Below are 57671 nucleotides of genomic sequence, written 5' to 3'. Positions count from 1 at the left end.
ACGCCTGGTACTTCTTCAAGTAGTGCGCGTTCGATACCAGCTTTTAATGTGATTGTAGAACTTGGGCAGCTACCGCATGCACCCATAAGGCGTAGTTTTACAATACCTTCTTCAATATCTACTAATTCAACGTCACCGCCATCACGAAGTAAGAACGGGCGTAATTTATCTAATACTTCTAATACTTGTTCTTGCATATTTGGGTTTTCCATTTTTATCGACTCCTTTCATCCATTTTATTATAATCAAGATACAGGGGAAAATCTATTTTTTCTGTTCTTGTTTTAATGTCAAAATATTGTATCATGTTTACAACGTGTTTTTTCAGTATAGGGGATGAGAAATGAGCTTGTAAAGAGATGTGTTTATAAGGTAAGTCATCTCGGCGTACTGTTAGAACAGAGAAGTGGGGGAGAAAGAATGGTAAATGTTCAAGTATATGGGGCAAAAGTAATTTGTGCGAGCTGCGTTGGAATGCCATCTTCGACTGAAACATTTGAATGGCTACAAGCGGCAATTGGTCGTAAATATGAAGGACAAGATGATAAATTTAAGTTTGAATACGTTGATATTCAAGAAGAGCAAGATGATGCTGAGAAGCAAGCTTTTGTAGAGCGGGTAATTGAAGAGGATTTATTTTATCCGGTTGTTCTTGTAAACGGTGAAATCGTTGGAGAAGGAAATCCTCGTTTGAAGGACGTATACGAAGAAATTGAGAAATATATATAAGAAAAGCCTTTGTGGTTGCAAAGGCTTTTCTTATATATCTGTATGGAAAAAATAGTTATTAAAGGTAATTTTATTAAGGAGGATGCATGTGAAGGGTGTAGTGAAACAGGAGTTGCCAGAGGAAGTAACGAGTCTAATGGAGCAATATGTGATGGGATTACAAGATATTTTCTTAAATGAAAAATTAATTGGGGTGTACGTATACGGTTCAATCGCTCTAGGTGCATTTCATTTGGGGACGAGTGATGTTGATTTTGTAACAGTAACGAGGGAGACAGTCAGTGAATTTGAGAAGTTGCAAATAAGTGATTTACATAAAAAATTGAGTAAAAATAAGCTCGGAGGACGGATGGACGGTATGTATATCCCGCTTGCTGATTTAGGAAAGAATAATCAAGAGATAGAGCAGTATGTCTATTGTGCTGATGGGAAAGTTAACGTAGGTCACTGGGATGTGAATGCTGTGACGTGGTGGACGTTAAAGAACCATGGAATTACTGTGACTGGAGAAGAAGCAAGTGAACTTCCGTTTGAGGTCTCATGGAATAGGGTTGTAGAAACAATGAAATATAACGTAGAGCAATACTGGGGTGAAAAGGCATCACGTACATATTTGTTTTTAATTGAAGAATGGGTAGAATCAGCCGTTGTAACGATGGGCCGTATTTTGTATACGTTAGAGCATAAAACAATTGTTTCAAAAGATGAAGGATTACAATATATGATGAAATCGTCCACTGATAAATGGATGCCTTTGCTACAAGAGGTAGAGCGGATACGTCATAATAAGGGAAAGAAACGAACGATTTCCATTTGGAAGCGGGCAGATATGACGAAGAAGTATTTGCTTAGTGGGATAGAGGAATGTCGGAAGAAGTGGGAAGGGTAGTTTATTTCAAAAATTAAGATGGTGCGGATATAAAATAGTAAGACCTCTGTAGTAGTTACTATAGAGGTCGGTTTGTAGATGAAGTTATACACTACTTAGCTACTCATTATTATGCTGTGGAAGTATCCTCGTCTTTACGTACTTCAAAAAACTCATTTTTGCACAAGTATTTAAAAATTCTTTGTGTAACTTGCTCTTCTTGATCTAATAAGAAGCGATGATCAAACGCGTAGAATGATTGTCCTTGAATTAATTTAACGTAATACATTATATATACCTCCATTATAGAACGATACAAATTTAAAGATTCATTACTTATAATATCCATAAATTGGTTTAAAATACTTGGAATGTTAATCAGGGATTTTAAATAGAAGTATGAAGAATGGAAATATGCAAATATGAAAATAAACACTGTAATCAATAAGGAGATAGTTAATATAAAAGAGTTCACAATAAGATGTGAACTCTTTTATATTAACTATTTTTCCATCGCTCTAATTTATTTTCAACAAGCTGTTTCATCTCGCCTACTGTAATATGCGGAAGGGCGAATTTTTCATTTTCATAGCAATGACTGCAATACGTTGTACTTTTTTCGCCATTTTTTTCTGTACCGCCACCATTTTCATCTTTTGAAAATGGCATGCCACAGCTTTGACAGTTCTTATGTTTCTTCATGAAATTCGCCTCTAAGATTCCATCTTTTTTAACTGACACCGCCTATTAAAAAATGTTTTATACCCAAGTTGTAAAAAGATAATGACAGAAAAAGCTGTACTTCCGGAAATACCAAGTATAATCACAATTTGATATTGAATGGCGGTAAACGGTGAAATTCCTGATAAAATTTGTCCTGTCATCATACCTGGGAGACTAATGATTCCCATTCCGACCATAGAATTAATCGTTGGCAAAATAGCTGAGTCGAAAGCATCTCTTATAAGTGGGGTAGCTGCTTGTTTTGGGGTTGCTCCTAGCATCAGTGCACCTTCAATTTGCTCACGTTGTGATTTTATAGTTTTTAAGAATGTATTTGCACCGAGCGACACACCGGTCATGGCATTACCAATGAGCATTCCAGCGATTGGAACGATATATTGCGGAGCATACCAAGGGTCGTGACCAATGATGACAAAGATAAATAATAAAAGTGGTCCGATTGATCCTGCAATCATTGAGAGTGCGGCCACACGTTTTAACTCTTTTGACATAGGGATATTAACTCGCTTATAAATGTTAAAAGTAGCAAATGTAGTAATAGAAGTAATAATAGCAATTGTATAAAATGGATTACTATTTTCAAATATGTATGTAAGTACGTATGCAATAAGCACAAGTTGAATGGTCATACGGAATGTAGCGATCGTAATTTGTTTTTCACGTGGTATTCCTTTTAATTTTACAAGGCCGATTAAAATGATAATGAAAATATATGCTGCAGCAAGTTGCCAAAGTTGTAATTCAATAACGCCCTTCAAATGCGTGCACTTCCCTTCTAATAGCACCTTTTGTTTTATTAATTTCAATAATGTCGTCTGCTATTTCTTCTGGAAGTAGTTGTGAGTGGGTAATAAAGATAACAGTTTTCTTTTTTTGTTTCGCAATTGTAGTGAAATTTTTCATGACGCGTTTTTCTGTATCAGCATCTAATGCAGATGTTGGCTCATCTAATAAATAAACGGGCGGGTCCATAAGTAAAACACGAGCTAAGGAGAGTCTTTGTTTTTCACCACCGGATAATGAGGAAGCGATATCTGTTAACTCTTTTTCTAAGCTTACAATTGCGAGAGCTTCTTGTAGTGCTTCATCAGGTGGTAAAGATTTCTCCGAAAAGCGAAGCCCTATTAACAAATTATCTTTTACTGTTCCGTCAAATATTGGAGGAGTTTGTCCTAGCATAACGACTTCACGGCGTAATTGAATAGGCGGATAAGACGAAATGGGGGTACCGTTATATTTAATTTCGCCAGTTGTTGGTGATTGTAGATCATTGAGCAGGCGAAGTAACGTACTTTTTCCGCTACCACTTTCACCGATGATGCAGGTGGTTTTTTCTTTGTGGATCTCTAAGTAAGGAATATGTAAGATGTCTTTATATGTTACGTCTTTTAATAAAAACATAATTTTCTCCTTTCTGATTCTATATAAATTCAATTTGTTTTTATATATTCATATCGTATCAAAAAAGGAGAAAAATAGAAAAAACAAGAGCGACCCGCTCTTGTTTTTCTGTTTAGCCATTATGATGTTTGTACATCCATAGAATACCGGACTTTAAAAGTCTAGGCACTCTGCCCATTAATGGTTGATTTGCCAATAATCCAAATCCATGTTTCTTACCGAGAGAGCCGAGAACGCCTTTTAATTTAATAACAGGTAGTTCATCAGGAAGTGGCTCATTGTTCCAACGTTTTAATAATATTTGGACAATTTGTTCACCTTGGCCTTCAGCAAGTTGTGCAGATGGTGCATGTGGAAGAGAAGCGCAATCTCCTACAACATAAACACGCTCATTGTTCGGAATATTATGATATTTTGTTAATACAACCCGCCCGCTACTATCTTGCTCGACTGGAAGGTTTCGAACAACTTCGTTTGCTTGAATACCTGCTGTCCATACGATTGCATCGCATTTAAGCGGTTCATCATGGTTGTACACAACATTTGGTTCTACTTTCGTAATGTCAGAGTTTCGTATAATCGTAACATTATGCTTTACGAACCACTCTTCTACGTATCTACTTAATTTTTCTGGGAACGGGAATAAAATGCGATCCTTTCTATCAAATAAGTAGATCTTTAAATCAGAACGACTTTCCCGAAGTTCACTTGCAACTTCAACGCCGCTTAAACCAGCACCGACAACAGCGACAGTTGCATTCGGTTCCAAACCATTTAATTGTTCGTACGTTTTACGAGTTTGTTCAATTGATTGAAGGCTATGTGTATATTCTTTCGCACCTGGTACGTTATGATATTTGTCTTCGCAGCCAAGGCCAATAATTAAGTCATCATATTCGACAACTTCGCCTCCATCAAGATGAACGGCTTTGTTTTCAAGGTCAACATTCGTTACAGTGCCGTATTGAATGTTGAGACGCGGGTGTTCAGGAAATGGAATGCGAATATGCGTTTCTGAAATTGTACCCGCTACTAATGCGTAATATTCTGTTTTAAAACAGTGGTATGGTACTTTGTCGATTAATGTCACTTGGACATCATCTGGAAGTTGATTGCTTGGAAGAAGCCGTTGCAGAATTCTCATGCCACCGTAGCCACCGCCCAGTAATACGAGGTGTTTCATGATGGATTACCCCTTTTCTGTTGAAATATCCCCTAATCATACAATTATATATTGAAAAAATATTTTGACTTTACTCACTCAAATTATATCGAATTTGTGAACAAATAACAATGCATGAATGTGTACTCTGTTGTACAATAAGAAGAAAAGTGGACAAACTGTTTTGATTTGTATGTTGGAAAAACAACAGATAGGTTAGAAAAAACGATAGAAGCTGCCATTTCCTTCGGGTGAAACCAGAAGAGGGAAATGAGTGGAGATCTTTTTCTGATTTCATAGCAGTGATTTATATGTTGGGAAATCCAAGTGAATTGATATAGAGAAGATCTTTCGATTTGAAATGAAGTAGTGAAGCAACGAAATATTGTAGTAGGTGTAATGGAAACAACAAGAAACAGCTTAGTTTTCTTAGTATAGATTTATTTTTTTGAGGTACAGGGGGGATAGTTTTGATTAAGCCATTAATCGAGTTTTGTGTAGGTAACCTTGCGAGTGGATCACAAGCAGCGTTAGAAAAATTAGAAAAAGATCCGAATTTAGATGTCATGGAATATGGTTGTCTGGGGTATTGTGGTATTTGTTTTGAAGGTCCTTTTGCACTGGTGAATGGTGAAGTTGTACAAGGGACAACGGTAGAAGAGCTTGTGAAGAATGTATATGATTATTTAGATGAAAACCCAATGTTTTAAGGCGTTGCACTTGAGCAACGTCTATTTTATTTGTTTCATCAGAGTGAAAATTCTTTTAGAGGAAATGCTAACAAAGAATTTGAACTTTAGAGGTGACAGAAAAAATATTATTTAGGTACTCGCTGGTCTTTTCGGTTTTCCAGATGTGTTACTGCAATTTATATTAGATTACATGTTTTCATTGCTTGCTTTTGTCATTGGTGTACCCTGGACAGAAGAGGTCATTGCAGCTGAGCTGGAACACTTGCTAATTTATTGAGTGCTGCAATTGCAGGGATGTTTGTATGAATAAAAAAAAGGCCCTTTCCGAGAAGGGCTTTTTTCTTACACAATGTGTGTAAGAACGGCTCTTATATAAAAGCCATCAAAATGTTGTCAAATATGAGAAACGGGGGACGTTCTTATTGTGTTCCAAAAGCATGCATTTTATACTTAGAACAACAAATTTTTTTTGGAGTGAATGAGGATGAACCAATTTTCTTTTACAAAAATGCATGGTCTTGGGAATAGTTATATATATGTAAATATGTTTGAAGAACAAATTCCAGAAGAGGCACTATCTCTTGTAGCGGAAAAAGTATCAAATATCAACACTGGAATTGGTGCGGATGGAATGATTTTAATTTGTCCATCAGAAGTAGCACAAGTGAAAATGCGCATGTTTAATAATGATGGCTCAGAAGGAAAAAGCTGCGGGAATGGACTGCGCTGCGTAGCGAAATATGCGTATGAGCATAAACTAGTAGAGGAGAATGTTTTTACAATAGAAACATTGGCCGGAATCGTAACGGCTGAAGTGACAGTAGAAGACGGTATCGTTACCTTAGCTAAAATTGATATGGGAGCACCTCGTTTAACTCGTGCAGAGTTACCGATGCTTGGAGAGGGAGAAACGCCGTTTATTCGTGAAGATTTCCTATACAATAATCATCGCTATGCGTTTACTGCTGTTTCGATGGGGAATCCGCATGCGGTTATTTTCGTTGATGATGTGGAAGAAGCACCACTTACAACATTAGGTCCAGTACTTGAGACGCATGAGATGTTCCCGGAACGAGTGAATGTTGAATTCATTGAAGTTGTAAATGAAAATGAAATGAATTTCCGCGTTTGGGAACGTGGATCAGGTGTGACGCAGGCGTGTGGCACAGGGGCATGTGCAGCAGTTGTGGCAGCAGTATTGAATGAAAAAATGAAGCGTGGTGAAGAAATTACGGTTCATTTAGCGGGCGGAGATTTAATGATTGCCTGGACAGAAGAAGGGAACGTTTTGATGAAAGGTCCAGCGGAAGTAATTTGCCGCGGAGTGTATGAGTACAAGATAGAAGCGTAAAGATGTATAATAGAACGAGAGATGAAAGGAAGGTGGATTTCATGATTGATGTAACAGAACAAGCGGCATTTCAAATTAAAGATATGTTAAAAGATGCTGAAGAAGGAGAGAAATACGTTCGCCTTGCTGTACATGGCGGTGGATGTAGTGGTCTTTCTTACGGCTTAGGATTTGAAAGAGAACCAAATGAAGATGACACAGTTCTTGAGTTTTATGGTGTTGAATTTGTTATTGATAAAGAAAGTGCTCCGATTGTTAAAGGAGTAAAAATTGACTATAAGCAATCGATGCTTGGCGGTGGATTTACAATCGATAACCCGAACGCAATCGCATCGTGTGGATGTGGATCATCTTTCCGTACAGCTTCGAATGCTGGTAAGCCAGAAGAGTGTTAATCATAACCTTCTCACAAATGAGTGAGAAGGTTATTTTTTATTATTTTACAAACTAGTTGTGAAATAATTGTTTTTATTAAATTCACATAATGTTCAAACAAATAGGTTTAAAAACTCGGAAGTTATAGTATTCTTGAATTAAGAATAATTTTTCGACAAATAAAGACAAAAAATTTATGGTAATCGAAAAATTTTATTTTATATCTGTGATTACACAGACAATAAGGAGAAATGATTATGGCGAACAAACGTTGTAAATTACTTCATAAATCGTTTAAAGAATTGGTAAAAGAAAATAAACAAAAGATATTAAATGATAAACAAGAGATGGAAAAAATTGAACAACGTATTGAACAACGTTATACAATTAATAAATCGGCTTCCTAATTAAGATACGAAAACGTCGTTGATATACAAAAAAGAAGATAATCGACTAGGTGCAGTAGTTGGTTATCTTCTTTTTTGTTTTTTTAGTGTGTAATCTTACAAAAGTGTAATGCTCATGTCACGTTTTTGAATTTCTCCTTAAATGAAAAGGGATTATGATAGCAGTATAATAAAAAACACATGAGGTGAAAGACATGAAAAGATATATTGCACTTTTTAGTATTTTAGTTGTATTTGCTAGCTTGTTAGTTGGTTGTGATTTAAACCGTATGGGAAAAGATACGTATTATGTTCAAATTACGGCTGATGGAAAAGAATACAAGGGAAAATCTGATAATGGTACACCATATACAAATTACCAATATAAATTAGCGGGATTTGATGAAGAGGGTAAAGAAAAAACAATGGAATTTAATGCACAAAAAAATCTTCGCAAAGAAGCGTTCCTACGTGTATACTACTCCGATAAAAAAGGTGTGACAGCTTGGGAAGAAGTGAAAAAAGACGAGCTGCCTGCAAAAGTGAAAGAAAAATTAGGTGTGAAATAATGAAGAAGGAGTTGGGGTATGGGCCAGCTCCTTTACTTATTTTCAAAATCTTCTTCTGAAATGACTGTAAAGCCATGTCTTCGAAGCAATGCAGTTGTTACACCGTAACCCTCTTGTTTGTTTCCATTAAATTCGCCCGTATAAATGGTGGAGCTTCCGCAAGACGGACTACGTTCTTTTAAAATGATGTATTCGGGATGTAGATCTTTTATTTCTTTTAATGCTTTATAAGCGCCTTGGACAAAGGCTTCTGTTACATCGTTCCCCTCTTTATCTATCACCTTTGCTTTGCCGTCTAGTACATCATCACCATTGCCACCAATAATTTCTGCTGAGGGGCGTGGCGTTGGTAATCCACCTAATACTTCTGGACAGACAAGAACGGTTTCTTCTTTCTGCAATAGCTCTTCTATTTTTGAGATTAGATTGTCATTTCCGTCGTAACGACAAGCAATACCAGCTAAACAGGCACTAATTACAATCATGGTTTCTACCTCAGTTCATTAAGAAAATTTTTTGAAAACGCCCATTTTGCTTCATGGGACCTATGTATATATGGGGTGATGAAAATGGGAACTTTCTATAACTTAATGAAAACATATAGCGAATTTCAAAGTAAAGAAGAATTCAATGTATATCAGCAGCAAATTTTCGTACGTTATCAAGCTGATATAAATAAAACAGATTTTTTAGTAATTCGTTTGTTAGGGAGATATGCAATTAATGAAAAACAAAAAACAGTCGGAGTCGCTTGTCCGTTAATGGAAACAATTGCGACTAAAATAGGAAAAAGTATTCGTACGGTGCGTCGCTCTGTTGCGAAATTAGAAGAACTCGGGATTATTGAAAGGATCCCTACGAAAGAGAGACATAAGCGCGGGGGATATAGTGCAAATTTGTATGTGTTTCGTAAAGCTGCCATTGACCGCATGGATGGCCGTATGAAAATGACCGCATGTGAAAATGCGGAAAATGTAGATGGGTGTAAGAAGGAAGAGGTGCGAGAAGAAAGGGAAACGATTCTTTTTAAAAACTCTTCTAAAGAAGTACAAAAGAAAAAAACAACGTATGAGCTTGATGAGACATATTGTCGTCATGATATTCCGGCTAAGTTTGTACATGCGATTGTACCAATGTCACGGAATCCGCAAACAATTAATGTGCTTTGGAGTAAAGTAGAACTGGCTTATAAAAAGAGCGGATTATTAGAGCAAGGTGTATTTTTGGAACAGCTGCTTGTTGATGAAGATATTCAGGGAAAGCTTATCTGGCGTGTGAAAAGTGTTGTCAGAGCGTATAAGTTAGGGGAAATTCGGAAAGATGTTAAGGCTCTTTTGTATAGTACGATGCGAGATCTATTTTTAGATATTGAGTTAGAATGGGGGGCGGCTATAAGAAGGAGCACGAAGGTGACGTTATTTGATCCATTCAAAAAAGAGTCATGCGTGTAATACATGACTCCTCTTAATCAATCAAATTTTCGTACAACAGGAACGCGAATCGCAACAAATAATACGAAGATAATAACTGCGATAGCGCCGCTTTTCATAATCGTCACAATCGGAATACCAGCAGCAAGTGCGAGTGATGTGAATGCATAGGAAAGCGGGATGAAGCCCATGGATGAAAGCATCATTAAGCTCATGACACGGCCCATCATTTCTTCTTTGACGGTAGATTGAATCATCGCCATTAATGGAACGATGGCCATGGCAATTGTAATACCGTAGAAGGCGCCTGCGAGTAGTGCTTGCCAAAGTGCTGTACTGAAGTTAATAGATAGGAAGAAAACGCCAGATAACAGCATCATAATGATACAAAATAAGCCGCGTCTACGATTAATGTTCTTAAGACCAACAATGACGGCACCGATTGCCATACCTGCTCCAACAGCAGCTTCTAAATAACTAAATTGAAGCGAGTCACCATGAAGAACGTTTTTGACAAATAGCGGGAAACCAACTTGCATTGGACCGATTAAAAATAGATTTAAAAAGGCACTACAGATGAGAAATGTTGAAAGAAAAGGCGATTCCTTTACGTATAAAATTCCTTCTTTAATAGATGTAAACATACCTTTATCTTTATCTGTTTTTTCTTGTACTGTAAATTGTATTTTTTGGACGAGTATAGCAGCAATAATGAGGAGCAGAATGGTAATGGAAAAGATGGTCTCATAATTACTAAACTTAATGAGAATCCCACCAAGTACAGGTCCTAAAATTACTGATGCTTGGTTCGTCATTTGTGTAAGTGAATTCGCCTGTGTTAAGCGATGCTTTTCTACAAGTTCAGGGAGAATGGAACCGTCTGCTGACCAAAAGAAGGCATCAGCTAATCCGAACAACAAAGCAAACAAAGCAAATGTATATAAGGTCACATGACCAACGATAAACCAAGTTAAAATCGTTGCGACAAGAAGTGCACGAACGATATTTGAGTAAAACATAATATTTTTTTTCGGGAATTTATCTGCGACAGCTCCCCCAACAATCATAAAGACGAGCCTTGGTACGCTAAGCGCAACAAAGACAACGCCTAGTGAGGCCTCAAGATTTAATGTTTTTGCTATGTACCACGTTTGAGAAAATGTAAAAAAGGCTAAGGCAAAACTTGAAAATAGAGTAGCTGCCCAGAGGAATAGGAAGTTTGTATTTTTTAATAAAGGTGTTCCACTTTCTGCTGGAGCAGGTTTGTTTTGTTGTAGTTCCTCCATATTGCTTCCTTTCTATGTAACCATTTTGAATGGATATAAAATCCTATTAACAATCGTTTTATACAGTTTTTAATATTTCTATACTGCACTTTTTCATTGTAGACAATAATTGCACATTTGCCCAGTGGATTTTTTAAGGCAAGATAAGAAGAAGCGAATGTGATTCCGGTAGAAAATAAAAAAACCATCAGACGTTCTCTTCCCTTGGAGTAGTTGATGGTTTTTCTTGTTAGGATTTCATAACTTGGATTCCTTTTATGATATTCCAGATAAAGAAGTACAGGCTAATGATACCGCAAATACATACAGTGATAATAGCACCGATACCAAGTGTTACATCGGGCTCATTGGAACCAAGTCCCATAATTCCTAATACAATCATCGATATAAAGGCTGCAATACTTGGAATAATATGTGTCCATAAAGCTTTTTTTGCATGAGCTTTCGTCTCGCTGTCACCGAAAATCCAAACGATGATTGGGAAAAGAAGCGGTGCAAAGAAAATACTCCAGTAGGAAAAGGCGGATAATAATTTGTTTCCGTTCATGTAGGTCACCTCATAAGCTAGTGTTTGTTATTATACGTTTAGTATGCAGGCAAATGGAGTGAGGCACTATCGTTTTATCTTACAAAAACATGACAGTTTTGTAAGATTTGATGAGATAGGGTATATAAGGGCGCCGATATAATAAAAGTGTAGTGTAATCATGCAAAAAACGCAGCGATTATTCGCTGCATTTTTTGTGGAAAGAGTGTAAATCGATGAATTTAGCTAGTGCAATATAAATATCAATTTGGGCATCATTTGGATCAATAGATGTTCACCGTATCGTTCAGAGTCTATCGTGAAAGCGCGGTTGTTTTCTTTTGACCAGTTCCAAATATCTTGCCATGCTTCTGCGATAACTTTTGATATTGGACCTTTTCGAGTTGTAAATAACGCATATGTACAAGCAGGGATTGCAAGAGGTACTATATTTTTAGGGATATTTTCCAACGAAGAAACTGGCATGCCAATTGTGTATCTATATGCTCCGGTTTCATCGGACTCATAATTTGAATACACTGCTAGTGTTACTTGTGAAGGTTGGCTAGGAGTTAATTTATTCAAAAAGACTCCTTCTGTATGAAAGGAGTCCGCTTCACTTTATATATTAAAACATACTAGAACTATGCATTGGTTGCAGTTTTGCATTTGGATCGAAGTAAGCTTTGGCATTGTTTACCGCTGTTGGTGCTTCACCAAAGCCACATGCAATTAGTTTTACTTTTCCTTCATATGTACAGATGTCACCAGCTGCGTAAATACCAGAGATGTTTGTTTCCATTTTAGAGTTTACAACGATGCTGTTCTTTTGAATGTCTAAGCCCCAGTTTTTAATTGGACCAAGAGAAGAAACGAAACCATAGTTTACGATGACATCATCAACGTCAATAACAACCTTTTCTTCTGTTTTCACATGTTGCAGAACAACTTGTTCAATTTTGTCTTCACCAATTAGTTCAATTGGAACGTAAGGTGTTTTTACGTCTGCCCGAGAGTTCGTTAAGCTTTCTACGCTGTGCTCATGAGCACGGAATTTATCACGACGATGAACGATTGTTACTTGTTCAGCGATTGGTTCTAACATCATTGTCCAGTCTACAGCAGAGTCGCCGCCGCCAAATACAACGACGCGTTTCCCAGTGAATTTTTTCATATCATCAACGAAGTAGTGAAGGTTTTTTTTCTCGAATTTTTCTACTCCTTCTAATTCTAAACGGCGTGGTTGGAAAGCTCCGTTACCAGCTGTAATAATGACAGATTTAGAATAGTGTGTTGCTTTATTTGTTACAAGCTTAAATACGCCATCGGCTTGTTTTTCAAGTGTATCAACTGCTTCTTCTAAGCAAATAGTCGGCTCAAACTTTTTCATTTGTTCTTTTAAATTATCAACAAGTTCTTGCGCACGTACTTTTGGGAATCCGGCTACGTCATAAATATATTTTTCAGGGTATAGTGCGGATAGTTGTCCTCCAAGTTGCGGTAAGCTTTCAATAATTTTTACACTTGCCTGTCTCATGCCGCCATAAAACGCTGTGAATAATCCTGTTGGACCTCCACCGATAATCGTTATGTCGTAAACTTTTTGATTTTCTGTCACTATTTATTCCCCCTATAGATGGAATTTAGATATTGATTCCATATATTGTTCATATGTATACGGAAATCCTGCAAACAATATTGCAATTTACAATAAAAATGATAACATATTTCAGTTTAGAATACTGCAAGAAATGACTGAATTATATGTAAGCTTCTGCATAGATAGGATGAAAATGTATAAAATATACCGAGTAGGAAAATACATGAAAAAAAGGTTGAAAAACCCTTGAAAACGCTATGTTATTTTAAAATATTGATAATTCTCTAGGCGCTTGAATTATGAAATAAAACCGACTAATATAGGAAAGTATTATGTTAATTTTTTATGACAAATTTCGTACGATTTTTTGAATACGTTTTGTTATGCTTGAGAATGTGAGGAATTCCACATTCTTGACAAATTGAGTGTTTAGCACTTTGATTTTATTTTTGATTACTTATTATATAAAGAAAAGGGTTGTGATTCGGTGAAAACTCCAAAAATCGTAGTTTTAGGTGCAGGTTATGGCGGGATGATTACGACTGTTCGTCTGCAAAAAACATTATCTGTAAGTGAAGCTGAAATTACGTTAGTAAACAACAACAGCTATCACTACCAAGCAACTTGGTTACATGAAAGTGCAGCTGGTACATTACACCATGATAAAATCCGTCTCGATATTGAAGACGTTATTGATACAAACAAAGTAAACTTTGTGCAAGATACAGTTGTAGAAATTAAGGCTGCTGAAAAGCGCATTATCTTAAAAAATGGTGAGTTAACATATGATTACTTAGTAATCGGCCTTGGTTTTGAATCTGAAACATTCGGTATTAAAGGTTTGAAAGAGCATGCATTCTCTATTACTAACATTAATGCGACTCGTCAAATTCGTGAGCATATGGAATACAAGTTCTCTCAATATGCGACAGAAAAACGTGATGAGCTAGTAACAATTGTGGTTGGTGGTGCAGGATTTACAGGTATCGAGTATGTAGGTGAGCTTGCAAATCGTATTCCTGAACTTTGCAAAGAATATGATGTTCCACGTGAAAAAGCACGTATTATCTGTGTAGAAGCTGCTCCAACAGCGCTTCCTGGTTTCGATCCAGAATTAGTTGAGTATGCGGTAAAACAATTAGAGAAAAAAGGTGTAGAATTCCGAATCGGTACAGCAATTAAAGAAGCAACTGAAGAAGGTATTCTAGTTGCAAACGGTGATGATGCTGAGTTACTTAAATCTGAAACTGTTGTTTGGGCTGCCGGTGTTCGCGGTAACGGTATTGTGGAAGAGTCTGGCTTTGAAGCAATGCGTGGACGTGTAAAAGTTGATGAGTATATGCATGCTCCAGGTCATGAAGATGTATTCATGGTTGGTGACGCAGCGTTAATCATCAATGAAGAGATTAACCGTCCATATCCACCGACAGCACAAATTGCAATTCAACAAGGTTACAACATTGCACACAACTTAGCTGTGCTAGTTCGTGATAAAGGCGAAATGAAGAAATTCGTTTTCGATAACAAAGGATCTGTATGTTCATTAGGACATGACGATGCAATGGGCGTTGTGATGGGGAAAAAGTTAACGGGATGGAAAGCTTCCTTCATGAAGAAAGTAATCGATAACCGTTACCTATTCTTACTTGGTGGACCTTTATTAGTTCTGAAAAAAGGTAAACTAAAGTTCTTTTAATATATAGTAGAAAAGAGCAGAAGCGGCTATGAGTCGCTTCTGCTCTTTGTGTTATACAAGCTTTTCTTAAACTTCTATCGTGCATTCAGTGTATAAGTAGAAGTTCTTTTTGAACGAAAAGCAACAAAAAACCAAATTACATTTGTGATGGATACTGCTACGCAAAGCATGATGACTCCTAAGAAAGAGGAGGCGTTATAGTCACTTACGCGCATTGTAATAAATACGACTGTAAGTATCACGAGATGTATGAATAGCCCCATACCGCAAAGAAAAGCCATGATGAATCGCATTGCCTGTATTCCTCCTATATAAAGAAGTAGAGGTACAATATAAAATAGTAAAATCATGCCGATTGATTTCCACATGCCTAGAGAGTTAAATTTATTTGCATTAGGTCCCAAATCAGCAAGTGGTGAAAGTGAAGTGACAATTAAGAAAGAGCAGAAGAGTAATGCGGAAACTAATGTTACAAATACAATCCTGGACTTTTGTGATAGATTTCTCATTTTACTTTTTACTCCTTTCGTAATGAATAGGTGTGATGTAATATTCAAAGCAGAATTTTGAAGGGATTCGAGGTCTTTCTACAGAGGAAAGAATACCCTATATTCACATTATATCAAATATATGGAAATAAAGAAGGGTAGAAAGAAATGTAGTAACTGAGGAACAAGGGAAGATTATATTATTCTCACTGAAAAATATAGTATAATACATAGAAAAGAATGAATATTCTGTTCGTTTGACTGAAAGGGGTTTTACATCATGGGAAAGCGTGGGAATGTTTGGCTAGCAGTAAGTGGATTAGTGACTACAAAAGATGGTCGCTGGCTCTTCGTTAAGAAAAAATACGGGGGGCTAAAAGGAAAATGGTCATTGCCGGCTGGTTTTGTAAATGAGGGAGAAACAATTGATGAAGCTGTTAAACGTGAAATTTTTGAAGAAACAGGAATTCGGGCGCATATAAAAGGGGTTATTGGAATTCGTTCTGGAGTTATTCGTGATGAGATTAGCGATAATATGATTATTTTTTTACTCGAACCAGAAGGAGAAGAAATTACTGTACAAGAAAAGGAATTGTCTGAAGTAGCATTTTTACATCCAAAAGATATTGCATATAATCAAGATGCTTCTATATTAATTCGATATTTACTGGAAGGTCATACAGAATCACTTCTGAAGATGGATACAACATTAAATCCAGGAGATCAATTTGGATATACAGCCTATCATGTATTTACGGCAGGAGATAAGAAATAGAAGGAGTGGGAAAAAGTGAGTATTCCAGTATTACTTATTTCAATGATGTTATTTTTTATACTTTTCTTTGGAATTGGATTTTTACTCAATATGATTTTACGTGCTACTTGGGTAATGGTTATTATTTATCCAATTGTTTGTATGCTGATAATTAATAAAGCAAGTGTCTGGGACTACTTTTCAAAGCCGAAAGAAACATTTTCCTCATTTGGAACAAGTGTCTCGCATCTTGGACAAGCCGATCTTTTTATTCTATCCACAGGGTTAATAGGGGCGATTTTATCAGGAGTTGTGATAAAGAAACTTCGGAAAAGTGGTTATCAAATGTTCTAATCTCCAGTTTACTGGAGATTTTTTTTCTGCATATTTCTTAATCGTATAGGGAATGATGAACGATGAAGGAGTGTGGAATATAAAAATGTTAAAACGATATGGTATTCGCATTATGATGACTTGTTTACTTGTAGTCGCATTATGTGTGACATGGCAAGCGTTCACTGGAGTGTCTGTACTGGAGCTTGTAAAAACATATCAAGAAAGCAATGTAAAAGAAGTACATGCAGCAGAAAGAGGGCACCAAGTTGTTCCGAGTAAAGAAGTGATAAATGCTTTAGAACAGGGGAAAGACTGGTCTAAATATCGTGTAATGGAAATGACAGCAACTGGTTATACGTCAGGTGTAGAATCAACCGGTAAAAACCCTGGTCATCCAGAGTATGGCATTACATATTCAGGTGTAAAGGCTAAAAGGGACATATATTCTACAATTGCAGCTGATTTACGTGTATTTCCGATTGGGACCATCCTTTTTGTACCAGGCTATGGATATGGTGTGGTAGCAGATAAAGGTGGCGCTATAAAAGGAAATAGACTCGATTTGTACTATGATACGGTTCAAGATGTGTATAGTCAATGGGGTAAGAAAAAAGTAAATGTATATGTAGTGAAAATGGGAAAAGGTAAGTTTACAGAAGAAGAGTTAACGATGTTAAATCAAGACGAAACGATGCAAGTGTTCCGTGGTCAATATTTAAAACAAAGGTAGTCTAGTGGTAATAACACTAGACTACCTTTGTTTTTTATTCGAAAATATATTGGTTATTATTTGGAATGTATTGTCAACTGTGTTTGGAATGAAACTGATTTGTTGTATATGTTTACTAGGTTGGCTCAGTATATTTTTTTGTAGCCTCTTTTTTCATGAAAAGATTATGATATGATTTTTTAGGTTGAACAAGTTGTATGAAAATTTTCTAATTATTTTTCAAAAGGTAATAAAGTATTTTTTAGAAATAGAAAAGTGTAAATTTAGTTGCGATTTGTTTTGTGTACTATCCAGTAATTATGAGAGAAAAAATAGCAACTAAAAATTTTCATATCTTAAATGTAATCTTTGCTTTCATTGCAGCTGGAGTTACAATAACAAATTCAGCGATGTGGTTTATTGCGAGTCTTTTGGGATATAAGGGAACGAAGAGGAAACTTATTTGGACATTCATTCCTATCATTCTTGTAGTTGCGGCATTTATAGGGGTTATGCTAGTGAATCAAGTGCCTTTGCAAGAAGTGATAGGAGGTAGTACCCGTTTTACTCTTTAACAATAATTCCTAAAAGAGTATTTAAGATCTAAATTTGGAATGTTTATTCATTTACTGTTAGGATCACCATTAATTTTGGGTGATGTTTCTGAAACGCCTTTACGAACATTTCAAGATTTCTCTCAATTCAATGCGTTACCATCACATCCGTTAAGAGGGTGGATTGTGATTATAGTTGTATATGGCGCTGCAATATGGGCTATTGTAAACAATATATTTAAAAATCGTTTTGTCCTATTTTTGGCAGGATGTTTAGGTTTTAATGTTTTACTACATGGAATTGTCGGATTTGGATTGCCTGAAGCATTTATATATGGATCACATTTTATTTTTACATTACCTCTACTTTTAGCGTATGTATTTAAGAAAATAAATCGTTTAAAAATTATGGTGTTAAGTATAATTGTATTAATAATTGCTTTAAATAATATAGATAAAATTATTTATATCAATTTGCAGTATTAAAGCACCCAGTTTAATGTAATTAGTTTGACTAAATTAGATGATACGAAATTCTTATAAAAAAGAGTGCAGTGCCTGTCTACAAGAGGTATGCACTCTTTTTTGCTTTCCATCTAATCATAAACTTCATTGTGTAATCAGTTTGTGATTTTAGGAGAATCATAATTCCATATTTTTTGTTAAGTGTGTTGAGTACTATATATAACGTTATTTTATTTTGGAGACTGTAGTTGAAAGTTTTGGAAGGATTATTTGTATTTCTTCATTAAGATAGTGTTAGAGGTGTAAATGAAGGGGGGAAATCTTTCGTAGTAGTTGCAGGATGGAATTTGAATACGGAAAGAGTTGGAATTGTCGCATTTTATCGAAAATAAAGTTATAATGAAAAGAGAGAAATTTAGGGGGTCTGAGCATGTTTCAAGTACAAAAAGAATTAGTGAATCACGAAGCGGTGATTGTTGCTTTATTTGAAGAAGAGGTAACGAGTAGTTTTGTACAAGAACTGGATAAAGCATTTGAAGGACAATTACAACTTTTATTAGAAGAGAAAGAGCTTAGTTCAAAGAAAAAAGTTATTTCTAAAGTACATAGCCTAGGAAAAACAAATGTAAAACGCTACTATTTTGTCGGTCTTGGCAAAAAAGAAGCATGCACAACAGAAACGTTACGTGCTTCACTTAGTAAAGCATTTAAAACATTAAAAGCTGCAAAGGTAAAAGATGCAGCGATTTTACTTGATTCTTTCGTAACAGATAAGTTAGGTGCAATCGATGTTGCACATATTGCAGCGGAAGTGTATTGCCTAGGTACATATGATTTACAAACCTATAAAACAGATAAAAAAGAAAGTGTAGAGTTAGAAAACTTTGCGGTTATTACAGCAGAAGATGCAAAAGAAATCGAAGCTGCATTAACAGTAGGATATGTACACGGACGTGCGACAAACTCAGCTCGTACACTTGTAAATATGCCGCCTAACGTATTAACAGCAACAAAACTTGCAGAGTATGCTGTTGAATTAGCTGAGACATATGACATGGATTATAAAGTGCTTGAGAAAGAAGAAATGGAAGAGCTTGGTATGGGTGCATTACTTGCCGTGAATCAAGGTTCTACTGAGCCGCCAAAAATGATCGCTCTTATTTATAAAGGAAAAGAAGAGTGGACAGATGTGATCGGACTCGTTGGAAAAGGGATTACATATGATACAGGTGGTTATTCTTTAAAACCACGCGAAGGTATGGTTGGTATGAAAGGTGATATGGGCGGTGCTGCAGCTGTTCTTGGAGCGATGGAAATTATCGGTGAACTTCGTCCTGAGCAAAACATAGTCGCTGTTATTCCATCAACTGATAACGTTGTTAGTGGTACTGCATTCAAACCAGATGATGTGATTACATCTATGAGTGGGAAAACAATTGAAGTATTAAATACAGATGCAGAAGGTCGTCTAGCATTAGCAGACGGGATTACGTATGCGAAGAAACTTGGTGCAAACTATCTTGTTGATGTTGCGACATTAACAGGTGGTGTCATCGTTGCACTTGGAAACCATACAACGGGTGCGATGACAAATGATGAAACGTTGTTTGAACAAGTGTTAGAAGCATCAATGGAAACGGATGAGCCAATTTGGCAATTACCGATTTTCGAGCGTGATAAAGAACGCGTCCGTAACAGTAAATTTGCAGATTTAAATAACTCACCAGGTCGTGAAGGTCATGCGGTAATGGCAGGAACATTCCTTGGTGAGTTTGCAGAAGAAACACCATGGGTACATTTAGATATCGCTGGAACATCTGATACAACGAGCGCACATGATTTAGGACCAGCAGGAGCAACAGGAGCAATGGTTCGTACGCTCGCGACGCTTGTTGAGCGTTTTGGAGAAGAATAAGAGAGTTGGAAAAAAGCTGTCCCAAAAGGTCGTTACGTACAGACCTTTTGGAGACGGCTTTTTTTATCTTACAGGTTCCATATATGATGAGTGAAATTCCATGCGCTCATAAACGATACAATCGCAAAGAAAATAATAATTATCCGTTGAATTGATTTAGGTACAACAAGTGGGATGATAGCATAAATTGGGAATAAAATACTTAAATATCTGAGCGTGCTATGCATCGGCAGACCGCGTGTACCAAAACTGAATATAAAAATAATCGTGATACATACAAAGAGCATTGCGCTAATACTTTCCCATTTTAAATGAGATTTCAAACGCCAAATATATCCAATTCCAAAAAAGGCGAATAATACTGCTGATATCCATAGCCCTTGTCTTATTTCTCTTATGTCTACAGTAAATGCTGCATAAAAGCCTTCAATGATTTGAATCCATGGTAAAACGGCGTAATGACCCCAGTTTTCGGCTTGTGTCGTTGAGAAAACCAACGGATCTCCGAATACACGATATAGGTAAATCATATATCCTGTTAAGCCAACTGTACAACTTAGTCCCCATAATAGAGAATTTCTTACCAATTTCCAATTTTTATTCCATATGGACATAATAAAAAGGGTAAATGGAAAAATGCCGAATAATAAAGCTGGTGCTCGGGTGGATGTTAAAATGGCGGCAAATATATAAGCGTAAAGCCATTTTTCTTTTATAGCCATGTGAAGAGAAGCAAGGGAAAAAAGAACGATCCAGACTTCTGTATAAACAGTGGCATAATAAATTGCACAAGGATTAACTGCGAAAAGCCAAATGCCGGCTTTTATTTGGGAATCATTCATGTTACAGCGCTTGAAAAATTCCTTCAGCAAATATAAGCAAATAAAAAATGCGACCTGCGTCACTGCAATGACAGTATAGGGGTTGCCAAAGACTTTGATTAGTATTGGTACAAATGGAAAAAACGCAGTAGCTTTTCTTGATTTATATCCATTTTCAGCGATTTCAATATACCAAAGACTATCCCAATTAATAAGAGCATGCTTGAAGTGTTCTAACGTCATTCCTTCATGGAAGTTATTATAATAGGGTAATAAAATGGCTAAAATTAAAAGAAGATAATGAGCTAGAATGGGTTTTAACCACCAAATTTTTTTGTGTGGCTGTTCAGAGTATAAACGTCTTTTTTGTAATAGACTGTTGTGCATATATGTAACTCCTCAATTGACTTGGTATTTCTATCTTATCAGACATTTCTATTGTAAAATCACGTATCTTATGTTTAGAAGCGGATACATAATTAAAAGTTTGAAAGTTCTTTTTATGTATTAAACAATATTGACCTCTAAAAGAACGAGCAAGTCGTTTTTAGAGGTCAATATTGTTTAAGTTATTTATTATATCCTACAATTTCATTTGTATCGATATCAACATATACTTCAACGTTTTTGGGTGCAGATGTATCAGATGGGAAATGAACGAGATAAACAGTCTTTCCTTCATATTCCTCATTTGATTGATGGCTATTATGCTTGTGAAATGTTGTTTTTGTCATTGTAGCATTTTCCCAATCACCAATAATATATTGCTTTTCTTGATTGGATAATTGATTCCAAACGGCCTTTTTAATACTTTTTTCGGTTTCTTGAGATTGATTGGAAGAGTTGCTCGAGCTATTCGCATCGATACAACCTACAAGTATAAAGCATGTAAAAAATATTGTGAAAAATAGATAGAATGTGTTTTTCATGATTCCTACATCGCCTTTCTATCCTCATAATGTATATACTTCAATTAGCAGAATGAAAATTCCTGTTATATGTAAAAGAAATATAAGATTTTAAAGTGAAAATGCATATAACATTCCAGCTAAGGCAAAAGATGTTTTTCCGGTTTCTTCAGATACAACAAGAATAAGGGCATCACTTACTTCGGAAAGCCCAATTGCTGCGCGATGACGTGTCCCTAATTTTTGATGCGATGCAAGTGTTTGATGTGATAGTGGAAGTATATTGGCTGCGGATATAATATGGTTATTTTTCACAAGAACAGCACCATCATGAAGAGAGTTTCCAGGATAAAAAATAGATTCTAACAATGGAACGGTTAAGTGTGCTTGTAGTTCTATCCCGGATTGGATAAATGATTCTACCGGTTGATCTCTTTCCACAATAATGAGAGCACCATGCCGTTTTTCAGATAAGTGCCTGATTGCTGTTAGTAGATGAATGTAACAGTCTGTATAGGGAGATAGATACGTTTTGACATAGTAGGATGCCGTTTTTGATTGGATATGTAGTAATAATTTTTGTATATCTTCAACTTTACATAAAATACATTCATTATTATTGTCCAGTGCAGTTTGCATATCTTGAAGTGCAAAAGAAATATCTTTAATAGTTTCTTGAATATGCTGTTTCATTGTTTTTGTCAGTGCCCATTCTTGCATTGTATTCACCCTATTTAAGAATATATTTATTACGTATAGTTTTTCGTTCCATGCAGAAAGTATGCGTAAAGGAAAAGAATGTTTACATAGATTACATAGTTTTGTATATAAGGTAAGATTTTCTAGGGATATAAAATAGTATTGAGGAAAGCGTTATTTTCGCCATATAATGAGATTATGTTTGACTGAAAGGAGAGAGAAAAATGGATTGGACAAAAGAATATGAACGCTGGAGTAGTTTTGCGAATTTAGATGCAGAGTTAAAGCAACAATTAGAAGAAATGAAGGAAGATCCGAAGAAAATCGAGGACAGTTTCTATAAAAATTTAGAGTTTGGTACAGGTGGTATGCGCGGTGAGCTCGGCGTGGGAACAAACCGTTTAAATGTATATACAGTACGTAAAGCAACAGAAGGATTAGCACAATTTATTGAAAAACAAGGTGATAGAGCAAAGGCGCGCGGTGTTGTCGTTGCGTATGATTCACGTCATAAATCACCAGAGTTCGCAATGGAAGTGGCAGCGACACTGGGTGCTCATGGCATTAAAACATATGTATTTGAAAGTTTACGCCCAACACCGGAACTTTCATTTGCAGTGCGTTATTTACATACATATAGTGGAATTGTTCTTACTGCAAGCCATAATCCACCAGAATACAATGGATATAAAGTATATGGAGAAGATGGAGGACAATTACCTCCAAAAGAAGCGGATGAATTAATTTCGTACGTAAATGCGGTAAGTGATGAGTTAGTAGTAGAGATTGCGGATGTTGAGCAATTAAAGCAAAACGGTCTATTAGAAATTATCGGACAAGATGTAGATGATGCATATTTAGAACAATTAAAAACAGTGATTATTAATAAAGAATTAGTGGAAAAGCATGGAGAAGAATTGAAGGTTGTCTTTACACCATTACATGGTACTTCTAATATTCCTACTCGTCGTGGTTTAGAAGCGGTAGGATTTAAAAGTGTAACGGTTGTAAAAGAACAAGAACAGCCGGATCCTAACTTTTCTACTGTAAAATCACCAAACCCGGAAGAGCATGCTGCATTTGAATTAGCAATTTGTTACGGTGAAGAAACGCAGGCTGATGTTTTAATTGCGACAGATCCAGATGCAGATCGTCTTGGTGTTGCAATTCGAAATCATGCTGGTGAATATCAAGTATTAACAGGAAATCAAACAGGTGCGTTAATGCTGGAATACTTATTATCTCAAAAGAAAGAAAAAGGTATATTACCAGAGAATGGTGTTGTCTTAAAAACAATCGTTACTTCAGAACTAGGACGTACAATTGCAAAAGCTTACGGGCTTGACACAATTGATACATTAACTGGATTTAAATTTATTGGTGAAAAGATTAAGCAATACGAAGAAAGCGGAGAATATGCATTCCAATTCGGTTACGAAGAAAGTTATGGATATTTAATTCGCCCGTTCTGCCGTGATAAAGATGCTGTTCAATCGGTATTGTTTGCATGTGAAGTAGCGGCATATTATAAATCACAAGGTAAAACATTATATGATGGATTGCTTGAAGTATTTGAGAAGTATGGATATTTCCGTGAAGGACTTGTTTCTCTAACACTGAAAGGAAAAGATGGTGCGGAGCAAATTCAAAATATGATGACATCTTTCCGTGAGAATCGACCAACAGAAGTAGCAGGTTTAAAGGTTACAATTGCTGAAGATTATAAAGCGAGTGTTAGAACAAAAGTTGTGGAAGAAGCTACTGAAGAGATTCATTTACCAAAATCAAACGTATTAAAGTATTACCTTGAGGATGGTTCTTGGTTCTGCTTACGCCCGTCTGGAACAGAGCCGAAAATTAAATTTTACTTTGGAGTGCAAGGCGATTCCCTGCAACATAGTGAAGAAAAGCTTGAGAATATTAAAAGCGATATTATGAATCGCGTTCAATAATAAAAGAAGCATGGACATGGAGATGTTCATGCTTTTTTGTTATTGAGTAGATAGAAATAGGAAATTTTCATATGAATGATTCATGGGTATACAATTGAAATTGTCACATTTTAGACACAAGCAAGGAATGCGCCGATATAAGTTCAGAATGAAATTTTTAAGTATTTATGTTAAAATTTTATTTTGTATGAATAAAGTTTGGGGATGAAAGTTAGTAAAATAAGTGATGATATAACTATCATTTTTAAAAAAGAGAGTTGAGTGTATGAAAGCATCTATTAAGCATTATGTATTTTTACATGTTGCCTTTTTTTTATACTCTATCATAATGGTGTATATGAAATGGGCAGCACAATTTTCAGTCGGTTCAATTTCTTTTCTTATGGCCTATATGGTTCTTGTTATCCTTTTGTTTGGATATGCAATTATATGGCAACAAGTCATTAAACCGTTTGAAATATCTAAAGCGTATTCACATCGGGGTGTTATTATTTTATGGGGGCTTTTATGGTCTGTAGTATTCTTTGGGGATACGATAAGATGGAATAACGTTCTCGGTGCGATCGTTATTATTATAGGGATTGTTGTGGTGGTAAAAGATGAATAAATTTGTTTTGCTTTATATTTTTGGTGTTATTTTAGCAAACTACTCCCAAATTTTACTAAAAAAAGCAACGTTAGTCACTTATGATACAAAGTGGAAAGAATATGTGAACCGATATGTAATAGTTGGATACTCTTTATTTGTAATTAATGCTGGTTTAAATGTTATTGCAATGAAAGGTGTCACATTAAAGCAAGCGCCTGTTATAGAATCGCTTAGTTACGTTATTATTTTAATATTCGGTTGGTATTTTCTTGGTGAAAAAATTACCAAAAGAAAAGTAGTAGGGAATATTATTATCATCATAGGAATTGCAATTTTTTGCATCCAATAATAGACGTATTGTTTCTACAATGTTTTTTGAAGAATTTTGATAAAAATAATAGGAGTGTTTTTATATGATAAACAGGAAAAAGATAATTATGTCTTTTTTTATAGTTTTGTGTGCAGTTCTTTATGTCTTTTTGACAGGACCTATTCATACTGTGAATAAAAGTCTTGCGTATAGTAACTATAAGATGACTGATTTAGCTGAAGGTGATGAATTAGTACAAGAGTTTCATTTTTCAGGTGAAAATCCGAAACATCTTTTATTACCTCTTACAAGTGATAGTTATCATAAAAATGTATTATTGGAGTATGAACTTTCGACTAAAGAGAAAGTAGTGAGTAAAGAGACAGTAGACTTAAGTAAATGGGGAGGAGAAGGGTATATTAAAGACCCTCATTTTAAAAGTAGTATTGTCATTCCACTTACCAATGAATTAAGTAATACTATGACGTTGAAAGTGAAAATAGTAAAGGCTGAGAATGGCCAAAAGGTGGGCATTCGTACAGGAGCATCATTATCGGACGGGAAATTGACTGTTAATGGTACAGAAGATAAAGGACAAGCAGTAGCAGCTAAAGTATCATATGACCAAATAGATTGGCTAAAAATTAGAAAAGCTGTAATAACTGCATTAGTTACTATAGTAGTGTTAGCGTTTATCGGGAAAAATACAATCAAGAATTTTGTTGTTGTGGCTGGAGCAATGGGAATCATGTTTAGCTTTAACAATCCGCTTTTTGAGGCAACAGATGAGAACTTTCATTTTGCAAAAGCTTATGATATTAGCTTAGGTAATCTTCTTTCTACAAAACAAGGTGATAAAGTAGGCGTTAACTTACCTGAGAATATAGATTATATGCCAAGGCCGAATCAATTTGAAACAACTTATGGGTTGCTTGCTAATGGTGAAAGGTATGATAGAGCTAAGAGTGAAATTTGGGATACTTATACTTTTGCAAGTAAAACAAACTTTGTAGAACAACCAACAACTGCAGTATACACACCAATCCCTTATATTCCACAAGCTCTAGGTTTGTTTATTGCAAATATATTAGGATTAAAAGCTTTTAGTGCTCTAATGTTAGGAAGAATTTTAAATTTAGCTGTTTACATCATTTTAACTGCAATGGCTATTAAAATAATTCCAAGATTGAAAAATACATTAGCATTTTTAGCTGCTTTTCCGTTATTTGTTTCATTAGCTGCATCGTTTTCAGCCGATGCAATACTTATGGGATTAAACTATCTCTTTATTGCTATTATGCTACAAAAACTGATGTGTTCGGAAAAGAACACATTGGGAGTTAGGGACTTTATTATCCCAACTGTGTTATTAATTCTTATTGTGTTATGTAAATTTACGTATTGGCCATTATCATTCTTGATCTTAGCGTTTATTGGAAGAGAACTATTTCGTACAAAACTGCAAGGTATTATTTCGTTTCTGTTGCTTGCCGGAATACCGGGTTTAATGATGAGTTCTTGGAATTTATTCGTCATGAAGTTTGTTGGAACTATTAATCCAAATGAAAAGATAAATCCTGTGGGCCAATTGCACTTCATTTTAGGACACCCAGTTGAAGCATTGAAAGCGTTCTTTGGCACATTTGAAACTGGATTGAGCATGTGGATGAACATGTTAAATCAAGTAGGGTGGGTAACACACTTGATGAGTGGGATTGTACTTATTAGTATCGTTGGTCTTGTAATGACAGCTATCTTTGATTATTCTGAGGACAAGTATAAGTTACGTAACTTCGATTATTTAATTTTTATTTTAACAATTGCAAGTACAATTGGCTTAGTTATGTTAAGCTTGTATTTGACCTGGTCTGAAGTGGGTGCAGATTTCATTAGTGGATTGCAAGGAAGATATTTCTTACCTATTATTCCTATTGTATTATTCATATTCAATGAAAGAATGAATGTGAAACAGTATTCTGAATTGACAGCACAACGATCAGCGAAGTTAGCATGTTGGATGCTGCTATATGCCAATGTGTTTATGTTAGGGTATTTTTATTAAAATTAGTGGAGTGAGGGGATTAGACTTGTTTAAAAAGAAACTCATCATTATTCCTGCTTACAACGAATCGACAAACTTAATACACGTTGTAGAGGATATAGAAAAGAATGCTCCAGATTTTGATTATGTTATCATTAATGATTGTTCAAAAGATGATACTGAGCAAATCTGTAAAGATAATAATTTTAACTATGTAAGTTTGCCAATTAACTTAGGAATTGGTGGTGGTATGCAGACTGGATATAAATATGCCCAGCGTTATGGATATGATATCGCTGTACAATTTGATGGTGATGGTCAACATGATGCAGCATATTTAGGGGATCTTCTTCAGGCGATGGAGGAGAAGCAGGTTGATATGGTTATCGGTTCACGATTTATTAATAAAGAGGGTTTTCAATCTTCTTTCACAAGAAGATTAGGAATTCGTTTCTTTGAAAAGCTAATTAAAATTGTATCCGGAAAACAAATTACAGATGCGACTTCTGGATTTAGAATGGTGAATCAAAAGATCATTAATGAGTTTTGTGAATATTATCCGAAAGATTATCCAGAACCAGAGAGTATCGTGTCTGTATTAAGAAACAATTATCAAGTAGAAGAAGTTCCTGTGCTTATGCGAGAACGAATTGGAGGGACATCTTCAATTGTAAATTACAAAGCGATCTACTATATGATTAAAGTAACGCTTGCGATTACAATTGATAGATTGAAACCAAAGAGAAAGGAGAATGTTTCGTGACAATTCGCCTTCAAATTTTAATTATTTTAGGTGTTATAGTAGGACTAATGATCTTTACGAACTTGGTTCGTAAAGAGAAATTAGAATTGAAATATGTACTAACATGGTATGGTGTATTAATTGGTATTTTAATTATCGGGATTTTCCCTAAATCGATTGATGCTGTTTCACATGCTTTAGGGGTTGCTACGCCGATTAATGCGCTTTTCTTTTTAGGATTTATATTTGTTACATGTGTGTTATTCTTCTTAACTGTAGTTGTATCAAGGTCTTCTATTCGAGTTAAAGAATTGACACAAACTGTTGCGATTTATCAGTATGAAAATGAAAACATGAAAAAAAAGCTTGAATCAATGAACGATAAAGAACAAAAACAAAAAGTAACGATTGAATAATAAACGAATGAAAAAAGCCGTTAGTATGTATATATCAATGGCTTTTTTTTATTAATGGTCAATCATAATTGGTTACACAATGTTTGACTATCAATTACATGTATAAAGTGTCAAATGTAAAATAGAGGACATGAAGTGACCTTGACGAATAAAGAGGCAATCATGTAGAATTTGTACGGAGTGTTTTTTACAGTTATTGAAGAAAGTAACATGTAAAGCTTGTAATATAACACATAGATTACTAGATATATAATGTGGAAATTTACACGTATTTGGATAAGAACAAAATATATCCAATAAATATGATGTGGCAGGGAAAAGTAAGAAGAATAAATACTACTTGGATGAATGCGAATATAAACCAAGAACGAAAGAAAGAGGTTATAAGCATGAAAAAAGTTAGAAAAGCGATTATTCCAGCCGCTGGTCTTGGAACACGTTTTTTACCAGCAACAAAAGCAATGCCGAAGGAAATGTTACCAATTGTTGATAAACCAACAATTCAATATATCGTTGAAGAAGCTGTAGCAGCTGGTATTGAAGATATCATTATCGTTACAGGAAAAGGAAAACGTGCAATTGAAGATCACTTTGATAATGCGTTTGAATTAGAACAAAACTTATTAGAAAAGAAAAAATACGAGTTGCTTGAGAAAGTACAAGCTTCCTCTAAAATGGTAGACATTCACTATATTCGCCAAAAGGAACCAAAAGGTTTAGGACATGCAGTATGGTGTGCTCGTAAATTTATTGGTGATGAACCATTTGCTGTATTACTTGGAGATGATATTGTACAAGCAGAAAAGCCTTGCTTAAAGCAATTAATCGATGAGTATGAAAAAACACTTTCTTCTGTAATTGGCGTACAAACTGTTCCAGAAGATGAAACGCATCGCTACGGTATTATCGACCCATTAGAAAAAGAGGGACGCCGCTACCAAGTAAAGCAATTCGTTGAAAAACCAGCTCAAGGTACAGCACCTTCAAACTTAGCAATTATGGGACGTTATATATTGACACCAGAAATTTTCCGTTTCTTGGAAGAACAACACGTAGGTGCTGGTGGCGAAATTCAATTAACAGATGCAATTCAAAGTTTAAATGAGATTCAACGTGTATTCGCATATGATTTTGAAGGAAAACGTTATGATGTTGGTGAAAAACTTGGGTTTATTCAAACAACAATTGAAATGGCCCTACAGCATGATGAGCTAAAAGAGGATTTACTAAAAATTATGCAAGAGCTTGTAACTGAACAAACAAACGCTGTAAAAAATTAGTTCATTTATAAATATGTACGGTTAGACATAGTGGATTGGAGAATGAGGTATTCTAAGACAAACTTCCAGTTTACTATGTCTAATCTGTGCTTATAAATTATTCTTTATGAGAAAGCTTGAAAAAGAAAGGAGTATCTTCTTTGAAGACCATTACAATTTTAGTGCCGGCATATAATGAAGAAGAAGTATTAGATCAATTATATAGTCGGTTAACAGGTGTATTTCAAGGAATTCCGAATTATAAATTTGAAATTTTATTTGTGAATGATGGAAGTAAAGATCGTACATTAGATATTATTAAAGAATTTAGAGAACACGATGAGCGTATTTCATATGTGGATTTATCACGAAACTTTGGGAAAGAAACAGCGATGATTGCAGGTCTTGATCATGCAATGGGTGATGCTGTAATTATTATTGATGCAGATTTACAGGATCCACCTGAGCTTATTCCTGAAATGATTAAATACTGGGAAGAAGGCTATGATGATATATACGCTAAACGACGCTCTCGTGCAGGTGAGTCATGGGCGAAAAAATGGACAGCGGGTAAATTTTATGGCTTATTAAAGAAAACGACAAGAATCCCTATTCAGGAAAATACAGGAGACTTCCGTTTATTAGATCGCCGTTGTGTAGAAGCATTAAAGAAAATCCGCGAAACACAGCGTTATACAAAAGGAATGTTTAGTTGGATTGGTTATAATAAGAAAGAAATTTTATTTGACCGTGATCCACGTGCTGCAGGCGAAACAAAGTGGAATTATTTTAAACTAATGGATCTTGCGATTGAAGGGATTACATCCTTTACAACAGCTCCACTCCGTCTTGCATCATTCATGGGATTTACTGTTTCATTCGGAGCATTTGTCTACATGCTTTGGATCATTATTAAGACGCTTATGTACGGTGAGTCGGTAAGTGGATATCCATCCATGATGACGGCGATTCTATTCATCGGCGGAGTACAATTAATTTCCATTGGTATTATTGGTGAATACTTAGGACGTATTTTTAACGAAACAAAACAGCGTCCACTATATTTTGTAGATGAATATAACGATGACAAAGTAACAAATATAGATGGCGATAAAAAGATGGCAAAATTATATAGCGTAGAAGATCGTAAAGTAAAATCCAATCACTAGGGGATTATAAGTGTGAATAATAAAACGAAGGAAATATTTAATTATTTATTTTTTGGTGGTTTAACAACACTGATTAATATTGTAACTTATTTCATTTGTGCAACTTTAGTTGGAATGGACTATAAGATAGCAACAACGATTGCGTGGATTGTAGCTGTATTGTTTGCGTATATTACAAACAAAAAATATGTCTTCAATAGTCAACAAGCTAATTTGACTCATGCGTTGAAGGAGTTCTTTTATTTTATGGGATTTCGTATCCTATCGTATTTTATAGATCTCTTTGCGATGATAGCATTTATTGAATGGTTAGGTATAAATGATTTAATTACAAAAGTTATTGCAAATATTATTGTTGTTGTCTTTAATTATTTTGCAAGTAAGTATGTTATTTTTAGAAAGAAGACCGATGTAGAAAATGGTCAAAATGCTTAAAAAACAAATGGCTTGGCTTTATGCCGGCTATTGTTTTTTATACATATATTTTTGTAATAAATTATTAACAAAGAATGTTATGGAGGAGTATAATGCAAGCACTGTTAGATTTGTTTAAGAAAAAGAAGGTTTTATATACATTTGCTTTCTTACTTCCTTTTTCTATTTATGGTGTAGTTTTCATGTTACTTGGTGTGGCGCCATTTGGATCAAAATCAATCCTTGTAACTGATTTACATACACAATATGTACAATTTTACACGTACTTATATGATGTTTTCAAAGATGGAAAAAGCATATTTTATAGTTGGGAAGGTGGAATGGGCCTTAATTTTATTGGTGTATTTGCCTATTACTTAGCAAGTCCATTTTCCATTTTAATTCTCTTTTTTGATCGTGCACATATTCCGGAAGCGATTATGTTAATGACGTTATTAAAAGTTGGACTAGCTGGTGTAACAATGACGTATTATTTAAGTCATATGATGAAGCGCCGAGAAATTACAATTACACTATTTTCAACTTTTTACGCATTAATGTCATTTGTAACTGTGTATTCATTCTGTGTAATGTGGTTAGACGGGATTTATTTACTACCTCTCATTTTGTTAGGGGTTGAAAAACTTTTAACACAGAAGAAATATGGATTATTTACGTTTAGCTTAGCACTTACATTTATTACAAACTTTTATATCTCTGTTATGGTAGGGATATTTACGTTTATCTATTTTGTAGCACGTTTTTGTGTGCTGTACGACGTTCGAAATATAAAGTTATTCATACAAAGATTTGTTTGGTTCTGTATGGGAACAGGTTTAGCAGCAGGGATGTCTGCCTTTATTACCTTACCAACATATATGGACTTAAAGAGTAACTTTGTGGAACGTGCAAAGCTACCATTTTCTACAGCATTTAATTTTGATCTTGTAGAATTCTATACACGCTTCTTTAACGGAGTAATCGATACAACAGTAAATGGTATGCCAAACGTTTACGCTGGTGTTTTAACACTATTATTGCTTCCATTATTCTTTATAACAAAGAAAATTGCTTTAAAAGAAAAGATTGTATATGGAGCAGTTTTACTATTTTTGATTCTATCGTTTGAAATTCCATTTTTAAATATAGCTTGGCACGGTTTTGAGCCGCCAACGAACTTCCCATATCGTTATTCCTTCACTTTCTCTTTCATGCTCATTTTTGTTGCAGTTCGAACATTTATGGTGTTTGAAGAGGAGTTAATACCGGCTTTAAAAAAGGTTGTACTGTTTAACCTATTTATGCTCTTGTTACTTGGGAATTTAGCTCCAAGTTATATACAATCGAATAAAATTATTGCAAATGTGTTCTTTATTGTTGTATATGCATTATTGTTAATTGCAAAAGTACGCTTGAAAAAAAATAAAGCAATGATCTCATTTGCTTTATTAGCCGTGGTATCACTTGATGTTGCACTTAATACAGTCTATATGGTTAAGTTAATGGGATATGAGTACGGTTATATTAATCGTCAAGAGTATGCTTCACCATATCCAAGATATGAAGAAACGATTCAAAAAGTCGCTGAAAAGGATAAAGGACTTTATCGTATGGAAACGACGCGAGGGGTTACATGGAATGACGCATTACGTTTTGGATATAAAGGTGTGACGCATTTTAACTCCGTAGCAAACGGCCATTTAAACTTATATATGCAGGAGTTAGGCTATGGTTATTTAGAGGCTCTAATTTTACAAAATGGTAAAGGCATTATTTCTACAGATGCATTGCTCGGAATGAAATATATGATTTCAGATGAACCACTTAACAAGTATGGATGGTCTGAAATTGATCGTGTAGGTAAGAACTATGTATATGAGAATAAAAATGCTCTTCCATTTGGATACATGGTAAATAAAGAGGAATTTGATATAAAAGGAAAAGATAAGTTAAAGGTTCAAAAAATTAATTATGTAAATTCCTTTGAAAAACAAAATAAATTTATTGGCAAATTAAATGGACAAGATATTAGCTACTATAAACCACTTGAACCAATTTCAGTGGAATATAATAACCTATCCGTTGTAAACCGTGAAAAAACAAAGAAAGAACAACTTGAAGAACAAAAGAAAATAAAAGAGACAAATCAAAAACCGATTCAATTGGTAAGACAACAAGCTGGACAAGAAGCTAGTATTAAATATATTTTTGATGTAAAAGGAAAACAACAGTTATATACAAAACTACGTGTAGAGCCAACTGATGTAACAAAAGTGTATGTAAATGGAAAATCACTTGGTAAGAAGTTTACGGAGTATCCACGTTATTATTGGAATAACGGTATTCTTGATTTAGGTTATTTTGAGAATCAAAAAGTAGAAGTTGAAGTAAAAGTAGATCATCAGTCCATTGAGCTAGAACAACAATTATTCTATGGGCTTGATGTAGATGCATTGGATCAGCGAGTGAATGAATTAAAACAACAGCCATTTGACGTAACAAACTACACAGGTCGTACTGTATCTGGAAAAATTGATGTGAAAGAAGATGATTATTTATTCTTATCTATTCCATATGATAAGGGCTGGAAGGCGACTGTAGATGGAAAAGAGACGAAGTTACTGAAATTAAATGATGCGTTCCTTGGATTAGATTTAGAAAAAGGAACACATACAGTTGAATTAAAATATACTTCTCCAGGATTTGTAATAGGAGCAATCGTTTCTTCTATTAGTTTATTTGTTACATTGTTACTTGGTTTCGTGTTATCAAGAAAACAGAAAAAATTATAATATAAAAAGAAAGAGGACTACTGAAATATCAGTAGTCCTCTTTCTTTTTCAATATACATCCAGCTGTGAGAAAGAAATATATCATAAAGATTCCATTCTCTAAGATATTATAAAAAGCACTTCCGACGATAGCGCCGACGCATAAATATAAGAGGAGGGGACCAAATGGTGCTTCTTTTCTATATTCCCAAAACAGCCTTAAAAAACCAAATGCAAATATAGCGCATAGGATGACCCCAATGAGGCCCGTTTCAGCAAGGATCTGAATGTACTGGTTATCCGAATAAAAATTCCATGTAATATTGTACTGCTTATAAATTGGTGAAGAATGCGTTTGAGTAGCTGCATCACCAAATGTACCGAAACCATATCCTGTAATCGGTTTGTCCTTGAAAATTTCTACTGCTTTTTTCACATAATAGATTCGTCCATCTTGCTTACTTAGTTCAACAGTTTCTTCGGATAAAGCTTCTGAAAAACGTTTAGCTCCGAGAGCATCTCCTTCTAAATAATTCGTCACAGAAGAGATACCTGCAGCACACAAGGATGATATTAGCAGTATGGAAAGTAGTGATTTCCAATACGGTATACGTCTATAAACGATGATATAAAGAACTACAAATATCATCACTGTTAAAAAAGCGCCACGTGAATATGTTAATAATAACGTCGTTGCGATAAGCGTGAGTCCTATATAGACAATATATTTCATTTTGGTTGAAGCATCTCGCAATAAATAGAGAGAGATGAGAAATGCTAATATTAAATAAAGCGCTAATTCATTTGGACCGCCAGCCATCCCATATATACGTATTTTATTTGTAGGGGCTAATACGAGTTCTTTCCATGCCTCTGGAAGCAACATACTTCGTAGAGAGAGTTTTTCAATTAAACCTTGTATTGAAATAATAATGGAAGCGATGAAAGTTATTTGTGCAAAAAATAACAAATCATCATGATGGAAAGAAAGCCGCGATACAATATAGAATACAAAGTAAAATAGTAACAGGGTATGTAACTGCATTACAATCGCTGTAAGGGAAACGCCATTTACTATTCCTAAAATAGATCCGAATAAACAAAATACAAAATATATAATTTCAAAGTAATGAAATGAAAATAGCTTTGAAATATTATGTCGGTATTGTAAAAACAATTTACATAACAAAGAGAGAATAATGAGAGAACCGATCAATTTGAATCCAGCGTTATAGGCTGTAAGAAAAGGACGCATCGGAATGAATAATAGTAAATAAGCAATACCGAGCTTTTCATCTCGGAAAGCAGAGACTGCTAATAAAGCTGAAATGAATAGCCCGGTATAAGGTGATGGGAATAACAACCCTAATGTAACAAAGAAAATGCTGAGCAGTATATAATGAAATCGAGTAAGGTGTATCATATATAGTCTCCTTTAACATGATGATGGTATGCGATAAATATTGTTTACTTCTGTTAGCATTTTAGAGAAAGTGAAGTTTTGTAAATAATATTCGCGTCCGCATTCTGCCAAGGAATGGTATAGCTTTTCATCTTGTAATAATCTTGCTAGTGCAGTTGCTAATTGTTCTTCATCTCCATATGGTATAGAGATACCCGATTGATTTGGAACAATAACTTCAGGTAACCCACCAATATTTGTCGCAATCACGGGTTTTTTCATGGCAATTGCCTCAATTGCAACGTAGGATAATCCTTCATTTTTTGACGGAATTACGATTATATCATGTGCTTCGTATTCTTTTATAATGTTATCTTGAAAACCTAATAAAGAAACGGAATCATCTAATTGTAACGTCGTGATTAAGTTTTCTAATTGACTTTTTAGTGGCCCGTCTCCAATAATATTACATTGCCATTGTAAAGACGGATATTGTGTTTTTAACTTGTGTAAGCTTCTTATAAAAAAAGGTTGCCCCTTTTCCTCGCTTAACCTTCCAATTACAGCGATTTTCATCGGTTTATGAAGAGCGGGTAATGCATTTGAATAAGGGTCTTCTAAACCATTGTAAATCATTTTTAATTTATCCTTTTGAACCCCTTTTTCAAGAAGCTGTTGTTTCATAAACTGTGAAATACAAATAATCGTGTCATTGTAACGAGTAAAAAAAGCATTGCACCATCTTAAAGGACGTGCCATTGGAACATCCACATGATATGTCCAGATGACACGTATGGATGCTCCTAATAGTTTTGCTAAAATTGCAATATAGTTCTCACGTAAAAATTGTGCGTGAACTATATCTACTTGTTCTTTTGCGATTATTTTTTTAAGTTTTCTTGCAGCTTGTATATCAAAAGGATGGTGCATTTCTATACGATATATGGGTATGTTTAATTTCTCAAACTTATGTAAGAAAGGGCCAGGAGTAGAATATACAAGAACACAACGTTTTGGATCAATAGATTGAATTAAATCGAGGACATATTTTTCCGACCCACCATCCCCGACATAATTCAAAAGGTACATAATTTTATTCATTTATATCCTTCCTTTTACCTAAAAATAGCGATAGCAATTGTTGTAGCTCCTTTACTCTTAACATGTAAGTAATAAGTAAGTAAATGATAGCACCGACTGTTATTGCTAATAAGATAAGTAATTTTGTATCATGTGAGAAATGAAGCAGTAGTTTGGAAGCATACAAACTTACAAAAGATGCAACGGTACATTTCAATAAAAAGCGAGTGTAGTGCAAATTTATCTGTTCTTTCTCTTTCATATACTTTTGCAACATCCATAATAACAGAAATACTGTACTTACTGATGCAATAGAGGTTGAAAGTGCAGCACCTGCTAAACCAATATAATGAACGAGTACAATACATAATATAACATTTACAACCATAGAAACGATAGATACGTACATAATATAACGATTCAGTTTTAGTGAAAACAATAAGCGATCAAGTAAATCTTTTAAAGGTTGCATAAGAGCAGCGACTGCATAAAATTGTAGTGCGGTTGCTGTTAGCTCAATAGAATCCTTTCCGAATGCACCGTAGTTATAAATTACTTTTACAATTTCTTCAGTAAAGAATGTAAAATAAATACAGACTGGGATAAATAAAAATAACAGTACTTTAATATTCGTTTCAATGAGCTGAATGAATGGTTTCCAATTCTCCTGGTTTACATATTCAACGAATTTTGGGTACATGACAGTTAAGACAGGAGCAGCAATTAATCCAAGTGGAATAAAATATAACTTTTGAGAATAATTAAGAGCTGCAATAGACCCTTCTTCCAGCCCGGAAACTAACGTTCGATCTACGAGTAAATTAATTTGAATAGACACACTTGTAATAAATGCAGGGATACTTAAGGCCATCATCCTTTTTAAAGAAGGATCTTTCCAATCAATTAAAAATTTATAATGGTATCCCTCGCGTCTAGAAGCAACGTAGACAAGTATAGTTTGTACAATATTTCCAAGTATAACACCTAATGCAAGTGCATAAATTCCAATCCATTGTACGAGCAAAACAAAGATAAGTAGTGTAATCCCATTTAACACAATCCATTGTATACTTGTAATTCGAAATTTATGTAAACTGTTTAAATAAGCATTGAAGATATCAATAAAAAATGTACAAAATACAGTTGGGAAAATAATTTGCAGCAAATAGGCTGACAATACTGCTGTTTGCTCGGGTAAACCATGTGCAAACATTTTAATAAAAAAATGTGGTTGCAGTTCAATGAGCAAAAGCGGAATAAAGAAAATGAGTAAAATAATATTTAAAAAGTTATTCATAAATCGATATGCTTTAAGAGGATCTTTGCCTTTTAGTTCCATGAAAATAGGAATGAATGAGAAGGCAAAAGCGCCTGTGATACCAGTGAATACAATTGTTGGTATATTTAAAGCAACCACATATGCATCTACAGCATAGTTTGTACCGAAATAAGCTCCAAGTGTAACTTCTTTTGCAAATCCAAGTAGTTTGCCTAAAGCTGTCCCAAGTGTGAAAAATAATGTTACGATGAGAAATCTTTTTGCCTTGTCTTGCGAGGCTGTTCCTACCATTTATAATCAATTCCTTATGCAATTTTAATTCTTTTCAAGCATAATTTATTTATATGTAAAAATCAAATTTATATCAGTGCAATCAAGGATGTTTCTAAAAGAAAAGGATATCATCGATTTTGATGATATCCTTTTTGTGTCTTATTTGATGATTTACTTCAAATGGTTTAAGGGTCAACGTATTCTATTTTGGAGAGAAACTAGAATTGCGTTGATATACAGAGTTATGAACTGCATAGTATATACGAGGTGCAATGATAGCACCGATAATTGTAAAGATGATATCTTTAACAGCAAACCACATCATAATCGTCCAAGCCGCTTTGTAACTCATATTTCCGCCCATCCAGAGGTTTACAGCCGCATACATATAAGTTGTACCAATGATATAAGTTAAGATAATTCCAGTGGCAGATGCGATTGCAAATGTCCCAAGTTGTGGTTTTTCTCTTTGTTCTACTAGTTTTCCTGTTACATAAGCAACAATAATGAATGCGATAATAAAACCACCGGTAGGATCTAACAGTGCGCCAAATCCAGCTTGGAATTTAGCGAAAATTGGTGCTCCTGCAACCCCAATAAGCATATAAACAGTCATAGATAAGGCCCCAAGTCTGCTTCCGAGAAGAAGACCCGCTAAAATTGCGAAGAATGGTTGCATCGAAAGGGGAACACCAGCCACTTGTAAAAAGGGTGCCCATGATACGATATTCGCACCAATTGCCATAAGCGCAACAAACATAGCTGCTAGTGATAAATCCAAAACGCGTAATTGCTTCATAATGTTAACCTCCCACTGATGTTTAGTTAACATTATCGTAGCTAATTCGTTTATCTATTGTCAATCAAAATGTTTTGATAAGTAGGCTTCAATGAATCCCTTAGTAATGTGTATGGAATACGAAATTGCGGGATTCCACTTGAATAAGGTGCGATTTCATATAAAGAGAAATAAATGACAAGGTTATCTGGTTCTAAAAAGTAGTTGAATTTCTTTGTACTCATCACTTTGTCAGCAGCATCTGGAAAATAAATACTTTCATTTTGTTTAATTTGTCTAACGATTTCTGTACGAATAATATCTTTATAGTTACTGTCTTTTTGAAATAAATCAGCTAGACTGAGTATCTTCTTTTCTTTTAAATCAAACGTATTTGCTTTCCACGTATATAAACCATGTGCACCGCCTGTATATTGGTAATAGTTTATGTATAAGCTTAATAAAGGAGAATTTTGCAATGTCACTTTATAATCGACATTTACAACATATGGATGAAAAGGTGCATTGGATTCCTGAGCCTCTTTATAATATTTTTTTGCTTCTTTTGCTAATGTTGTTTTAAAGCGATCTGTTGTTGTTTTGTAGTATGTATTCAATTTGTTCTGAAATTTTTCATCGTAAAAGTTACTAAAATAAGGTCTGCTAATTTGATACTCTAAGTAAGGCTTCTTACCTTTTTGCGTGACAGTCTTTATATCGATTGTCAAGTTAGAAGGGTGGGCTGCTTTCGTACAATTTGGTACAATAATGAGCAAGGAGACTAAGAGTAATAGAATACAGAATTTGTTTTTCATGTAGATGGAACCTCCTTAGATAAATATTATGGATAGTTTGAAAATAAATGGGAAAAATTATACATTTTTAAACAAGGAAAAGGGAGAAATAGTATGCCGAAAACATTAATGGATGCACTTGGGATTGAGTTGTTAGAAATGACAGAAGAGAAAGTGGTAGCAACTATGCCAGTAGATGGACGCACACATCAACCGTTGGGCTTTTTGCACGGTGGTGCATCAGTTGCATTAGCAGAAACTGTAGCGAGCGTAGGAGCGTATAATTTAATTGATCAAGAAAAGTGTATTTGTTTTGGACTTGAAATTAATGCGAATCATATTCGCTCGAAACGTGATGGAATCGTAACAGCAATCGGTACGCCGATCCATAAAGGAGAAACAACAATGGTTTGGGATGTACGAATTATTGATGAAAATGATGACCTGCTTTGTATTTCAAGATGTACAGTTGCTATTAAAGAAAAAAGATAGCGAATAGACGAATTAATCGTCATACAATTAGAAGCGTCCCCTATTAAAAGAGAACGCTTCTAAATTAAAATGAGAGGAATTTCTTTGGGGTGATGTATGAAGCAGGAAGGATGTCCTTCCTGCTTCATACATCACTATGGGACCATTGTTTTAACTCATTTATTTTTTGGAGTGAAATATCCTCCATTTATTGGAGAAAAGATGTACGACAATATCTTGTAGTTCATTGGATAGAGAGGTAAAAAAAAGAACGAGTTTCCAAAATGAAAAAAACGTAAAAATAATAAAATCTAATTTTGTTAAGGTAAATCTAAAAAAACGATAATAAATTAGATATAAAAAACATTTTTCTATGCGTCTAAGTTGTAGAAAATTTTATGAAAGACCTTCCGTAAAAGCCCCTTTATTTATCCCTTATTAACATACAGCAAAACTCCTACCACTTCTATTAGTGGTAGGAGTTTTGCTGTATGGCATAGTAAACACTCTAAAAAATAAGAAACTGAATAGGAAAAATCCAATCCAGTTTCTTATTTAACAGTGTCAGTATTAAAACTGAATTTTCTTCTCCAAGAAGCTTTTCAATTCGCTAATTGGCATACGAACTTGCTCCATTGTGTCACGGTCACGTACTGTAACAGCTTTGTCTTCAACAGAGTCGAAGTCATATGTGATACAGAATGGTGTACCGATTTCGTCTTGGCGACGGTAACGTTTACCGATAGAACCAGTTTCATCAAAGTCTACCACGAAGTCTTTTGCTAGTTCTGCGAACACTTCTCCAGCGCCTTCAGATAGCTTTTTAGATAGCGGTAAGATCGCTGCTTTGTATGGTGCTAAAGCAGGATGGAAACGAAGAACTGTACGAGAGTCGTTTTCTAGTTGCTCTTCTTCGTATGCATCACATAAGAATGCTAATGTTACGCGGTCTGCGCCAAGAGATGGCTCGATGCAGTATGGTACGTAACGTTCATTCGTTTGTGGATCGATATAGTTAAAGTCTTCGTTAGAGTGTTCCATGTGACGCTTTAAGTCGAAGTCTGTACGAGATGCAACGCCCCAAAGTTCGCCCCAACCGAATGGGAATTTGAATTCAATATCAGTTGTTGCATTACTGTAGTGAGATAATTCTTCTTCACCGTGGTCACGAAGACGCATGCTTTCTTCGTTCATACCAAGTGATAGTAACCAGTTTTTACAAGTGTTACGCCAGAATGTGAACCATTCTAGTTCTTCACCTGGTTTACAGAAGAATTCAAGTTCCATTTGTTCGAATTCACGCGTACGGAATGTGAAGTTACCAGGCGTGATTTCGTTACGGAAACTTTTACCGATTTGACCAATACCAAATGGAAGTTTTTTACGCATAGAGCGTTGTACGTTTTTGAAGTTTACGAAAATACCTTGTGCTGTTTCAGGACGAAGGAAGATTTCGTTTGTACTAGATTCAGTAACGCCTTGGAATGTTTTAAACATTAAGTTAAACTGACGGATTTCTGTGAAGTCTTGATTGCCGCAATCTGGGCATTTTACTTCATGTTCTTTCATTAAGTCAGCCATTTGATCGAAAGTAAGACCATCAACGATCATTTCGATACCTTTTGCATCTAGAGCATCTTCAATTAATTTATCAGCACGGTGACGCGCTTTACATTTTTTACAGTCGATCATTGGATCGTTAAAGTTACCAACATGACCAGAAGCTATCCAAGTTTTTGGGTTCATTAAAATTGCTGCATCTAAGCCAACGTTGTATGGAGATTCTTGAATGAACTTTTTCCACCAAGCTTTTTTCACATTATTTTTTAATTCGATACCAAGTGGACCGTAATCCCAAGTATTTGCAAGGCCACCATAAATTTCAGAACCAGGGAAAACAAAACCGCGATGTTTCGCTAAGTTTACAACTTGTTCCATTGAATACATAATAAAATCCTCCTTTTAAAAGTTAACGTATTGGCGATGACAGGGTGTACTTGTTGGATAGCAATTTCGTGAGCAAGCCGCTTGCGCTTTTAGAGATATCCAGCTCCAGCGGCTAGAACAGTCGGTCATTTCGCTCCTTCCTGTGAGGCAAAAAGCGCCTCTTCGTCAGGGCCTCCAATGTCCTCCTGTTCTAAACGAGCCGCTTGCGCTTTTAAATACAAAAAAGCTCGTCTCTAGGCATTTTTGCCTAGGGACGAGCTTGTATATACCCGCGGTTCCACCCTAGTTGATGTGCGTATAAACGCACAACCACTTTATCACGTATTGCTCAAGACTGCCGTTTCCTCGCTTTTTCAGGCTTTCACTATCCCTGAATCGCTTTTTGTGCAAGTACTTATAAGTCCGTCATCGCTACTATATTTAATAATAATGACCATATTCTATCATGTTCCTTTTTAAATCACAATAGAGGAAAAAGCCTTTCTTTTTAGATGGACGAGAGTATCCGTCGATGGATAGAGGCGGAAAGTGCTTTTTCGCCTCATGCCAAGTGAAAACAAAGGGAGGAAATGAGAGCATCACTTCTTTTGTTTTCATGGCAGGGACTTAAATCGATATATATGATAGAGTTTCGCCTGTTTTATTATTCTTTATTCGGAAACGATGCTCATAGTAGAGCGAATATGTTTAATTGCTTCACGTTTGCTTAAAGGAGCAAGTTCATTGTTTTGAACGTATTCCCATACAGCATTTGGGCTTGTTTTCGCATATTCACGAAGTACCCAGCCAATTGCCTTTTGGATAAAAAATTCTTTTGAAGATTTGAGTTGTCCAATGATTGAGAAGAGAAGTTTTTCATCCATTTGCTCTTTATACTTCAGCTGAAATAAGATTGCAGAGCGTTGTAACCATATATTTTCTGAAGCAATCCATCTTGGAATATAGGTAGGAATGGCTTCTGGATGTTTAAAGAAAATGCTTCCTAGGAATGTTGGGACAATGCCATCAACGGAATCCCACCATGACTTCGTTGTAATAAGCTCCTCTAAGAATGGAATATGAGTTTCATCGAGGTGCCTTTTGTATTTTTGTAATAGATCGAGTGCGGCAGCTTGAAATTCGCGTTCGGACAAAGTCCAAAGTTCACGGATGACGAGTTGAAATTCCTCGTTGCTTGGGAGCTTATGTACTTGTATGACTTCATGTAGTAGCTTTCTTCTTTCCGGTGTTTGAATACCGAAAAACGAGAAGTGGTTTTTCATATAACGAGCCATGGGTTCTGCTTTTTCCGGATTTTGATGTGCAATAAATTGTTGCTGTAATGCTTCTACAAATGGGCGCATAAAACTGTTCTCCTTTCAGGTTTCTCTTTCATATTATATAAAGAAGTGATACGAAAGTGATATAAGAAATATGGTAAGAATAGAAAGGAGGGAGAGCAATGGAGGATCAAAGTATATTAGCAGGTTTTTTTGCTCTTAGTTTTACTTTCATTTTGATTATTGTAATTTGGGGTATCATTGCGTATGTATTAACGGCATTTTCACTTTATACAATGGCAAAAAATGATGGCGCTGAGGATGGGGTTCTTGCTTTTATTCCATTTTTAAATAGTAAAGTTTGGGGAGACTTGGCAAAGGAGAAATTACCTAGCTTTTTGAAAGAAGAGGCAGGATGGAAAATATTCGGAATATATGTTTTGTGTTTTATTTTGAACTTTGTTCCGATTTTAAATGTGCTAGCAACAGGGGTATCGCTTGTTCTGTCGATTTATTTGATATATGCCATTTTAGAGCGATATGGAACGAACGCAGTTTTATTTACAATTATTCATGTAATAACATGTTCTATTTTTCTTCCGATTCACTTGTTTTTGATTCGAAATGAGCCGACGAAATATTAGGATTTACTGGGGATAATTGTGTTGAGTATTGTTGGAAGATCGATATATGGGAAGAAAGAATTGGTATATTATAAAAATGAAAGGCTATCGCTGCGTGCGATAGCCTTTTATCTTTAAACGAGCCACTGTCGCTTTTTATGACTACATTAAGTAACGCAGATAAATGTAGATGTGAGAAATGATAAGTGACACGATCATAATTGGAAAACCGAATTTTAGGAACTCCATGTAGCTAAATCGGTGTCCTTCACGGCTTGCGATTCCTGCTACGATTACGTTAGCAGAAGCACCGATTAATGTACCGTTTCCGCCTAGACAAGCTCCGAGTGCCAATGACCACCATAGTACATCGATTTGCACATCGGAAGGTGATAGGCCAAGACCGACTGCCATATCGTTAATGAGTGGAATCATTGTTGCAACGAACGGAATGTTATCAATTGTTGCGGATGCAATACCGGATACCCATAAAATAAGGATAGATGCGTAGGAGATATCGCCACCTGTTAAACCAATTACTTTTTGTGCTAATGTTTTGATGAGTCCAATATCAATAAGTCCACCAACGAGTACGAATAGACCAGCAAAGAAGAAAATTGTAACCCACTCTACGTGAGCGAATATGTCTTCAATTTCATGCTCTTTTACACCGATTAGCATAAGTACAGTAGCACCCGTTAATGCAATTACTGCTGCATCAATGTGGAAAATAGAATGAGTCATGAACCCTAGAATTGTAAGACCAAGTACTGTCAAAGATTTTTTCATTAACACAGCATCTTTAATGTATTTCTTTTCATCTAAACTCATTAATTTTTTTATTTGTACAGGATCAGCAATTAGCTGCTTGCGATACATAAAGTAAATCATTGTAGCGGTAACAGCAATAATGATAATTACGATTGGAGCTAAGTTAAATAAGAAAGCATTAAAATCTAGATGTTTATTGGCAGAACCAATCATAATGTTTGGTGGATCACCAATTAATGTCGCGGTCCCTCCAATATTTGAAAAAATAATTTCGGAAAGTAAATATGGGACAGGATTTACTTGTAAAATACGCGTAATAGATAAAGTAACTGGAACAACAAGAAGTACAGTTGTTACGTTATCTAGAAATGCGGAGCCAAGCGCGGTAAGCAAAGAAAGAGAAATTAAGATTTTAATTGGATTTCCTTGTGCTTGTTTAGCGGCTTTAATTGCGACATATTGGAATACACCTGATTTACTCGTAATGTTTACTAAAATCATCATGCCGATCAGTAGTGTGATAGTTCCCCACTCAATATGTTTTGTAAAAGCAGTGTGCAGGTCAACGACTCCAAAGATCACCATAAGTGCAGCACCGAGAAGTGCGATAACAGCACGGTTAAGTTTTTCTGAAATAATAATAGCATATGTAATTAGAAAGACTGCGATTGCAAAGTAATATTGCCAGTTTGCAATTTCTTGCGTTGTTTCGTGCAAAAATTCCATCTCCTTTCGGGTAACTTTTCTTAGTGTGTCATAAATGTATGGAACAAACACACTTAAAGCCATTATAAAGTAGAAAAATGTCGGATGTAAATGGAAGGGTTTGCTTTGTCCTATTTTCTGTTTCGGTTAATTTTTCTTGTTTTTGAAAATATTTGCGGTTATTTGACATATACATAAAATACATCCAAATCTGAATGTATCTTATGTAATAGCATTCGAGCCTGTTCGTGTAGGAGGATAAAGTAGATAGAATGATAAGGAAGGGATTGTATGGGTGAACAACAATTTTTGTTTTTAGATTTTGAGTTCACAATGCCACAAAATAGGAAAAAACCAAAGGGTTTTTTTCCAGAGATTATTGAGGTAGGACTCGTATCGGTTGTTGATTGTATAGTGGAAAATACGTATTCATCTTATGTAAGACCAGAAGCTTTTCCAAGTTTAACAGATCGGTGTAAAAAATTTTTAGGAATTAATCAAGAAGCAGTAGACAGAGGGATTTCCTTTTTGGAACTTGTCGAGAAGCTTGTGCAATATGAAAAACGCTGTCAAACAACAATTGTAACGTGGGGCAATATGGATATGAAAGTACTGAAGCATAATTGTGAGGCTGTAGGTGTCGAGTTTCCTTTTTCAGGGCAGTGCAGAGACTTATCGCTCGAGTATAAACGTTTCTTTGGAGAGCGGAATCAAACTGGACTATGGAAAGCGATTGAAGCGTATGGGAAAGTAGGAACAGGGAAGCATCACTGTGCACTTGATGATGCGATGACGACCTATAATATTTTTAAGCTGGTTGAAAAGGACAAAGAATATTTAGTAAAACCATCTCCACCGACTTTAGGTGAGCTTATTGATTTTTCAAAGGTGTTAAAGAAAGTGAGTACACAATAGCGACCAAATTACAAACTGTGTAATTTGGTCGCTTTGTTTTTTATAGCTTGTAATCTTGTTTTAATTGCTTTAGTACCTGCAAACTACGCTTTGCAAAAGGAGAGTCGTCTTCTTGAAATGCATTCACTTGTGAGTCTAATGCTATTTTCAGAGATTCTTTATAATCCGGGATATTCCCTTCATATTTTTTTACCATTGGTTGCGGAATATTTGTTTGTTCGCGAAAAGCTAAAGCACGTCTTTCATGGAAAAATGGTACATCAGCTTGCTTTACATTATGTAAATCACCTTGCGTAGGATGTTTTAAAACAGCTAATACTCTCACAACGTAGCTTCCAGGACGGCTGTTTGTAATTTCACCGATATATTTTCCTGTTTTATAGATGCCAGTAACGATATCACCAATTTGGAATGTTTCGCTCATATTTTTCACCTCAATTTTATAGTAAGGAAAGAGTGGGATGGAGTCAAAGAAATCATCTGCCAGAGAATGATTTTGAGAAGTTAGGTGCGCGTGTGATTAGAGAGATGTTATAATTTGAAAAGATGTAACAGAAAATTCTGATGAATCAAAAGGATGAAAGTGTACATCGTTTGCTTCGATGAATTCACAGATATAGATGTATTTTTGCTCAGGGATTTACTGAATAGAGTAAGAGTGTAGAAAAAACAAAGGAGTGTGATCTTTATGATGCCTTTATATTTTCCAGAAGATAAAACAGAATATATTATTCCAGGGATTGTTTGTGTTTTATTTATAGTCGGTGCAATTGCAACTTGGCGTATGTTTATTCGTGTATCGAAGAGAGAGGCAGAACGTTTGCAGAAAGTAGAACAAAAGTTGTTAGCGGAAAAGAAACACTAATTCGCTTTTGTATGTTTCCCTCTATGCTCGGACAATCTAAGGGCAGAATGTATTTTGGAGGGAATTGTGATGAAAAAGCAGCTTTTATTTGTGTTTTGTTTGCTGTTTCTTATGGCAGGCTGTGATAAAGGGAAACCGAAAGAAATAGATGTAAAGTTATATAATGCTTCTGGTGATAAAGTTGGAACCGCAAAGGTGGTTCAAAAAACAAATGGCGTGAAAATATCCATTAAGGCAGAGGGATTTACGCCAGGAGCACATGGATTACATATTCATGACATTGGGGAATGTAAAGCACCTCTTTTTATATCAGCGGGTGATCATTTTAATCTAGATAAGAAAAAGAAACATGGACTTATGAATCCAAAGGGAGCAGAGAATGGTGATTTGCCGAATGTAATTGCTGATGATAAAGGTGCGATTAAGGCGGATATTGAAGCACCTAATATATCGCTTGAAGAAGGGAAAACGACACTTCATCGAAAAGATGGGGCAACGATTATTATTACTGAAAACGCTGATGATGGTATGACGCAACCTGCTGGAAATTCAGGGAACCGAATTGCTTGTGGGGTTATTGTAGAAAAAGCATCAGCCGCTAAGAAAAAGTAGAAGCTACCTTTTGAAAGGATAGCTTCTTTCAGTTAACTATGAAAATGTATACTGGAGTCTGTGCAGTATTTCTTCAAGTTGTCTTCTTGGACAACCGATGTTAATACGAATATATTGCTCTCCGCCGGTTCCGTATTTTTCACCTGGTTCAACGATGATCTTCCCTTTTTCTTCAAGTTGTTTTGTTCTTTCTTTTTCAGACAAATCAAGGCGAGAACAGTCAACCCATAGTAAAAAAGTACCTTCTGATTGAATGACAGAAAGTATAGGAATATGCTGCTTGATAAATTCACGAGCGAACCGGGCATTTTCTTCTATATATAAACGGATGTCTGCTAACCATTCGTTACATTCTGTATAGGCACTTTGCATTGCTACATAAGCCAATGTATTTAACCCATGAAAACCTTGACGGTGTTGTACAGATGTAAAGGCATCGCGAAGTTTTTTATTAGGAATAATAATAATAGATGCCTGCAGTCCTGCAATGTTGAACGTTTTGCTTGGTGCCATGCAAGTGATTGTGCGTGCCGCTAATGATTCAGATAAGGAAGCAAATGGTGTATGGGTATGATTTGAGAAAATAATGTCTGCATGGATTTCATCCGTGACAACGATTACATTATATTGTTCACATAATGCTCCAAGTTTTGTAAGTTCTTCCTTTGTCCAAACGCGACCGACAGGGTTGTGTGGACTACAAAGGAGCATAAGTTTCACACCCTGTTTGAATTGTGATTCCAAATGTTCAAAATCCATTGTGTATACGCCGTCCTGCAAGAGTAATGGATTTTCGCATACAAGACGGTTATTTTTTGTGACCATATCAAAGAATGGAGGATAAATCGGTGGTTGCACCAGTACGGCATCATTTTCAGTTGTGAAAGCTTGTACACTAGTGCTGAGAGCAGGGACGATTCCTGAACTAAATACAATCCATTCTTTTTTTATATCCCAATTGTATTGACTTTTTGCCCACTGACAAATCGTATCTGTGATTTCTTCTGGTGGCATTGTATAACCGAAAATAGGATGTTCAAGGCGTTTTTTCATTGCAGATTGAATTGGCTTTGGAATAGGAAAATCCATATCTGCAATCCATGCATGTAGCAGTTCTTCATTCTTATATGTATCCCACTTTACGCTATGAGTTCCCCGGCGATTTACAGTTTTATGAAATTGCTGCATATTATTTGCCTCCCTTTACTTGAATCGATGATTTTGTGAAAGTTCCTCACTTCTTCTAGCATAGCTGATATGATACGATAAAGAAAAGAGTGAAAAATAGGAAAAGGCGGGAAGTAGATGGGCGCATATGAAAAGATGGTGGAAATGGTGAAGAATTGGGATCCTTTTCAAATGGGACCGGAATTTTATGAAACAGAAGCAAGTGATGTCGTGTACGTGGTAAGTGCGTTTGACGATCCGAAGTATATTGCGAAAAAAATCCAGCATATTTATTTCATGTCTTTTGAAGAAGTACCATCTATTGAGAAATGTGAGAAATTAGCAGAGGAATTACTCATATTAAAAGAAGGTGGAAGTTGTTCATTATAGGCTGTCGGGTGTTCCGACAGCCTTTGCTTTTGTAGTAATTTTGATGTTGTATATCGTGAAATGATTGATATAGTAGCTGAAGCCGCCGATATATGGATGTTACTGTGCTGAAAATGCCACGATTTCTTCGTATACATGCTGTGGCTTCTCTTCTGGCAATAAGTGTCCAGCATTTTCGTATGAAATAAATGTAGAGTTTGGTAAGTCTTCGTGTAACCGTTGCCCAACATGAACGGGAACAACACGGTCTTTTTCACCCCAAATAAGCAAGGTAGGTGTTTCAATTTTACGTAATTCAGCTGAAGATAAATCACCTTCTCGGTCCCGAATCATTCGAGTTAAAGCCGGGAAAATACGGTTATCATAAAAGGGGGCTGAGTAGCCTTCCATCATTTCATCATCAATTAAAGAGTGATCATAAACGACATTCATTAAATTATGAACAATGCCTCTTCGTATAATCCAATTTTTTACGTATAAATGGAAGAACGGTAAATAGGAAGTATAGATGAGCGGGAACTTTGCCCTTGTTAAGTAGCTTGAGCTACATAGTAAGATTGTTTTTGTAATTAAATCAGGGCGTATACGATTGACATAGAGTGAGATTTGTCCGCCCATTGAATGCCCAACTAGCACAATATTTTGCAATGCTAAATGTTCCACTAAATCGATAATTATAGTTGCTAGATTATGATAGGAATATGTAAAGTGATTTGACTTATCACTTTTTCCAAATGGCGGTAAATCGAGAGCGACAACAGTTCCTTCTTTTGTAAGCAGTGGGATGAGTCGTCGGTAACTAAATGAGGACGATAAAAAACCGTGAACGAGTACGAAAGTTGGCCTATCCTCTTTACTTTGGTATTCATACAACTCGTAATGAACGGTAGTGCCGCGAGTGGAAAAAGTGAAGTAAGGATGTTTTGTCTCATGGTTCATTTTTTTTCACTCCATTGATTTTTTTCATATTATTTCCTAGTAGAAAAAAGTTTATGTTAGTAAAAAAAGGCAAGATGGAGGGCCATCTTGCCTTTTTTATCCACGTACAATATTTGGAGGTGTCTTTCCTTGTAACCCAGCAACTAGATTTTCGGCAGCTGTCATTGCCATTTTGTGTCTCGTTTTTAATGTCGCAGATCCGATGTGCGGCAGCGTAACGACGTTTGTTAACGATAATAACGGATTATCTTTTTCCACTGGTTCTTGTGTGAATGTATCAATGCCAGCTGCAAAGATTTTCTTTTGTTTCAGTGCATCAATTAATGCATTTTCATCGACTGTTTTCCCGCGGGAAGCATTAATGAAAATAGCTGTTTCTTTCATTAATGAAAATTCCTTCTCGCCGATAAGATGGTATGTTTCCTCTGTTAAAGGGGTTAGAAGAACAATGAAATCTGATTGCGCTAGTAAAGTGTTTAAATCACAGTACGTCGCTTCGAATTTTTGTTCAGCGTCTTCTTTACGGCGACGATTATAGTAAAGAACATTCATATCAAACCCGAATTTGGCACGTTTAGCAACAGCCTCTCCAATTCGGCCCATGCCAATAATTCCAATTGTACTATGATGTACATCCATTCCGAAATGCTCCTGTGTAATTTCGGAATTCCAATTACCATCTTTCACATAAGAATCAAGCTCGCATACGCGGCGTCCCGCTGATAACATAAGAGCGAAAACAAGATCGGCTACTGTATCATCTAATACATATGGGGTATTCGTACCAATCACATTTTTGCCCCGCATCGCTTCTAAATCAAAATTATCATAGCCAACAGAAATATTGCTCACAACTTTTAGTTGGGGAGCTGCTTGAAATAATTCCTCATCAATTTTTGCACCAAAGTTAAGTAAACCCTGCTTATCTTTTACTTTTTCTAATAGAACTTCACGAGGTATCTTCTCATTACTATGCCATTTTTCATATTCACAATGCTCAGAGATATATGTTTCTACAGACTTTGGAACGCGCTCAGCAATATATACTTTTGGTTTCACGGTTTCAGCCCCTTTTTCTTTTTCCCCGCTTTAACGAGCCATAAAATCCACACCTAAATAGTTAGAGAGAAGTGAGGAAGAAAGGTGAAGACAGGCTATCCGTTAAAGCACAATTGGTGATGGTTAATAATCAGCGATAGATGAAGAAAATTTATACTGATTAAAGTTTCACTCTATTTTTACATAATTCTCTAAAAAAATCTTCTTTTCAAATATAAAAGGAAGGAGGAAGGAATATGATGACTGAAAAAATTAGAATTATTAGCTTGTCTTGAAAAACAGTCGTTTATCCGTAGAAACTTTAGCGGAAATGTTAAATGTAGAAATAGAAGGAGTAAAAGAAATGATGGAGAAGTTAGAGAGAGTAAAATTATTGTTCACTATGTTACACATATAGATTGGAAAAAAGTAAAAGGACATAGAGGTTTGTAGAAAATAAAAAAAGGACAAAACAGAATATGTTTTGTCCATAAAAGGGGGGGAATACTAGAAAGCCATGTGTTAGTATTCTATCCCAATATTTGAAAATTATACTTACTTGAGGAAAGTTTTTCATGAATTTTGAATGAAACGAGAGCTAGTGGTATAATTTACTAATATAAAGTGAAACTTTTCTCAGCGAGGGAGATTTATCTTTTTACTGAGAATGAGCTTTCACTAATCGGATATTTATGAATAGTTGCATCTGCTAATCTTTTTGGTTTTCTCGGTGGATGTCTTGCTACCTGCAAATAGCAGGGAAAATGGTAAGCGTATAGGAGTGTTTCATATGTCAGAACAATACACAACAGGAGTGGTTGTGAAAGGGAAAGTGACTGGAATTCAAGATTACGGTGCGTTTGTAGCATTGGACGCCGAAACGCAAGGACTTGTACATATATCTGAAATTACAAATGGATATGTAAAGGATATTCATGACTTTTTAAAGGTCGGAGATATGGTAGAAGTAAAAGTACTTTCAATTGATGAAGAACACAAAAAAATGAGTTTATCGTTAAAAGCAGCAAAGCGAAAGCAAGGAAGAATTATCGTACCCAAACCATCTGATAAAGGGTTCAATACGCTTCGCGAAAAGTTAACAGAGTGGATTGAAGAATCACAGTTAACAAAATAAAAGAGGATCGCTAAATCAGCAATCCTCTTTTATTTTGTTATGATATATATTAGCAAATATGATTGCATGCAATCATATTCGTATGTCGGATGGGAAGTGCGGAGCCATGTTTTATTATCGAACTTCGCGTGTTTCTGGGTGTGTTCCAAGGTTTTCGGATGGTTTAAACAATAAACCAAGGTTAATAAGCCCAGAAATACCAACAATACCGTAAATGATTCGTGCAAGTGCGGAACCTTGCCCACCGAAGATAGCTGCTACTAAATCAAATTGAAAGAATCCAATAAGTCCCCAGTTGACGGCACCGATGATAGTGAATACTAATGCAATACGTTGTAAAGTACTCATCTTGAATAGTCCTCCTTAAATTTGAAGTATAAGCAAGCCTTTAGTATTCGCGAGTAATAAGAATCCACCTATATGAAATTGGTGGGTATAAAGCGAAATCCAAAAATGGGAGTACGCATTATACAACTTAACTCTCTTATAGAATGACTCTCCTTTGTTGTTTTTATACATAAAAAATTTTCATTATAGGATGTGTATACATCCATACTAAGGAATACGAATTTTTATGCGAAAAATGAACTTTTTTTTAAAAATAAATATTGGTTACGTTTACAATTCTTCAATTGCTTGATTTACAACTTCAGTTTCGCTAAAGTGAATACAGAAGTACATATACATAATTGGAGGGAAAAAGATGAGCACACATGTAACGTTCGATTATTCTAAAGCGTTATCGTTCATCAGTGAACGTGAACTAACTTATTTACGTGATGCAGTAAAAGTATCGCACCATGCAATCCATGAACAAACTGGAGCTGGGAACGATTTCCTTGGGTGGGTAGAGCTTCCACTTCAATACGACAAAGAAGAATTTGCTCGCATTCAAAAATGTGCTGAGAAAATTAAAAGTGACTCTGACATTTTACTTGTTGTAGGTATTGGTGGTTCTTACTTAGGAGCACGCGCAGCAATTGAAATGTTAAATCATTCTTTCTACAATACACTTTCTAAAGAACAACGCAAAACTCCACAAGTGCTATTTGTTGGGCAAAACATTAGCTCCACTTACATGAAAGATTTAATGGATGTATTAGAAGGTAAAGATTTCTCCATTAACGTTATTTCTAAATCAGGTACAACAACAGAACCTGCAATTGCATTCCGCATTTTCCGTAAATTATTAGAAGAGAAATATGGAAAAGAAGAAGCACGTAAACGTATTTATGCAACAACTGATAAAGCGCGTGGTGCTTTAAAAACATTAGCTGATGAAGAAGGATACGAAACATTTGTAATTCCAGATGATGTTGGCGGTCGTTTCTCTGTATTAACACCAGTTGGTTTATTACCAATTGCAGTGAGTGGTTTAAATATTGAAGAGATGATGCAAGGTGCAGCTGCTGGGCACGATGACTTTGCGAAATCTGAGCTGGAAGAAAATCCTGCTTACCAATATGCAGTTGTGCGTAATGCTTTATATAACAAAGGTAAAACAATTGAAATGCTTGTTAACTACGAGCCGGCGCTTCAATACTTTGCTGAGTGGTGGAAACAGTTATTTGGTGAAAGTGAAGGGAAAGATCAAAAAGGTATTTTCCCATCTTCAGCAAACTTCTCAACTGACTTGCATTCATTAGGTCAATACATTCAAGAAGGACGTCGCGATCTATTTGAAACAGTTCTGAAAGTAGGGAAAGCTACACATGAACTAAAAATCGAATTAGACGAGAACGATTTAGATGGTTTAAACTACCTTGCTGGTGAAACAGTAGACTTCGTAAACACAAAAGCATACGAAGGTACATTACTTGCACATAGCGATGGCGGTGTACCAAACTTAATCGTAAACATTCCAGAATTAAATGAGTACACATTCGGTTACCTTGTATACTTCTTCGAAAAAGCGTGTGCGATGAGCGGCTACTTATTAGGCGTAAATCCATTTGATCAACCAGGTGTAGAAGCATACAAGAAAAACATGTTTGCTCTTCTTGGAAAACCAGGATTCGAAGAACTAAAAGCAGAATTAGAAGAGCGTTTGAAATAGGGAAAGCGAAGCCGCCGACCACTCTAGCCATTGTAGTTGGATAAAAAAGCGAAAAAAGCTGTTGGGATAATCCCCACAGTTTTTTTATTGGAAAAATTGGGATGGGACTTGTCGAATCATTGATATATCATGCAAGAACAAAGAAGAATCGGGTATGCTAAGGGAAAAGTTTAGGAAGGATGAATAGCTTGATTCCAATTCAATCAAATTTAGAAGGTCATACATATGCCCTTTTTAAATTAGAAGAAACATTAAAACCGCTTGGTTATAGTATTGGTGGCAATTGGGGTTACGACAAAGGGTGCTTTGATTATAAAATAGATGAGGAAGAGGGATATCAATTTTTAAGAGTACCATTTACAGCAACGGAAGGAGAGCTAGATGTGCCTGGAGTAGTAGTTCGCCTTGACACGCCGTATCTTCTTTCGCATGTATATCAAGACGAACTGGATGATCAAGTAAATACATTAGCAGCTGGAGTAAGTGGAGTAGATCAATTCGCAGAGCCACAAGATGCAGATGGAAATATAAAAAGAAAATACATTGATATCGGAAAGGCTTTAGTAAAAGAGCTGGAAAAGCATCTTATTCATGTTTAATTATGATAAATATGTCGCTTTCAATAATAATAAAGGAGCGGACGGGATTGATGTGATATTGTTCATCTCGCTGCACACCTAGCAGTAGGACGTTTTGTTTTAAAAGCAGGCCACTGCAAGCTTCGAAAGTTTTTCCGATATAAACTGTAGGAGCATTCATCAGTTGCAATTTATTTTCCGAGATTTCATTATAAAGTGTAAATAATACACCTGAAATGGAAGGGAATAAAAGAGATGCAGTAAAGACGTAGCTTGTTAATTTATTTCCTTCTATAATTTCTGTTGCCCCCGCTCTACTCGCATTTTGAACTTGTTCAGAAGTGAGTATTTCAGCGATACAGTGGATATTTGGATTCAGCCCTTTAGCAGTTAAAATGTTTAAAATAGATTGTGTGTCAGCTAAGTTTTCATTTTTCTCTTTATCTGCCGTGATTAAAATAGTTTGGGCTGTTCGAACATTTGCTTTTAGTAAAGTTTGATCATGATGTGGACAGCCTTTAATAAACTCTAAGTGATGGAAAGATTTCGGAAGCAAAGAAAGGGTTTCATCGATGAGTACGATATCAAGCTTCGGTTCTAGTACATGCATTTGGCTTACGACTTGTTTGGCACGTTCATTCCAGCCGACAATTATCATATGTCCATGGCAGGAAGCTGCTTCTTCACCTTTAATTTTCATATACTGCTTACTAATCATTTCGGTGGCGAATAACACCATATAATAGGAGCAGAAACCTGTTCCTAATAAAATGAGAAGCATGCCTGTAAGTTTTCCTATAGGTGTGTGCGGGACGTAATCGCCGTAACCGACAGTAAAAGTTGTAACAAGTGCCCACCAGATTCCATCAAACCATGTAGAAAAATAAGTGGGTTCAAATTTATATATGAGAAGACCAAAAACAGTAATTAGTAGGATAATGAAGCTAATTAAGCGGAAAATAATGGAGTCACGAAATACATCTACTAGATTAGCGCGTGATTTCAAATTTATATTCCTCCTCACCTTGTATAGCTACATTGTTACCATTATGAAAAAAAGAAAAACTCTCTATTTTGTAAGAGAGTTTTTTAGTGGTTCATCAGAAACGCTATATGCTTTCAACTTCTGTTTGTTGTACACTTTCTAAATGTTGCAACGCATAATAGACGTCAGCTGTATGTCTTTTTTGATCAACAGACAGTTTTAGTTGTAAAAAGTGCGATCCGTTTTCTAATGTTTTGAGTTTCATATTTTTAACTTTTATATCCATTGCTTTTATTTCTTCAATAACAATAGGTATATTGTTCATATTACTTACAACAAGTTTGACAGCGATATCTCGCTGCCTGAGTGACCTAGGACCTAAAATCTTCATTGTTAATGGAATGAGTTCGACGCTAATCATAAGAAAACACATGCCGAAAATTGCTTCAAGATAAAAACCAGCTCCCACAGCAATCCCAATGCCTGATGCTCCCCAAATCATAGCGGCAGTAGTTAAGCCCGCGATACTGTCGTTTCCTCTTCTTAAAATGACACCAGCGCCTAGAAAACCAATTCCTGAAACAATTTGAGCTGCAAGGCGAAGAGGGTCCATGTTGATATGATCTGTATGAGGTAAGTTATAGGCAGATTTAATAGAGACAATAGTAAGGAGACAGCTAATAATTGAAATGACTAAGCAAGTTTTTAAACCAAGTGGTTTTCTTTTTAATTCGCGTTCTAAACCGATAGCAAATCCTAAAATAGCAGAGAGACCTAGTTTGATTAATAAATCGGTATAGTCCATATGTACTCCTCCTTGTAAGTGGGTTTACTGTAAAGGCAATGATAACGTTAAGAAGAAACGTTTTTCTTAATAAATGAAATTTCCATCAGCGGGTATGGTACTTCCTGCACAATGAAATTCTTTTTGTAAAGAATGATAGATAGTAATGAAGCCGATTATGGTGAAAAAGATATGAATGAAGTGGGGAATAAAAAGGCATTTTATTTAAGTATATGGCGTAAATAAAGAAACTTGGCTATTTTTTATAAAAAAGTTTTAAAAGGGTGTTGCATTTCATTTTTCTACATGCTATATTAATAACCGTCGCTGATGCGAGACAGCAGAAAGCGAAAAAAAGAAATAAAAAACTTTGTTGACATCGAAAAAAGAAGGTGTTAACATAAGGGAGTCGCAAATGAGCGGCAAACAAGTTCTTTGAAAACTGAACGAAACAAACAACGTGAAACGTCAATTTTTATTTTAGATGCTAGACAAACTAACTTTATTGGAGAGTTTGATCCTGGCTCAGGATGAACGCTGGCGGCGTGCCTAATACATGCAAGTCGAGCGAATGGATTAAGAGCTTGCTCTTATGAAGTTAGCGGCGGACGGGTGAGTAACACGTGGGTAACCTGCCCATAAGACTGGGATAACTCCGGGAAACCGGGGCTAATACCGGATAACATTTTGCGCTGCAT

The 57671-nt window shown here is 35.6% G+C and carries 63 protein-coding genes, 1 rRNA gene and 3 pseudogenes (1 of these 67 running past the window's edge); 37 read left to right on the top strand and 30 right to left on the bottom strand.

The genetic code is table 11. The features are described from left to right. Positions 1-212 carry the 5' portion of a NifU family protein gene (locus BLV40_RS22155; protein WP_000431179.1) on the bottom strand. It extends 25 nt beyond the left edge of the window, so only the first 212 of its 237 coding nucleotides appear in the window; its start codon is at positions 210-212; its stop codon lies beyond the left edge, outside the window. Between the two features lie 208 nt (positions 213-420). Between BLV40_RS22155 and BLV40_RS22150 the strand changes: the two genes are divergently transcribed. Next, positions 421-729, top strand: a complete 309-nt coding sequence (locus BLV40_RS22150) for a YuzD family protein (protein ID WP_090693949.1) — start codon at positions 421-423, stop codon at positions 727-729. Positions 730-817: 88 nt separating this feature from the next. After that, a complete protein-coding gene (locus tag BLV40_RS22145) occupies positions 818-1618 on the top strand; it encodes a nucleotidyltransferase domain-containing protein (protein ID WP_026594209.1) in 801 nt (266 codons plus the stop codon). 109 nt (positions 1619-1727) lie between these two features. Here the strand turns inward: BLV40_RS22145 and BLV40_RS22140 are convergent, their stop codons facing one another. From BLV40_RS22140 to BLV40_RS22120, 5 genes are all read right to left on the bottom strand, one after another. Continuing rightward, positions 1728-1886, bottom strand: a complete 159-nt coding sequence (locus BLV40_RS22140) for a YqbF domain-containing protein (RefSeq protein WP_081811128.1) — start codon at positions 1884-1886, stop codon at positions 1728-1730. A 209-nt stretch (positions 1887-2095) separates the two neighbouring features. Beyond that, the gene (locus BLV40_RS22135) at positions 2096-2299 is read right to left on the bottom strand and encodes a zinc ribbon domain-containing protein (protein ID WP_051588622.1); all 204 of its coding nucleotides are present in this window, start codon (positions 2297-2299) and stop codon (positions 2096-2098) included. Positions 2300-2310: 11 nt separating this feature from the next. Further along, complete coding sequence (gene fetB / locus BLV40_RS22130; RefSeq protein ID WP_090693946.1) at positions 2311-3099, bottom strand: ABC transporter permease; 789 nt, start codon at positions 3097-3099, stop codon at positions 2311-2313. Further along, entirely contained in the window at positions 3083-3742 is a 660-nt protein-coding gene (locus tag BLV40_RS22125; protein ID WP_090693943.1) for an ABC transporter ATP-binding protein, read from the bottom strand. Before BLV40_RS22125 ends, fetB begins: the two co-directional genes overlap by 17 nt. 112 nt (positions 3743-3854) lie before the next feature. After that, the gene (locus BLV40_RS22120) at positions 3855-4925 is read right to left on the bottom strand and encodes an NAD(P)/FAD-dependent oxidoreductase (protein ID WP_090693939.1); all 1071 of its coding nucleotides are present in this window, start codon (positions 4923-4925) and stop codon (positions 3855-3857) included. Positions 4926-5374: 449 nt separating this feature from the next. Here BLV40_RS22120 and BLV40_RS22115 point away from each other — a divergent pair, with 449 nt between their 5' ends. The 5 genes from BLV40_RS22115 to BLV40_RS22095 all read left to right on the top strand — a co-directional run bounded on the left by BLV40_RS22115 (position 5375) and on the right by BLV40_RS22095 (position 8277). Next, positions 5375-5614, top strand: a complete 240-nt coding sequence (locus BLV40_RS22115; RefSeq protein ID WP_026594213.1) for a YuzB family protein — start codon at positions 5375-5377, stop codon at positions 5612-5614. 466 nt (positions 5615-6080) lie between these two features. After that, the gene (gene dapF, locus BLV40_RS22110) at positions 6081-6947 is read left to right on the top strand and encodes a diaminopimelate epimerase (RefSeq protein WP_090693935.1); all 867 of its coding nucleotides are present in this window, start codon (positions 6081-6083) and stop codon (positions 6945-6947) included. A 41-nt stretch (positions 6948-6988) separates the two neighbouring features. After that, positions 6989-7342, top strand: coding sequence for a HesB/IscA family protein (locus BLV40_RS22105; protein WP_026594215.1), 354 nt, complete (start codon positions 6989-6991; stop codon positions 7340-7342). A 237-nt stretch (positions 7343-7579) separates the two neighbouring features. After that, positions 7580-7729, top strand: a complete 150-nt coding sequence (locus tag BLV40_RS22100) for an FbpB family small basic protein (RefSeq protein WP_170833692.1) — start codon at positions 7580-7582, stop codon at positions 7727-7729. 194 nt (positions 7730-7923) lie between these two features. Continuing rightward, entirely contained in the window at positions 7924-8277 is a 354-nt protein-coding gene (locus BLV40_RS22095) for a YxeA family protein (RefSeq protein ID WP_090693927.1), read from the top strand. A 32-nt stretch (positions 8278-8309) separates the two neighbouring features. On the opposite strand, the gene BLV40_RS22090 is transcribed toward BLV40_RS22095, so the two are convergent. After that, on the bottom strand, positions 8310-8762 hold the full coding sequence (locus BLV40_RS22090) for a 2-thiouracil desulfurase family protein (RefSeq protein ID WP_026594217.1): 453 nt from the start codon (positions 8760-8762) through the stop codon (positions 8310-8312). 84 nt (positions 8763-8846) lie between these two features. Between BLV40_RS22090 and BLV40_RS22085 the strand changes: the two genes are divergently transcribed. Next, the gene (locus tag BLV40_RS22085) at positions 8847-9728 is read left to right on the top strand and encodes a helix-turn-helix domain-containing protein (protein ID WP_090693923.1); all 882 of its coding nucleotides are present in this window, start codon (positions 8847-8849) and stop codon (positions 9726-9728) included. Between the two features lie 17 nt (positions 9729-9745). Here BLV40_RS22085 and BLV40_RS22080 read toward each other — a convergent pair whose 3' ends face one another. From BLV40_RS22080 to BLV40_RS22065, 4 genes and pseudogenes are all read right to left on the bottom strand, one after another. Beyond that, positions 9746-10993, bottom strand: coding sequence for an MFS transporter (locus BLV40_RS22080; protein WP_026594219.1), 1248 nt, complete (start codon positions 10991-10993; stop codon positions 9746-9748). Positions 10994-11222: 229 nt separating this feature from the next. Beyond that, a complete protein-coding gene (locus BLV40_RS22075) occupies positions 11223-11540 on the bottom strand; it encodes a magnetosome magnetite crystal formation protein family (RefSeq protein WP_026594220.1) in 318 nt (105 codons plus the stop codon). 178 nt (positions 11541-11718) lie between these two features. After that, positions 11719-12089 (bottom strand): annotated as a pseudogene (locus BLV40_RS22070) (GyrI-like domain-containing protein); the annotation flags it as partial. A gap of 58 nt (positions 12090-12147) precedes the next feature. Beyond that, positions 12148-13137 carry an NAD(P)/FAD-dependent oxidoreductase gene (locus tag BLV40_RS22065; RefSeq protein WP_090693920.1) on the bottom strand — a complete coding sequence of 330 codons (990 nt, stop codon included), beginning with the start codon at positions 13135-13137 and terminating at the stop codon, positions 12148-12150. A gap of 469 nt (positions 13138-13606) precedes the next feature. On the opposite strand from BLV40_RS22065, the gene BLV40_RS22060 reads away from it, so the two are divergent. Beyond that, positions 13607-14815 (top strand): NAD(P)/FAD-dependent oxidoreductase, encoded by a 1209-nt coding sequence (locus BLV40_RS22060; RefSeq protein ID WP_026594222.1) that lies wholly within the window; start codon positions 13607-13609, stop codon positions 14813-14815. A gap of 74 nt (positions 14816-14889) precedes the next feature. Here the strand turns inward: BLV40_RS22060 and BLV40_RS22055 are convergent, their stop codons facing one another. Further along, positions 14890-15324 carry a DUF5391 family protein gene (locus tag BLV40_RS22055; protein WP_090693917.1) on the bottom strand — a complete coding sequence of 145 codons (435 nt, stop codon included), beginning with the start codon at positions 15322-15324 and terminating at the stop codon, positions 14890-14892. Between the two features lie 259 nt (positions 15325-15583). On the opposite strand from BLV40_RS22055, the gene BLV40_RS22050 reads away from it, so the two are divergent. The 6 genes from BLV40_RS22050 (at position 15584) to BLV40_RS22025 (ending at position 20036) form a co-directional block, all read left to right on the top strand. Beyond that, on the top strand, positions 15584-16078 hold the full coding sequence (locus tag BLV40_RS22050; protein ID WP_090693913.1) for an NUDIX domain-containing protein: 495 nt from the start codon (positions 15584-15586) through the stop codon (positions 16076-16078). Positions 16079-16093: 15 nt separating this feature from the next. Beyond that, the gene (locus BLV40_RS22045) at positions 16094-16411 is read left to right on the top strand and encodes a YuiB family protein (RefSeq protein ID WP_026594225.1); all 318 of its coding nucleotides are present in this window, start codon (positions 16094-16096) and stop codon (positions 16409-16411) included. Positions 16412-16496: 85 nt separating this feature from the next. After that, positions 16497-17123: a 3D domain-containing protein gene (locus BLV40_RS22040; protein WP_026594226.1), complete on the top strand. Its 627-nt coding sequence runs from the start codon at positions 16497-16499 to the stop codon at positions 17121-17123. Positions 17124-17404: 281 nt separating this feature from the next. Then, positions 17405-17677, top strand: a complete 273-nt coding sequence (locus BLV40_RS22035) for a hypothetical protein (protein ID WP_090693906.1) — start codon at positions 17405-17407, stop codon at positions 17675-17677. Positions 17678-17842: 165 nt separating this feature from the next. Next, positions 17843-18142 (top strand): DUF6080 domain-containing protein, encoded by a 300-nt coding sequence (locus tag BLV40_RS22030; RefSeq protein WP_139265597.1) that lies wholly within the window; start codon positions 17843-17845, stop codon positions 18140-18142. 409 nt (positions 18143-18551) lie between these two features. After that, positions 18552-20036 carry a leucyl aminopeptidase gene (locus tag BLV40_RS22025; RefSeq protein WP_090693899.1) on the top strand — a complete coding sequence of 495 codons (1485 nt, stop codon included), beginning with the start codon at positions 18552-18554 and terminating at the stop codon, positions 20034-20036. Positions 20037-20104: 68 nt separating this feature from the next. On the opposite strand, the gene BLV40_RS22020 is transcribed toward BLV40_RS22025, so the two are convergent. From BLV40_RS22020 to cdaS, 3 genes are all read right to left on the bottom strand, one after another. Next, complete coding sequence (locus BLV40_RS22020) at positions 20105-21244, bottom strand: mannosyltransferase family protein (protein WP_090693897.1); 1140 nt, start codon at positions 21242-21244, stop codon at positions 20105-20107. Between the two features lie 182 nt (positions 21245-21426). Further along, on the bottom strand, positions 21427-21786 hold the full coding sequence (locus tag BLV40_RS22015; protein WP_090693895.1) for a hypothetical protein: 360 nt from the start codon (positions 21784-21786) through the stop codon (positions 21427-21429). A 90-nt stretch (positions 21787-21876) separates the two neighbouring features. Continuing rightward, positions 21877-22485 (bottom strand): sporulation-specific diadenylate cyclase CdaS, encoded by a 609-nt coding sequence (gene cdaS, locus BLV40_RS22010; RefSeq protein ID WP_090693892.1) that lies wholly within the window; start codon positions 22483-22485, stop codon positions 21877-21879. 203 nt (positions 22486-22688) lie between these two features. Between cdaS and BLV40_RS22005 the strand changes: the two genes are divergently transcribed. From BLV40_RS22005 to BLV40_RS21960, 10 genes are all read left to right on the top strand, one after another. Next, entirely contained in the window at positions 22689-24416 is a 1728-nt protein-coding gene (locus tag BLV40_RS22005) for a phospho-sugar mutase (RefSeq protein ID WP_090693891.1), read from the top strand. A 265-nt stretch (positions 24417-24681) separates the two neighbouring features. Beyond that, positions 24682-25023: a hypothetical protein gene (locus BLV40_RS22000; RefSeq protein WP_026594232.1), complete on the top strand. Its 342-nt coding sequence runs from the start codon at positions 24682-24684 to the stop codon at positions 25021-25023. Further along, a complete protein-coding gene (locus BLV40_RS21995) occupies positions 25016-25354 on the top strand; it encodes an EamA family transporter (RefSeq protein WP_090693890.1) in 339 nt (112 codons plus the stop codon). The genes BLV40_RS22000 and BLV40_RS21995 overlap by 8 nt, the downstream gene beginning before the upstream one ends. Positions 25355-25418: 64 nt before the next feature. Next, a complete protein-coding gene (locus BLV40_RS21990) occupies positions 25419-27377 on the top strand; it encodes a DUF2142 domain-containing protein (protein ID WP_090693889.1) in 1959 nt (652 codons plus the stop codon). A gap of 25 nt (positions 27378-27402) precedes the next feature. Then, positions 27403-28119 (top strand): glycosyltransferase family 2 protein, encoded by a 717-nt coding sequence (locus tag BLV40_RS21985; protein WP_090693886.1) that lies wholly within the window; start codon positions 27403-27405, stop codon positions 28117-28119. After that, complete coding sequence (locus tag BLV40_RS21980) at positions 28116-28514, top strand: DUF2304 domain-containing protein (protein WP_026594236.1); 399 nt, start codon at positions 28116-28118, stop codon at positions 28512-28514. The genes BLV40_RS21985 and BLV40_RS21980 overlap by 4 nt, the downstream gene beginning before the upstream one ends. A 389-nt stretch (positions 28515-28903) precedes the next feature. Next, the gene (gene galU / locus BLV40_RS21975) at positions 28904-29794 is read left to right on the top strand and encodes a UTP--glucose-1-phosphate uridylyltransferase GalU (protein WP_090693883.1); all 891 of its coding nucleotides are present in this window, start codon (positions 28904-28906) and stop codon (positions 29792-29794) included. A gap of 140 nt (positions 29795-29934) precedes the next feature. Further along, complete coding sequence (locus BLV40_RS21970; protein WP_026594238.1) at positions 29935-30942, top strand: glycosyltransferase family 2 protein; 1008 nt, start codon at positions 29935-29937, stop codon at positions 30940-30942. A gap of 12 nt (positions 30943-30954) precedes the next feature. After that, the gene (locus BLV40_RS21965) at positions 30955-31377 is read left to right on the top strand and encodes a GtrA family protein (RefSeq protein WP_026594239.1); all 423 of its coding nucleotides are present in this window, start codon (positions 30955-30957) and stop codon (positions 31375-31377) included. A gap of 92 nt (positions 31378-31469) precedes the next feature. Then, positions 31470-34148, top strand: coding sequence for a YfhO family protein (locus BLV40_RS21960; RefSeq protein WP_090693879.1), 2679 nt, complete (start codon positions 31470-31472; stop codon positions 34146-34148). A gap of 28 nt (positions 34149-34176) precedes the next feature. Here the strand turns inward: BLV40_RS21960 and BLV40_RS21955 are convergent, their stop codons facing one another. The 5 genes from BLV40_RS21955 to BLV40_RS21935 all read right to left on the bottom strand — a co-directional run bounded on the left by BLV40_RS21955 (position 34177) and on the right by BLV40_RS21935 (position 39754). Beyond that, on the bottom strand, positions 34177-35550 hold the full coding sequence (locus BLV40_RS21955; protein ID WP_090693876.1) for an O-antigen ligase family protein: 1374 nt from the start codon (positions 35548-35550) through the stop codon (positions 34177-34179). A gap of 12 nt (positions 35551-35562) precedes the next feature. Continuing rightward, positions 35563-36630, bottom strand: coding sequence for a glycosyltransferase (locus BLV40_RS21950; RefSeq protein ID WP_026594242.1), 1068 nt, complete (start codon positions 36628-36630; stop codon positions 35563-35565). Next, positions 36623-38179, bottom strand: coding sequence for a murein biosynthesis integral membrane protein MurJ (gene murJ, locus BLV40_RS21945; RefSeq protein ID WP_090693873.1), 1557 nt, complete (start codon positions 38177-38179; stop codon positions 36623-36625). The genes BLV40_RS21950 and murJ overlap by 8 nt, the downstream gene beginning before the upstream one ends. Positions 38180-38363: 184 nt before the next feature. Continuing rightward, positions 38364-38960 (bottom strand): biotin transporter BioY, encoded by a 597-nt coding sequence (locus BLV40_RS21940; protein ID WP_090693871.1) that lies wholly within the window; start codon positions 38958-38960, stop codon positions 38364-38366. Positions 38961-39010: 50 nt separating this feature from the next. Next, on the bottom strand, positions 39011-39754 hold the full coding sequence (locus BLV40_RS21935) for a DUF3298 and DUF4163 domain-containing protein (RefSeq protein ID WP_090693869.1): 744 nt from the start codon (positions 39752-39754) through the stop codon (positions 39011-39013). A gap of 93 nt (positions 39755-39847) precedes the next feature. Between BLV40_RS21935 and BLV40_RS21930 the strand changes: the two genes are divergently transcribed. Continuing rightward, positions 39848-40225 carry a hotdog fold thioesterase gene (locus BLV40_RS21930; protein ID WP_090693865.1) on the top strand — a complete coding sequence of 126 codons (378 nt, stop codon included), beginning with the start codon at positions 39848-39850 and terminating at the stop codon, positions 40223-40225. Between the two features lie 549 nt (positions 40226-40774). Here the strand turns inward: BLV40_RS21930 and BLV40_RS21925 are convergent. Then, positions 40775-42151, bottom strand: a complete 1377-nt coding sequence (locus BLV40_RS21925; protein ID WP_090693861.1) for a glycine--tRNA ligase — start codon at positions 42149-42151, stop codon at positions 40775-40777. 650 nt (positions 42152-42801) lie between these two features. Next, on the bottom strand, positions 42802-43494 hold the full coding sequence (locus BLV40_RS21920) for a DNA alkylation repair protein (RefSeq protein WP_090693857.1): 693 nt from the start codon (positions 43492-43494) through the stop codon (positions 42802-42804). A gap of 98 nt (positions 43495-43592) precedes the next feature. Here BLV40_RS21920 and BLV40_RS21915 point away from each other — a divergent pair, with 98 nt between their 5' ends. Next, a complete protein-coding gene (locus BLV40_RS21915; RefSeq protein WP_090693854.1) occupies positions 43593-44054 on the top strand; it encodes a hypothetical protein in 462 nt (153 codons plus the stop codon). Between the two features lie 141 nt (positions 44055-44195). Here BLV40_RS21915 and BLV40_RS21910 read toward each other — a convergent pair whose 3' ends face one another. After that, positions 44196-45521, bottom strand: a complete 1326-nt coding sequence (locus BLV40_RS21910) for an ArsB/NhaD family transporter (protein WP_026594252.1) — start codon at positions 45519-45521, stop codon at positions 44196-44198. 279 nt (positions 45522-45800) lie between these two features. Between BLV40_RS21910 and kapD the strand changes: the two genes are divergently transcribed. Beyond that, positions 45801-46424 (top strand): 3'-5' exonuclease KapD, encoded by a 624-nt coding sequence (kapD, locus tag BLV40_RS21905; RefSeq protein WP_026594253.1) that lies wholly within the window; start codon positions 45801-45803, stop codon positions 46422-46424. Positions 46425-46464: 40 nt separating this feature from the next. Here the strand turns inward: kapD and BLV40_RS21900 are convergent, their stop codons facing one another. Then, positions 46465-46848, bottom strand: coding sequence for a kinase-associated lipoprotein KapB (locus BLV40_RS21900; protein WP_026594254.1), 384 nt, complete (start codon positions 46846-46848; stop codon positions 46465-46467). Between the two features lie 153 nt (positions 46849-47001). Between BLV40_RS21900 and BLV40_RS21895 the strand changes: the two are divergent. The 3 genes and pseudogenes from BLV40_RS21895 to BLV40_RS21890 form a co-directional block, all read left to right on the top strand. Next, positions 47002-47082, top strand: a pseudogene (locus BLV40_RS21895) (thiamine biosynthesis protein ThiJ); the annotation flags it as partial. A 30-nt stretch (positions 47083-47112) separates the two neighbouring features. Then, complete coding sequence (locus tag BLV40_RS28710) at positions 47113-47289, top strand: hypothetical protein (protein WP_170833691.1); 177 nt, start codon at positions 47113-47115, stop codon at positions 47287-47289. Between the two features lie 69 nt (positions 47290-47358). Further along, positions 47359-47901, top strand: a complete 543-nt coding sequence (locus tag BLV40_RS21890) for a superoxide dismutase family protein (protein ID WP_090693851.1) — start codon at positions 47359-47361, stop codon at positions 47899-47901. 36 nt (positions 47902-47937) lie between these two features. Here the strand turns inward: BLV40_RS21890 and BLV40_RS21885 are convergent, their stop codons facing one another. Further along, positions 47938-49089, bottom strand: coding sequence for a MalY/PatB family protein (locus BLV40_RS21885; protein ID WP_090693848.1), 1152 nt, complete (start codon positions 49087-49089; stop codon positions 47938-47940). 117 nt (positions 49090-49206) lie between these two features. Between BLV40_RS21885 and BLV40_RS21880 the strand changes: the two genes are divergently transcribed. Beyond that, the gene (locus BLV40_RS21880) at positions 49207-49458 is read left to right on the top strand and encodes a DUF1871 family protein (RefSeq protein ID WP_026594257.1); all 252 of its coding nucleotides are present in this window, start codon (positions 49207-49209) and stop codon (positions 49456-49458) included. Positions 49459-49557: 99 nt separating this feature from the next. Here the strand turns inward: BLV40_RS21880 and BLV40_RS21875 are convergent, their stop codons facing one another. Both BLV40_RS21875 and BLV40_RS21870 read right to left on the bottom strand, forming a co-directional pair. After that, positions 49558-50397, bottom strand: coding sequence for an alpha/beta fold hydrolase (locus tag BLV40_RS21875; protein WP_026594258.1), 840 nt, complete (start codon positions 50395-50397; stop codon positions 49558-49560). 96 nt (positions 50398-50493) lie between these two features. Continuing rightward, positions 50494-51456 (bottom strand): 2-hydroxyacid dehydrogenase, encoded by a 963-nt coding sequence (locus BLV40_RS21870; protein ID WP_090693844.1) that lies wholly within the window; start codon positions 51454-51456, stop codon positions 50494-50496. A 243-nt stretch (positions 51457-51699) separates the two neighbouring features. Between BLV40_RS21870 and BLV40_RS21865 the strand changes: the two are divergent. Further along, positions 51700-51885, top strand: a pseudogene (locus tag BLV40_RS21865) (Lrp/AsnC family transcriptional regulator); the annotation flags it as partial. Positions 51886-52225: 340 nt separating this feature from the next. Continuing rightward, a complete protein-coding gene (gene yugI / locus BLV40_RS21860) occupies positions 52226-52570 on the top strand; it encodes a S1 domain-containing post-transcriptional regulator GSP13 (protein ID WP_026594260.1) in 345 nt (114 codons plus the stop codon). Between the two features lie 114 nt (positions 52571-52684). On the opposite strand, the gene BLV40_RS21855 is transcribed toward yugI, so the two are convergent. Further along, positions 52685-52918 carry a DUF378 domain-containing protein gene (locus BLV40_RS21855; protein WP_026594261.1) on the bottom strand — a complete coding sequence of 78 codons (234 nt, stop codon included), beginning with the start codon at positions 52916-52918 and terminating at the stop codon, positions 52685-52687. A gap of 355 nt (positions 52919-53273) precedes the next feature. Here BLV40_RS21855 and BLV40_RS21845 point away from each other — a divergent pair, with 355 nt between their 5' ends. Continuing rightward, positions 53274-54626 (top strand): glucose-6-phosphate isomerase, encoded by a 1353-nt coding sequence (locus BLV40_RS21845; RefSeq protein WP_026594262.1) that lies wholly within the window; start codon positions 53274-53276, stop codon positions 54624-54626. A 188-nt stretch (positions 54627-54814) separates the two neighbouring features. Next, positions 54815-55225 carry a YugN-like family protein gene (locus BLV40_RS21840; protein ID WP_026594263.1) on the top strand — a complete coding sequence of 137 codons (411 nt, stop codon included), beginning with the start codon at positions 54815-54817 and terminating at the stop codon, positions 55223-55225. On the opposite strand, the gene BLV40_RS21835 is transcribed toward BLV40_RS21840, so the two are convergent. Next, positions 55212-56210 (bottom strand): potassium channel family protein, encoded by a 999-nt coding sequence (locus BLV40_RS21835; protein WP_090693837.1) that lies wholly within the window; start codon positions 56208-56210, stop codon positions 55212-55214. The genes BLV40_RS21840 and BLV40_RS21835 overlap by 14 nt on opposite strands. A 103-nt stretch (positions 56211-56313) precedes the next feature. After that, entirely contained in the window at positions 56314-56994 is a 681-nt protein-coding gene (locus BLV40_RS21830; protein ID WP_026594265.1) for an MgtC/SapB family protein, read from the bottom strand. 481 nt (positions 56995-57475) lie between these two features. Here BLV40_RS21830 and BLV40_RS21820 point away from each other — a divergent pair. Further along, positions 57476-57671: ribosomal RNA gene (locus tag BLV40_RS21820) — 16S ribosomal RNA — on the top strand; the annotation flags it as partial.

The organism is Bacillus sp. 166amftsu (assembly GCF_900107445.1).
GTDB classification, from domain to species: Bacteria; Bacillota; Bacilli; order Bacillales; family Bacillaceae_G; genus Bacillus_A; species Bacillus_A arachidis.
This window is presented reverse-complemented; position numbering and strand designations above follow the sequence as displayed.

What these genes read in the sequence shown, in the direction of transcription:
- BLV40_RS22125 (WP_090693943.1), bottom strand. Translation starts at nt 3,742, where the DNA reads ATGTTTTTATTAAAAGACGTAACATATAAAGACATCTTACATATTCCT.
- BLV40_RS21990 (WP_090693889.1), top strand. Translation starts at nt 25,419, where the DNA reads ATGATAAACAGGAAAAAGATAATTATGTCTTTTTTTATAGTTTTGTGT.
- BLV40_RS21955 (WP_090693876.1), bottom strand. Translation starts at nt 35,550, where the DNA reads ATGATACACCTTACTCGATTTCATTATATACTGCTCAGCATTTTCTTT.
- BLV40_RS22090 (WP_026594217.1), bottom strand. Translation starts at nt 8,762, where the DNA reads ATGATTGTAATTAGTGCCTGTTTAGCTGGTATTGCTTGTCGTTACGAC.
- yugI (WP_026594260.1), top strand. Translation starts at nt 52,226, where the DNA reads ATGTCAGAACAATACACAACAGGAGTGGTTGTGAAAGGGAAAGTGACT.
- BLV40_RS22000 (WP_026594232.1), top strand. Translation starts at nt 24,682, where the DNA reads ATGAAAGCATCTATTAAGCATTATGTATTTTTACATGTTGCCTTTTTT.
- BLV40_RS22015 (WP_090693895.1), bottom strand. Translation starts at nt 21,786, where the DNA reads ATGAAAAACACATTCTATCTATTTTTCACAATATTTTTTACATGCTTT.
- BLV40_RS21950 (WP_026594242.1), bottom strand. Translation starts at nt 36,630, where the DNA reads ATGAATAAAATTATGTACCTTTTGAATTATGTCGGGGATGGTGGGTCG.
- galU (WP_090693883.1), top strand. Translation starts at nt 28,904, where the DNA reads ATGAAAAAAGTTAGAAAAGCGATTATTCCAGCCGCTGGTCTTGGAACA.
- BLV40_RS21960 (WP_090693879.1), top strand. Translation starts at nt 31,470, where the DNA reads ATGCAAGCACTGTTAGATTTGTTTAAGAAAAAGAAGGTTTTATATACA.
- BLV40_RS22055 (WP_090693917.1), bottom strand. Translation starts at nt 15,324, where the DNA reads ATGAGAAATCTATCACAAAAGTCCAGGATTGTATTTGTAACATTAGTT.
- BLV40_RS21880 (WP_026594257.1), top strand. Translation starts at nt 49,207, where the DNA reads ATGGGCGCATATGAAAAGATGGTGGAAATGGTGAAGAATTGGGATCCT.
- BLV40_RS21930 (WP_090693865.1), top strand. Translation starts at nt 39,848, where the DNA reads ATGCCGAAAACATTAATGGATGCACTTGGGATTGAGTTGTTAGAAATG.
- BLV40_RS21915 (WP_090693854.1), top strand. Translation starts at nt 43,593, where the DNA reads ATGGAGGATCAAAGTATATTAGCAGGTTTTTTTGCTCTTAGTTTTACT.
- BLV40_RS21845 (WP_026594262.1), top strand. Translation starts at nt 53,274, where the DNA reads ATGAGCACACATGTAACGTTCGATTATTCTAAAGCGTTATCGTTCATC.
- BLV40_RS22025 (WP_090693899.1), top strand. Translation starts at nt 18,552, where the DNA reads ATGTTTCAAGTACAAAAAGAATTAGTGAATCACGAAGCGGTGATTGTT.
- BLV40_RS22150 (WP_090693949.1), top strand. Translation starts at nt 421, where the DNA reads ATGGTAAATGTTCAAGTATATGGGGCAAAAGTAATTTGTGCGAGCTGC.
- BLV40_RS22135 (WP_051588622.1), bottom strand. Translation starts at nt 2,299, where the DNA reads ATGAAGAAACATAAGAACTGTCAAAGCTGTGGCATGCCATTTTCAAAA.
- BLV40_RS22105 (WP_026594215.1), top strand. Translation starts at nt 6,989, where the DNA reads ATGATTGATGTAACAGAACAAGCGGCATTTCAAATTAAAGATATGTTA.
- BLV40_RS21920 (WP_090693857.1), bottom strand. Translation starts at nt 43,494, where the DNA reads ATGCGCCCATTTGTAGAAGCATTACAGCAACAATTTATTGCACATCAA.
- BLV40_RS21855 (WP_026594261.1), bottom strand. Translation starts at nt 52,918, where the DNA reads ATGAGTACTTTACAACGTATTGCATTAGTATTCACTATCATCGGTGCC.
- BLV40_RS22075 (WP_026594220.1), bottom strand. Translation starts at nt 11,540, where the DNA reads ATGAACGGAAACAAATTATTATCCGCCTTTTCCTACTGGAGTATTTTC.
- BLV40_RS22020 (WP_090693897.1), bottom strand. Translation starts at nt 21,244, where the DNA reads ATGCACAACAGTCTATTACAAAAAAGACGTTTATACTCTGAACAGCCA.
- cdaS (WP_090693892.1), bottom strand. Translation starts at nt 22,485, where the DNA reads ATGCAAGAATGGGCACTGACAAAAACAATGAAACAGCATATTCAAGAA.
- BLV40_RS22005 (WP_090693891.1), top strand. Translation starts at nt 22,689, where the DNA reads ATGGATTGGACAAAAGAATATGAACGCTGGAGTAGTTTTGCGAATTTA.
- BLV40_RS21885 (WP_090693848.1), bottom strand. Translation starts at nt 49,089, where the DNA reads ATGCAGCAATTTCATAAAACTGTAAATCGCCGGGGAACTCATAGCGTA.
- BLV40_RS21935 (WP_090693869.1), bottom strand. Translation starts at nt 39,754, where the DNA reads ATGAAAAACAAATTCTGTATTCTATTACTCTTAGTCTCCTTGCTCATT.
- BLV40_RS22120 (WP_090693939.1), bottom strand. Translation starts at nt 4,925, where the DNA reads ATGAAACACCTCGTATTACTGGGCGGTGGCTACGGTGGCATGAGAATT.
- BLV40_RS21830 (WP_026594265.1), bottom strand. Translation starts at nt 56,994, where the DNA reads ATGGACTATACCGATTTATTAATCAAACTAGGTCTCTCTGCTATTTTA.
- BLV40_RS21940 (WP_090693871.1), bottom strand. Translation starts at nt 38,960, where the DNA reads ATGAAGCAATTACGCGTTTTGGATTTATCACTAGCAGCTATGTTTGTT.
- BLV40_RS22085 (WP_090693923.1), top strand. Translation starts at nt 8,847, where the DNA reads ATGGGAACTTTCTATAACTTAATGAAAACATATAGCGAATTTCAAAGT.
- BLV40_RS21995 (WP_090693890.1), top strand. Translation starts at nt 25,016, where the DNA reads ATGAATAAATTTGTTTTGCTTTATATTTTTGGTGTTATTTTAGCAAAC.
- BLV40_RS21900 (WP_026594254.1), bottom strand. Translation starts at nt 46,848, where the DNA reads ATGAGCGAAACATTCCAAATTGGTGATATCGTTACTGGCATCTATAAA.
- BLV40_RS21890 (WP_090693851.1), top strand. Translation starts at nt 47,359, where the DNA reads ATGAAAAAGCAGCTTTTATTTGTGTTTTGTTTGCTGTTTCTTATGGCA.
- BLV40_RS21875 (WP_026594258.1), bottom strand. Translation starts at nt 50,397, where the DNA reads ATGAACCATGAGACAAAACATCCTTACTTCACTTTTTCCACTCGCGGC.
- murJ (WP_090693873.1), bottom strand. Translation starts at nt 38,179, where the DNA reads ATGGTAGGAACAGCCTCGCAAGACAAGGCAAAAAGATTTCTCATCGTA.
- kapD (WP_026594253.1), top strand. Translation starts at nt 45,801, where the DNA reads ATGGGTGAACAACAATTTTTGTTTTTAGATTTTGAGTTCACAATGCCA.
- BLV40_RS22040 (WP_026594226.1), top strand. Translation starts at nt 16,497, where the DNA reads ATGTTAAAACGATATGGTATTCGCATTATGATGACTTGTTTACTTGTA.
- dapF (WP_090693935.1), top strand. Translation starts at nt 6,081, where the DNA reads ATGAACCAATTTTCTTTTACAAAAATGCATGGTCTTGGGAATAGTTAT.
- BLV40_RS22140 (WP_081811128.1), bottom strand. Translation starts at nt 1,886, where the DNA reads ATGTATTACGTTAAATTAATTCAAGGACAATCATTCTACGCGTTTGAT.
- BLV40_RS28710 (WP_170833691.1), top strand. Translation starts at nt 47,113, where the DNA reads ATGATGCCTTTATATTTTCCAGAAGATAAAACAGAATATATTATTCCA.
- BLV40_RS22095 (WP_090693927.1), top strand. Translation starts at nt 7,924, where the DNA reads ATGAAAAGATATATTGCACTTTTTAGTATTTTAGTTGTATTTGCTAGC.
- BLV40_RS22050 (WP_090693913.1), top strand. Translation starts at nt 15,584, where the DNA reads ATGGGAAAGCGTGGGAATGTTTGGCTAGCAGTAAGTGGATTAGTGACT.
- BLV40_RS22080 (WP_026594219.1), bottom strand. Translation starts at nt 10,993, where the DNA reads ATGGAGGAACTACAACAAAACAAACCTGCTCCAGCAGAAAGTGGAACA.
- BLV40_RS21925 (WP_090693861.1), bottom strand. Translation starts at nt 42,151, where the DNA reads ATGTATTCAATGGAACAAGTTGTAAACTTAGCGAAACATCGCGGTTTT.
- BLV40_RS22100 (WP_170833692.1), top strand. Translation starts at nt 7,580, where the DNA reads ATGGCGAACAAACGTTGTAAATTACTTCATAAATCGTTTAAAGAATTG.